The organism is Pandoraea nosoerga, assembly GCF_902459585.1.
In the GTDB taxonomy this organism is placed as follows: domain Bacteria; phylum Pseudomonadota; class Gammaproteobacteria; order Burkholderiales; family Burkholderiaceae; genus Pandoraea; species Pandoraea nosoerga.
In genome coordinates this window covers 55057-112318 of record NZ_CABPSC010000016.1, presented here as the reverse complement: position 1 = coordinate 112318, position 57262 = coordinate 55057, and the positions used below count along the sequence as shown (strand labels likewise).

The following is a 57262-nucleotide window of genomic DNA, read 5'->3' as shown; positions in this document are numbered from 1 at the left end:
CCGGGCTCATCACGAGCACCGTGCAGTCCGGCATCAGCCCGGTGATGGGCGTGCTCGTCGGCAACGCGCGCGGCGGCAACGCCCTGAATACGTCGAACGGCGTGGGCGGTGGGTTCGCCGGCGCCATGGGCGGCTCGGGCGGCGTCGGCAGCATCGGCACGCTGGTGCCGTCGGTGATCAGCTCCGCGCTCGCGCCGCTCACGAGCATCGGTGCTGCCGGAGCGGCCAAATGAGCCCCGTTCAGACGAGCGCGCTTCGCGCCGCCGCCGCGGCCATGGTGGCGGTCTTCGCCGCCGCGGCCTTCGCCGATGACGTGTGGATCGTGAACGGCGAGCTCGCCGGCACGCACGCCACCGTCGAGAACGGCGTCGCCGTGGGCGTTTCCGGCGCCCTGGGCGTGAACCAGGCGGCCGGCGTGAACAACGTGCAGGCGAACAGCGCAGTGCTTGCGACCGGCGGCGCGGTAACGGCCGGCGCGAGCAGCACCCAGCAGCAGGCGCTCGTCACGACCACGACCGGCGCGGCCAGCGCCGCGATTCAGGGCAACGCATTTTCAGGCACCTCGGGGCTGATGCAGATCAACCAGGCGAGCGGTGCCGGCAATCTTCAACGCAACGCGACCGTGATTGTGGTCGGCGATGCGTCTGGAGTGGCGAGCGTATCGGATACGGCACTATCCGCTGCGATCTCCAAGGGTGGCCCGGCTGGGCACAACAACCTCAACGATCAGTTCCGCACGGCATCGATTTCCGGTGACGCGTTTCGCGGGGTGAGCGGGGTGTTGCAGGTGAACCAGTCGGCTGGGATAGGCAATGTAACCGCAAATGTTTTTGTGCTCCGTCCCCCGGCGGGCACATCTTTTTAACTGGGTAACTCTCTCGTCAAGGAGATGGTCATGAAAACGAAAGCAATTGCAGCGGCTGCACTGCTGGTAGCAACGGGTTCCGCCATGGCGTCGCCCAATCACCAGCAATACAGCTTCTCGTTCATCGGCAACGAAACCAACGTCCTGAACCTGGTCGGCATCTTCGGTCTGATCGGCATTCGTGGCTGCGTGACGGTGGACAACACCGGCAACGCCGTCGTGCAGAGCAATCAGGTCGCCGACGTTCACAACGTCAACCTCAAGGGCCCGCTGCTCGGCAGCTATGTGACGGGCAAGGTGACGTATGGCGTGGACTCGAAGACCACGACGGTGTCGAACCAGGGCAGCGCCTACTTCCTCGCCAGCAAGACCACCAAGCACTTCGACGACTCCACGTCGTGGGTGAACGCGAGCGCCAACGGCCACCTGAACACGAGCCAGGCCTTCCAGGCCGGCGCGGCCTATGTGGCTGGGCAGTCGAGCTCCGGTTCGGGCGGATTCGTCGCGGGCGGCGGGTATCAGTATTCGAACATCGCCGGCGGCGGCTTCATCCTGGGCGGCGGCGTTCTTCCGCTGCCGGGCGGGGCGGCCCTGTACGGCGGCTATCTCGCCGGCAACTTCGGCGCGGGCCAGGCGTCCGCCTGGGGTGGCTATGCCTATGCTCAGCAGTCGCAGCAGGCAGCCGGCTTCCTCGCGGCAGGCTTCCTGAACACGCAGAAGAGCTTCGATGCGGCCTTCCACGCCACGCTCAACCATGGCAACTACTCCGTATCGGCCGACTCGATCGCGGCGGCGGCGCTGTGGGGCTTCACCGACACGTACACGAAGTCGACCGCCTGGACCAAGGGCGCGCTCACCTACCACGTCAACACGGCGCAATACCAGACCATGGGGGCGTCGGTGGGCAACGGTGCATTGGCTAACGCCAACGGCAACATCGGCGTGAACGTGGCGGCGGGCGCGGACAACGTGCAGGCCAACAACGTGGCGATCGCCTCGCTCAACGCCCAGCCGGTGTATGCCTCGGCACAGGTGTTCGCGAACCAGGCGTCGAAGGGCTCGGCGAGCATCTCGCAGTTCTATGTCAAGGCGAGCGTGGGGGATGGCGCGCTGGCCGGCGCGACCGGCAACGTGGGTGTGAACGTGGCCTCGGGTATCGGCAACGTGCAGTCGAACAACCTGGCCGCGGCAGTCTCGCAAGGCGGAAGCGGCTGGCATAAGGGTGGCGCCGCCAATGCCACGGCGCAAAGCGACCAGTCGGCCAGCATGAAGGCCTCGGGCGACTTCATCGCCAATGCGACGGTCGGCAATGGTGCGCTCACCTGGGCGAGCGGCAACGTGGGCGTGAACGTGGCCTCGGGTATCGGCAACGTTCAGACCAACAGCCTCTCGATCTCGGCAATCAAGTGAGGTACGCGACCGGTCCGGGGAAGTCTCCCGGACCGGTTTTTTCATGAGGTCAGTCATGAATGATGCGCGTCGTGCCGTGGTAAGGATCGCTACGGTTTGCGCTCTGGCGTGCGCAAGCGTGGCCGGGCACGCGCAGTATGCATCGGTGAGCCTGGAGTCTTCTACCGGAGTACCGGCGGTCAAGAAGATGCGCTCGTTCAAGTCGATGCACTACGTGAATCTGGTCCAGCAGGAATACGACTTCAGTTGCGGATCCGCGGCGCTTGCGACGCTGCTGCGCTATGGCTACGGGATCGACATTCCCGAGACCGAAATGATCCAGCGAATGATGGTGTTCTCCAATCCGGAAACCGTCATCAAGAATGGCTTCTCGATGCTCGACATGAAGAAGTTCGTCGAGACGCTCGGGCTCGAGGGGCGAGGTTTCAAAGTCGACGTCAGTGCGCTCTACGACCTGAAGATTCCGGTCATCGCGCTCATCGACGTCAACGGCTATCAACACTTTGTGGTCATCAGGGCGGCGAAGGAAGGACGCGTGTTCGTCTCCGATCCGGCGCTGGGCAATCGCATCATCGAGCAGGCCGATTTCGCCAAGCAATGGAACGGCTTGGTACTGGCGGTCATCGGCAAGCCGTTTCTGGAGGATTCACCGCTGCTCAAAGGAAACGAATCCCTGGCAACCAAGCTGCGCGACAGCGCGCTGGCGACCGGGACGTCACCGACCCCGATGGTGGACTTCGGCATCATCCGGGCGGACCTGTTTTGAGATCAGAACATCATGAACCGATATGTCCCGATGCTGGCCATTCCGCTGCTGGCAAGCGCCGTGCCGGCGTTTGCCGCGAGCGTGGTGCCCGAGAGCTGGACGCCCGTGAGCGATGAGGTGCTCTCGCACGCGACCGGTAAGTACGCGCAACAGAACATGATCACGGGCTTTCAGCTCGTCATGCAGTCCCAATGGCAGATGCCGACCGGCGCGAGCCTGATGGCCACCGGCGTGCTCGACGTCAGCCAGAACGGTTCCGGCTATCAAGTGCGCACGGGCGCCTCGACCGGCATCATTCCCGGCCTCGCGAACGCCGCGCGGCCGCTCACGCAGACCGTTGCGGGCCCGACGAGCGTGCTCGTGAACGGTGTCGCACAGATCACGCAGGTCGCAGGCGACGCGAACAACGCATTGAACAAGGCCGTCATCCAGTTCGCGCCCGGCATCTCGATCACCGCGCTTGTACCGGCAAGCGGGCAGGGGACGAACAGCTCGCAGACCACGCTCGGCAATCTCAACGCAAGCGTGGCGATCTCCTCGGCCGGCATGCAGATTTCGCTCAACACGCCGAACGGCAATCTCGGCCAGAGCGTGGCGGGCGGCGCCGGCGCGGCCATGAACCAGATCATGCAGGTCGTGCAGGTCGCGGGCAACGCGCAGCAGGTCATGAACACGATGCAGCTCAATCTGCAGACCGGTCCGCTCACGTCCGCCGGATTGCGGCAGGCCGGCGTGCAAAGCGCGCTGGCCAACGTGATCGGCATCCGCCGGTGAGGTGCCGGCGCCGATTCGAACGACAACGATAAGTGGGGCATCGCCGCAGCGTACCGGCGGCGAACAAAGAAGGTGATGTCGGCGAGCCGGGGGTTCGCCCCGAACGTGTCATCCCGGGTCTCGCACGCATCACTCCGCAGTCGGGCAGCAAGGTCAACCGTAGTCGGAAACACGTGTTTGTTGGATTGCGCGCGGATGCCCGTGTGCACCTTTACCCGGGGGGGATCATGAACACTCACCGTTTTTTTCCCGTTGCCGCTATTCCGTTGGGGGTACTGCTTTTCACGCTATCGGCCCAGGCTCAGGAGCATACGAACCCATCGCCGGACGACCGTCTCCAGATGTTGATGGACATGGTCGACCGGCAGCAGCGGGAAATTTCTTCTCTCAAGCAGCGCCTCACGGATATCGAGATGGCGCAGCGCGGGCGCGGCCTGACCGCGTGGGACACGGCGCAGATCGCGCAGGTCTCGCCCGGTGACGGCTCGGCCGCCGGCTCCGCCGGCACGCCCGGCGGCGGCGCGGCTGGCGCGGCCGGCCCCGTCACCGCCACGCCGATCGGCGCCACGCAGCAAATGCAAAAGAGCGAGACCGAGGCGCAACGCACGCCCGCCGAAGAGGCCGTGGTGCAGGCGCAGCATGCACCGTTGTTCGACCGCAAGCTCACCATCGATGCGGGCATCAGCTACAGCTACTACGATCGCCGCCAACTCGTGCTGAGCGGCTTTCTCGCGCTCGACGCCATCTTCCTCGGCCAGCTGAACCTCGGCCAGACGAAGGCCAACGTGTGGACCTTCGACGTCAACACGCGCTACGGGATCAACGACCGTCTGAGTGTGGCGTTCGACGTGCCGTATCTGTACCGCAACTCGGACTTCATCTCCGGTGGCGCGGGCGGGGCAGCCTCGTCGATCAGCGACATCAGCAAGAACTCGGCGAATATCGGCGACGTCAATGCGTCCCTGTACTACCAACTGGTCAAGGAAAATGCGAACTGGCCGGACGTCGTGGCGTCATTGCGCGTGACCGCGCCGACCGGCACCTCGCCGTTCGGCATCAAGCTCGGCACGCCCGATCCGAGCAACAACAACCTCACGACCCCGTCGCGTCTGCCGACCGGTAACGGAATCTGGGCCGTGACGGCCGGCTTGTCGTTCCTGCGCACCTACGATCCGATCGTGCTGTTCGCCAACGTGGCGTACACGTACAACTTCGCGCGCACCTTCGACGATATCTCGACCATCGAGGGAACGACGCAGCCCGCCAAGGTCAAGCTCGGCGACATCGTTCAGGTGGGCGCCGGCATGGCGCTGGCGCTCAACGACAAGACGGCGCTGTCGATCTCCTATTCGACGGCGATTTCGCGCGCGACGAAGACGGCAACGTCGGGCAGCGGCTACACCACGGTGGCGGGCAGCGCGACCAACGCGGCGTCGCTGAACTTCGGCATCAACTACGCCATCAACAGGCACTGGACGGTGAATGGCTACGTGAACGCCGGCATGTCGCCGGACGCGCCGAACTATGTGATCGGCGTGCGTTTCCCGTACACGTTCTGATAACGGGCGCTCGGCGCCGCGGCTCAGCGCGGGAAGCCGGGCGGCATGCGGCCCGAGTTGGTGTTGACCCGCAGGCTCGTCGACTGCATGCCGGCAGCCGCGCCGACCTGCGCCGACAGCGCGCTGACGGCAAGCGTGCGCGGCTGACCCGGCACGGTAAGCGACGCCTGAGTGGGCTTTGGAGAGGGAGCGGGCGGGATCACTTCGTCCCACAGACGCACGTTGTTTGCGCTCGTAGGTGTGGCGTTGACCGGCGCGATGCCGACCGATGGTGCGCCGCCGACATTGCCGACGAGGCCGCCGTGGAGGTTGGCCGCGCGAGTGGTGGCGAGCAACGCGTCGCTCACGGCGACCGGCATGCCGCCGGCGCCCGTCAGTTCGGCATGGGCCGGACTCGCAAAGCAGGCGCCCGCCAGGCAGGCGATGGCGGTGCGCGACGCATTGATGGTGATCTTGAACATGGCGTGCCCCCCGGCTCCATCCTCCCAGCACTGCTTGTATTCTATTGCGCGATTCGAGAAAGGAAAGAGGAAAAAGTAATAGCGGAATCCGGAGAATTCAGTAATCGATTTACGCAAATCGCGGTTTGTCGCGCAGAGGCAACAACGGTCGGAATCCGGCGATCCGGGACTCGCCGCCATGCGGGCTTCGCGCATAAACTGCGCTCAAAGCGAGACGGCGCCTGACGCGTCGACCCCGTGGCGAACGCTCGAAGCATGCTTCGGTTTTTGCCTCGGCCCGCCCACACGACAACATCCTGGCGGGCCGCGAAGAAGCGATGCGGCGGGCGTACAAGAAGCGGGGCGGCGGCGCGGGGCCGACCGTAATGACAGGGGAAACCATGCGTGTGCTGGTCGTGGGTGAGGCTGCCGGCTGGATGGGTGGCCTGCAGGTCGCGTTGCATACCGAAGCGAGCGCGACGTCGCCGGTCCTGCGTCAGGTCGATGAGGTCACGACGCAGGATTGGGTTTGGCTGCGCGAGTTGCCGTCGCGCCGCGCGCTCGTGCTCGACGAGGCGGTGGCGCGCACCCCCGCGCTCGACGCGTTGTGTGCGGCAGCGGCCGAATGTGCGCCGCCCGTGCCGGTCATCGTCATCGGCGATGCGGGTTTTCCCGATGAGATCATCCGCTGGTTCCAGGCGGGCGTGGCCGCCTGCCTGCCGTGGCCGAGTTCCGTCGCGCGGGTTCGTTCGGTTTTCGATCTGGCGTTCTCGGGCGGACGCTTCGTGCCGGACGAGGCGCTCTCGGCGCTGCTGGTGCTGTGGCGGCAGGAGGCGCTCGGCGAAGCCTTGCCCCTCTCTCGTCTGCCGGTGTTTCCGCTGGGTGGCGACAAGGCGACGCAACTGGCCGAATCCGCGTTGCTCGGCATCTCCCAGCGGCAATACGAAATTCTGGCGCTGCTCTCACGCGGCTTGTCCATCAAGACGATCTGTCAGCAACTGGTGATCTCCGAAGGCACCGCGAAGACGCACGTGTCGGCGCTGTACCGGCGGCTCGGCGCTCGCAATCGCGGCGAGGCCATCTATATCGCGGCGCAGCGCGGCGCGCGACATCTGTTCGAGACGTGAATCGACCGACGCGGCGGGCGGCGCTCGCCCCGCGATCGGAATTTTCGCCGGATCGTCTCGGCGCTTTCCCCGATCTGTTGCCATGCAGTTGGCCGAAGGCGGGCCGGCGCGTTACGATACGACCTTCGTTTGCCACCCATTTTTTACGTCGCAGCCCGCTCGGGCCGTGATTGGAAGTCGATGGCCATCGCTGTCGACGCGGCACAGGAGCCTACGCGTTGTCCAAGTCGTCCAAGTCGTCCGAATCGTCCAAGCCGTCCGGGCCGTCCATGCCGCTCGAATCTGCCTTGCCGCATCGCGGTGAATCCGCCGCCGGCACCGCTTCCGAAAACGCCAGCCAAGCCGCCGCGGGCGCGCCTCCCGCGCGCGGCGCGCTGGCCGGCGTGAAGGTGCTCGAGCTGGGCACGCTCATCGCCGGGCCGTTCGCCGCCCGCATGCTCGGCGAGTTCGGCGCGCAGGTCATCAAGATCGAGGATCCGCAGCATGGCGATCCGCTGCGCAAGTGGCGCAAGCTGCATCCGGACGCGGCAGGCACGTCGCTCTGGTGGGCTGTCCAGGCGCGCAACAAGAAGTCCGTCACGATCAATCTGAAGGCGCCCGAAGGCCAGGCGATCGTGCGCAAGCTCGCGGCGCAGGCCGACATCGTAGTGGAGAATTTCCGGCCCGGTTTGCTCGAACGTTTCGGGCTGGGCTACGAAGCGCTGTCGGCCGAGAATCCCGGGCTCGTGATGGTGCGGCTCTCGGGCTATGGGCAGACCGGTCCGTATCGCGATCGTCCCGGGTTCGGGGCGATTGCCGAGTCGATGGGCGGGCTGCGTCACATCACGGGCTATCCCGACTTGCCGCCGCCGCGCATCGGCATCTCGATCGGCGACTCCATTGCAGCGCTGCACGGCGTCATCGGCGCGATGATGGCGCTGCATCATCGCAACGTGAACGGCGGGCGCGGGCAGGTGGTCGACGTCGCGCTCTACGAAGCGGTCTTCAACCTGATGGAGAGCGTGGTGCCGGAGTACAGCGTGGCCGGAATGGTGCGCGAGCGCACCGGCGCGTCGCTGCCAGGCATCGTGCCATCGAACACGTATGCTTGCGCCGACGGCATGATCGTCGTGGGCGGCAACAGCGATCCGATCTTCCGGCGGCTCATGTATGCGATCGGCCGCGCCGACCTGGCCGAAGATCCTGCGCTCGCGCATAACGACGGACGGGTGCCGCGCACGCAGGAAATCGACGAGGCGATCGGTGCCTGGACGCGCGAGCGCCGGATCGACGAGGCGCTTGCCGTCTTGCAGGGCGCCGACGTGCCGGCCAGTCGCATCTATACGGTGGCCGACATGTTCGCGGATCCGCAATTCATTGCACGCCAGATGATTCAGCGCCATACGTTGCCGGACGGCACGCCCATCGATCTGCCGAACATCACGCCGAAGCTCTCGGACACGCCCGGCGAGACCCAATGGCTTGGCCCGGCGCTTGGCGCGCACACCGACGAGGTGCTCGCGCAACTGGGTTATGATGCCGGGCAAATCAAGACACTGCGCGAGAACGGCGTGATCTGAGCCGTTCGCAATGCGCGGGACCACGGGATGCAACGCCGTTCGCATTCCGTGAATAAAGCACGTCACACAAAGAAAGCACGCTGCAACCACGGAGACAATCACCATGCAAAGACGTCAGTTCGTCACGGCACTGGCTGCCACCGGCCTCATCGGAGCGGGCATTCGCCCTGGCTTCGCGCAGGGCAAGCCCGAGAAGACCAAGGTCGCCATCGCCGTCGGCGGCAAGAATCTCTTCTACTACCTGCCGCTTACCATCGCCGAACGACTGAACTACTTCAAGGACGAAGGGCTCGACGTCGAGATCTCGGACTTCGCCGGCGGCTCGAAGGCGCTGCAGGCGCTCGTCGGCGGCAGCGCGGACGTGGTCTCGGGCGCTTACGAACACACGATCCTGCTGCAGGCCAAGAACCAGTACATCCGTGCGTTCGTGCTGCAGGGCCGTGCGCCGCAGATCGTCTTCGGCGTGTCGAACAAGACAATGCCGAACTACAAGTCGGTGGCCGACTTGCGCGGCAAGAAGATCGGCGTCACGGCGCCGGGTTCGTCGACGAACATCATGGCCAACTTCGTGCTCGCCAAGGGCGGCGTGAAACCGAACGAAGTCGCCTTCGTCGGGGTGGGCGCCTCGTCCGGCGCACTCGCCGCAATCCGCTCGGGCAACGTCGACGCGATCGTCAACCTCGATCCGGTCATCACCATGCTCGAGCGCGACAAGGAAATCCGCGTGATTTCGGACACGCGCACGCTCAAGGAAACGGTGTCGGTGTTCGGCGGCAACATGCCGGCCGGCTGCCTCTACACGAACGAGTCGTTCATTCAGAAGCATCCGAACACCACGCAGGCGCTGACCAATGCGATGGTGCGTGCGTTGCGCTGGCTGCAGACGGCCGGGCCTTCGGACCTGATCAAGACGGTGCCCGACGCTTACCTGCTCGGCGACCGCGCGCTGTATCTCGATGCGTGGGGCCGCGTGAAAGAAGCCATTTCACCGGACGGGCTGATTCCCGCCGACGGTCCGGCCACGGCGCTGCGCACGCTGCAGGCGTTCGACGAGACGGTCAAGGGCAAGTCGATCGATCTGTCGAAGACGTTTACGAACGAATTCACCAGGAAGGCCGACGCCAAGTACAAATGATGACTGCGCCGGCTCTCAGTTTCGACAGCATTACATGCACCTTCGTCGCACGCGACGATCGGGCAAAGCGCTACACGGCCGTGGCCGACACGTCGCTCGACATTGCGCCGGGCGAGTTCGTGTCGGTCGTGGGCCCGACCGGCTGTGGCAAGTCGACGTTGCTCAACGTCGCCGCGGGGCTGCTCGCGCCGTCCTCGGGCACGGTGAAGGTCTTCGGCGAACCGCTCAAGGGCATCAACGCGCGCGCCGGCTACATGTTTCAGGCCGAAGCGCTGATGCCGTGGCGCAACGCGATCGACAACGTCACGGCCGGCCTCGAATTTCGCGGCGTGCCGCCTGACGAAGCGGCGGCGCGCGGGCAGGAGTGGCTCAAGCGCGTGGGGCTGGGCGGCTTTGGCGATCGCTATCCGCATCAGCTCTCGGGCGGGATGCGAAAGCGCGTCGCAATGGCCCAGACGCTGATCCTGGATCCGGACATCATTCTGATGGACGAACCGTTTTCGGCGCTCGATATCCAGACGCGCCAGCTCATGGAGAACGAACTGCTGGAGCTGTGGGCGGCCAAGCGTCGCGCGGTCCTGTTCATCACGCACGATCTGGACGAGGCGATTGCGCTGTCCGATCGCGTCGTGGTGCTGGCCGCGGGGCCGGGCACGCACCCGATCGGCGAGTTCCGGATCGATCTGCCGCGTCCGCGCGACGTGGCGGAAATCCGCAACCACCCGCGCTTTACCGAACTGCACGCCCAGATCTGGGACGTGCTGCGCGAAGAAGTGCTCAAGGGCTACGCCCAGCAATTGAAGGCGGTCTGAGACATGATATGGCATGCCATGTGGCAAATCACCGGCTTCCTGATGAGCGCATGCGGCTGGCTGCGCTGGCTCGACTGGGTGGACTGGTTCGATCTGCCGGATGGCTTCGGCCTGTTCGACTGGCTCGTGCGAGGGCCGCTCGGATCGCTCGTCTGATATTTCCGGAATTCGTTCGTCATGCGTAATCGTTCGATCATGCGGCACTTGCGCCTGTGGCAATGGCTGCTGCTCGTGGTGGCTTTCCTCGTGTGGTACGTGCTCACGAGCCCCACGCTGCTGCCGGCGTTCTACTTCGACAGCCCTGACAAGGCAGCCTTCTTCTTCGGCGAGCCCCAGAAGGTGCTGCTCCAGATCTGGCAGTGGTTCGCGAGCGGGGAAATCTATCTGCATCTGGGTGTGACCTTGCTCGAGACGGTGCTCGCGTTTGCCATCGGCACGGTAGCGGGGTTGGCCGTCGGCTTGTGGCTCGCGCTCTCGCCGGGCGCCGGCGCATTGCTCGATCCGTACATCAAGGCGGCCAACTCGATGCCGCGCGTGATTCTCGCGCCGATCTTCGGCGTGTGGTTCGGCCTGGGCATCTGGTCGAAGGTCGCGCTCGGTGTGACGCTGGTGTTCTTCATCGTCTTCTTCAACGTCTACCAGGGCGTGAAAGAGGTGAGCCCGGTCGTGCTCGCCAACGCGCGCATGCTCGGCGCCAATCAGCGCCAGCTACTGCGTCGCGTGTATTTGCCGAGCGCCACGAGCTGGGTGTTCTCGAGCCTGCACAACTCGGTGGGCCTGGCGTTCGTCGGGGCGGTCGTCGGCGAGTATCTGGGCTCGGCGCGCGGCGTGGGCTACCTGATCCTGCAGGCGGAGGGCACGTTCGACATCAATGCGGTCATCGCCGGGGTGCTGATCCTCACGGCGTTCGCGCTCGTGCTCGACGGGCTGGTCGGCGTGGTGGAGCGGCGTCTGCTCGTCTGGCAGCCGCAGGCCGGAGAAACCGAGAAGATGTGAAGTATCTGGGCGGGGCGCGGCCGCGGCGGGCGATGCCGCGCACGCCCGACCGGCAGGGGCGGTGGGCCGGCAGATGCCGCGAAGGCGTCATATCGGCGCACCTTTCCTCGGTTACAATTGCCGCATGCGAATCCTGCTCAGCAACGACGATGGGTATCAGGCGCCGGGCCTGGCCGCGCTCTACGAAGCGCTGGCGCCGCTTGGCGACATTACCGTGGTGGCGCCCGAACAGAACTGCAGCGGTGCGTCCAATTCTCTGACCCTGCAACGACCGCTTTCGGTGTTCAAGGCGGGCAATGGCTTTTCGTTCATCAACGGCACGCCGACCGACTGCGTGCACGTGGCGCTGACCGGCCTGCTCGATGAGCGTCCCGACATCGTCGTCTCGGGAATCAACAACGGGCAGAACATGGGGGAGGATACGTTGTACTCCGGTACCGTGGCCGCAGCCACCGAGGGATTCCTCTTCGGCATCCCGTCGTTCGCCTTCTCGCAAGTCAACAAGGGCTGGGATCACCTCGAGAGCGCCGCGCGCGTGGCCCGCGAAGTGATCGAGCGGTACATGGAGCGACCGCTCGGTGCGCCGTTCCTGCTCAACGTCAACGTTCCGAACATACCGTATGACCGGCTCAAGGGCGCGCTCGCGACGCGTCTGGGCAAACGTCACCAATCGCAGCCGGTCATCCGCCAGGAGAATCCGCGCGGCGAAACGATTTACTGGATCGGTCCGGCCGGCGATGCGCGCGACAGCAGCGAAGGCACCGATTTCCACGCCGTGGCGCACGATTACGTCTCGGTCACCCCCTTGCAACTGGATCTCACGCATACCGCACGGCTTGGCGTCGTGCACGATTGGCTGGCCAGCGCAGGGGTGGCCCAACGATGACGACACCGCCCAAGCGTTTTCCTCTTGCGCTGGCCGAAGTGATGGCCCGCCGGCAACGCAAGGCGCCGGCGCTCGACAAGGCGTCGCGGGCGAGTCCCGCCGGGGCGCCGCCTGCCGCGATGACGCGCACGGCGATGCCGACAAGTCAGGGAAGCGGCAAGGCGCCGGCGGCGGCATCCAACCATGCGGGGCACAACGGCCTGCGCCCCGCGGCCACGCCAATGGCCGGTGCGTCGGCGCGTCCTGGCGGTGCGCACGCGGCGCATGCGCTCACGCCCAAAGGGCTGTCGCGCCCGGCGTCGGCGCCCCATGTGCAGCCGGCACCCCATGGGACGAAGGCGCCGCCAAGGCCGGCGGCGGGCGGCGGATCGAAGGGCGGGGCGGTCGGTGCGGACGCTCGCGCTCGCGTCGCCGCGCCCAGGAAAACGGCCGCGGCCGCTACGGCTCGCGCGGGGACGACCCCGCCATCCAACTCGCCCGACGGCATCGGGCTCACGTCCGAGCGCGTGCGGGCGCGCATGGCGGAACGGGTTGCCGCATCGGGCGTCAAACACGCCGGCGTGCTCGCCGCACTGGCCACGGTGCCGCGCCATGGTTTCGTCGACGCCGCGCTCGCCAACCAGGCTTACGAGGACGCGGCGCTGCCCATCGGCCATGGCCAGACGATTTCGAAGCCCTCCGTGGTCGGGCGCATGATCGAATTGCTGCTGGCGGGGGGGCGCACGCTGGAGAAGGTGCTGGAAATCGGCACCGGTTGCGGCTACCAGGCGGCAGTGCTGTCTTGCGTGGCGCGCGAGGTGTATTCCATCGAGCGGGTTCGTCCGTTACATGAGCGGGCGAAAGCCAACCTGCGACCCCTGCGGGTGCCCAACATTCGCCTGCATTACGGCGACGGACGGCTGGGGCTGCCGGCCGTTGCGCCGTTTGACGGCATCGTGATCGCCGCGGCGGGTCTGGAGATTCCGGATGCGTTGCTCGATCAGCTCGCCGTTGGTGCGCGCCTGGTCGCGCCGGTGGGCGGCGAGCAACAGATTTTGACCCTGATCGAGCGCGTCGGGGCGCGCCAGTGGCGCGAGACGCAGCTTGATAGGGTGTTATTCGTCCCCTTAAAATCGGGCATCATCTAAGCCCGACGGGTCTATTCTGCGGAGGATTTGAGTGAATTTGCGAGCGGGTTTCCAACAACGCGTCGCCAGTGTCCTGTTGCTGAGCATGCTGGCAGCGTGCGCATCGCGACAAGTCGGGGCGCCGGTCGTCGACCGTACCGTAGGCGGTGTGGCGACCGATGGCAGTGCGGCTGCCGCCGCGCCTGTCATCGACAATACGCCGGTGCCGGCGGGTTATTACCGCGTCAAGCCGGGCGACCGCCTCTATCGCATCGCGCTGGAGAACGGCCAGAACTATCGCGACATTGCGCGCTGGAACAACATCCAGAACCCTGATCAGATCGAAGTCGGTCAGGTGTTGCGCGTGAAGCCGCCCGCCGGCGACACCGGCACGCCGCTGCCGCCCCCGGTGGCGAGCACGCCGGCGACGAGCAGCAGCCCGGCAGCAGTGCCGCCGGCCGCGGTGCCGCCCGCCAGTGCGGCCTCCGCCGCGCCGAGCGCGGTCTCGAGCGGCGAGCTGCAACTCTCGTGGCCGGCCAAGGGACCGGTGATCGGCCGTTTCGACGACTCGAAGAACAAGGGCCTGAACATCGGCGGCGAGGCGGGCAACCCCGTGTACGCCGCGGGCGCGGGCAAAGTGGTGTACTCGGGCGCCGGACTGCGCGGTTACGGCAACCTCGTCATCATCAAACACGACGCCACCTTCTTGACGGCGTATGCGCACAACCGCACACTGTTGGTCAAGGAAGGCGACTCCGTCACGCGGGGCCAGAAAATTGCCGAAATGGGCAACTCGGATGCAGAGCGCGTGATGCTGCACTTCGAGGTGCGCCGCGACGGCAAGCCTGTGGATCCGATGAAGTATTTGCCGCCTCAATAAACTAGGCAGGGTCGAATGCTCAAGAGAAAGCGTCGTACTTCGCAAGAGGAAGACCTCGCTGCCCCGGAGCCCGATCAGGACATCGACGATCGGCAATCCCGGCAGGACGAGGATGTGGACGACGCTTTCGACGAGCGCGAGGCGGAGGATGACGACATTTCGTCGTCCGACGCCGCGGACGTTGTCGGCGAAGGCGCCGCACGCAAGCGCAAGTCCGCCGACGCCGACGACTTCGGCACCGTCCTGCAGGCCGAGCTCACGGCCGACACCGTTCAGCACTATCTCAACCGCATCAGCGTCAAGCCGTTGCTCACCCCGGCCGAGGAGCTCGACTTCTCCACGCGGGCGCAGGCCGGGGAATTCGCCGCGCGTCAGGTAATGATCGAGCGCAATCTGCGCCTGGTCGTCAGCATCGCCAAGGGCTATCTCAATCGCGGCGTGCCGTTGCTCGATCTGATCGAGGAGGGCAACCTCGGCCTGATGCACGCCATCGAGAAGTTCGACCCGGGGCGCGGCTTTCGCTTCTCGACGTATGCCACGTGGTGGATTCGCCAGAGCATCGAGCGTGCCATCATGAATCAGGCGCGTACCGTGCGCTTGCCGGTACACGTGATTCGCGAACTCAATCAGGTGCTGCGCGCCAAGCGTCATCTGGAAAAGAGCGCGGCCTACATCGACGGCGGCGAGCAGCGCGAAGCGAGCATCGAGGACATTGCCGATCTGACCGGCAAGACGCCGGAAGAAATCACCGACATCCTGGCGCTCAACGAGCACGTCGCGTCGCTCGACGCGCCGCTCGAAATCGACCCGGGCAGCAGTCTGCTCGACCTGCTCTCAGACGATCACAGCGAAGCGCCGGAGCAGGAGGTGCAGCATCGCGAGCTGGAAGACCTCATGCGACTGTGGCTCTCGCGACTGTCGGCCAAGCATCGCTACGTGATCGAGCGTCGCTTCGGTCTCAATCGCGTCGAGCCCGCCACCCTCGAGGAATTGGCCGACGAGATGGGGCTCACGCGCGAGCGTGTACGCCAGATCCAGCAGGAGGCGCTCGTGAAGCTCAAGCGCTACTTCGCGTCGAACGGCGTGCGCAAGGACGCCGTGCTCTGAGCGTCGACGGCGATTGCCTCGGGCGTTTCCCGACTTCACCGTGCCACGCGCATCCCGGGCGGCGCACGGTTGACCTTTTCCCAGAGTTTTCACATGCCATCTCCCGTACTCGTCTTCGATATTGAAACGATTCCCGACGTCGACGGCTTGCGTCGCCTCGAGCCGGCCTACACCGGGCTGTCCGACGACGCCGTCGCCGAGGCGGCATTCGCCGCGCGTCGCGAAAAGGTGGGGCACGACTTCCTGCCGTTGCATCTGCAGCGCGTGGCGGCGATCTCGTGCGTCTTTCGCGATCGCGACGGCTTTCGCGTGAAGTCGCTCGGCTCGCTCGAGGACGGCGAGGCGGCGCTGGTCTCGGGCTTCTATCGGACGATCGAGAAGTACGCCCCGCAGCTCGTGTCGTGGAACGGCGGGGGCTTCGATCTGCCGGTGCTGCACTATCGCGCCATGATCCATGGCATTGCCGCGCCGCGTTATTGGGACATGGGCGAAGACGATCGCGAGTTCAAGTGGAACAATTACATCAGCCGCTACCATCAGCGCCATCTCGACCTGATGGACCTGCTGGCGATGTACCAGGCGCGCGCGAACGCACCGCTCGACGATCTGGCCAAACTCTGCGGTTTCCCGGGCAAGCTGGGCATGGACGGCAGCAAGGTGTGGGAGGCGTATCGCGCAGGCAAGCTCGACGAGATTCGCAATTACTGCGAGACGGACGTCGTGAACACCTATCTGGTGTACTGCCGCTACCAGTTGATGCGCGGCGGTTTGCGCCAGGCGGAGTACGAGCAGGAAATCGACTTCGTCAAACGATCGCTCGCCCAGGAATCCGCGCCGCACTGGAAGGAATATCTCGACGCCTGGGGCTGAAACCCGGCGCGCCGGCGGTGAATCTCGGGCAGCGGTGTACATGAGCGGCGTGCGAATCGATTAAAATGCCGGGTTTGCTGTCGCACATGAGAACGAATACGTGACCCGCTCCTCCCGAAACTCGCGCGGCCGGCCCGGTGCCGAGCCCGGCATCATCGATATCGAATCGCTCGACATGGAAGCGCGCGGCGTCGGCCGCACCGCGCCCGAGGGCGAGCCGGGCACGCCGGAGTACAAGCCCGGCAAAGTGATCTTCGTCGAAGGCGCGCTGCCGGGCGAACGCGTCACTTACCTGAGCTATCGCCGCAAGCCCAAGTTTGAACAGGCCGAAGCCATTGACGTGCTGCGCGCCAGCCCCATGCGCGCCAGGCCGCAATGCCCGCATTTCGGCAAATGCGGCGGCTGCTCGATGCAGCATCTGGAGCCGCGTGCGCAGATTGCCATCAAGCAGCGTGTGCTCGAGGACAACCTCGCCCGTCTGGGCAAGGTGAAGGCCGAAGCGATGCTGCGCCCGATCCAGGGTCCGGACTGGGGTTACCGTTTTCGCGCGCGTCTGACGGTGCGCTATGTGCCGAAGAAGGGAGGCGTGCTCATCGGTTTTCATGAGCGCAAGAGCAGCTACGTCGCGGACATGGACTCGTGCGAAGTGCTGCCACGCCATGTCTCGGACATGCTCGTGCCGCTGCGCCGGCTGGTCGAGTCGCTGTCGATCCGCGAGCGACTGCCGCAGATCGAGCTCGCAATCGGCGCGGATGTGACCGCGCTCGTGCTGCGCATTCTCGAGCCGCTCACGCCCGCGGACGAAGACATCCTGCGCGCGTTCGCGCACGCCCATCGCGTCCAGTTCTGGCTGCAGCCGAAGGGCCCGGACACGGCCGTTCCGTTCTACCCCCTCGAGCCCGAGTTGCACTACACGCTGCCGGAATATCAGATCCGGATGCCGTTCAAGCCGACGGACTTCACGCAGGTCAACCACCAGATCAATCGCGTGCTCGTGCATCGGGCGCTACGGCTGCTCGAACCGAAGTCGAACGAGCGCGTGCTCGATCTGTTCTGCGGTCTGGGTAACTTCACGTTGCCGCTCGCCCGTCGTGCGGGCACGGTCATGGGCATCGAAGGCAGCACGGCGCTAACCGAGCGGGCGCTGGCCAACGCACAGCGCAACGGCGTGGCCGATCGCACCGAGTTCGCCTGCCGCAACCTGTTCGATATCACCCCGGACGATATCCGCGCGCTCGGCGCCTTCGACCGTTACCTGATCGACCCGCCGCGAGAGGGGGCGCTGGCCGTCTCCAAGGCGTTGGCGGTGCTCGCGCAGCAGGGCTACGAAGGATTGCCCAAGCGCATCGTGTATGTGTCCTGCAGTCCGGCAACGCTTGCGCGCGACGCGGGTCTGCTCGTACATGAAGCCGGCTACCGTCTGACGCTCGCGGGCGTTGTCAACATGTTCCCGCACACGTCGCACGTGGAATCGATGGCCGTGTTCGAGCACGAGAGTATTGGCAAGCCATGGGTGCCGCGCATGCGCGTGTCGGCAGCCGACGATTCGACGGGCGCTGTGACGGGCGAAGCGGCCACTCCGGATGAGGGCGTCGAGGCGATTGGCGGCGCGGCAGGCGGTGCTGGCGTGATTCACGAGCACGACGAGGACGAGGGCGGAATGAGGGCGGAATGAGCGCGGAATGAGGGCGGAATGAGGGCGGAATGAGGGCGCGCTGGGGGCGCGCCGGCGCGAGCGTGAGCGACCGCCCAACAAAAAAGCCAGTCCCTCGGGACTGGCTTTCTCGTCTCGGCACCGGTGCGGGGCATGCCCGCGCCGGCCGCCAAAGATGTTAATTGAAGATGTTAATTGCGGTTGCCGCCCAGCACGCCGAGGATGGCAAGCAGGTTGGTGAAGATGTTGTACAGGTCGAGGTAGATTGCCAGCGTGGCCGTGACATAGTTCGTCTCGCCGCCGTTTACCACGCGCTGCACGTCGAACAGGATGTAGGCCGAGAAGATGGCGATGGCCAGGACCGACACGGTGAGCATGAGCGCCGGCAACTGCAGCCAGATGTTGGCGATCGAGGCGAGCAGGATGACGAGCACGCCCATGAACAGCCACTTGCCCAGGCCGCTGAAGTCGCGCTTGCTGAGCGTGGCAACCGACGCCATCACGCCGAAGATCACCGCTGTGCCGCCGAAGGCGAGCATGATGAGCGACGCGCCGTTCGAGAAGCCGAGCACGAAGCTCAGCAAGCGCGTGAGCATCAGGCCCATGAAGAACGTGAAGCCGAGCAATAGCGCCACGCCGACGCCGCTGTTCTTGAAGCGCTCGATGGCAAACATAAAACCGAACGCGATCGCGAGGAACGCGATCACGCTGACCATCGGGCTGCCCGCGAAGAGCGCGAAGCCATAAGTCACGCCCAGCCAGGCCCCGGCGATCGTCGGCAACATCGACAGGGCAAGCAGCCAGTACGTATTGCGCAGCACCTTGTTGCGAACCTGAACGGTCGTGATGCCGCCGGCGCCGCTGTAGCCGAAACGTTGGAAATCCTGGTTCATATATTGAGTTCTCCGTGGTCGTTGCACCGCCGGCGGGACCGGCTGGCGCCATTTGACGCATACGATGCCGGCGTATGCCGGCAAATCCCCCGCAGCCGTTCGTCTGGCTTGCCGCTCAAGTTGAAGCTTACTCCGGGACGTCCGGAAAATCGCCTGGACGTTTCCGAAAATATTTGGGCGAAAAACCCCAATTTCAATCCACGGGTGCGCCGGGCGACCCTTCCATCATGGGAGGGCATCGAAATCGTCGCCTTGCATCAACTTGCCGAAAAGCCGGATCGCCCGGCCGTCCTGCGTTTGAGCGGTGTGCGTACTCTAGGTTCCGTCCCCATCATAACAGGCTTCGTGCTACAATTACGGGTTCATGTTGGTTATATAACTGCTTAATTTTTTGGAGTTTTTCATGGCAGTCGAACGCACTTTGTCGATTATCAAGCCCGATGCCGTTGCCAAGAACGTGATCGGCCAGATCTACAGCCGTTTCGAAGGCGCTGGCCTGAAGATCGCCGCTGCCAAGCTGGTGCACCTGTCGCGCGCTGAAGCCGAACAGTTCTACGCCGTGCACAAGGAGCGCCCGTTCTTCAAGGATCTGGTCGACTTCATGGTGTCGGGCCCGGTCATGATCCAGGTTCTCGAAGGTGAAAACGCCATCGCGAAGAATCGCGAACTGATGGGCGCCACCGATCCGAAGAAGGCGGAAAAGGGCACGATCCGCGCCGACTTCGCCGACAGCATCGACGCGAACGCCGTGCACGGCTCGGACGCCGCCGAAACGGCCGCCGTGGAAGTGGCTTTCTTCTTCCCGGGCATGAACGTCTACGCGCGCTAAGCCGCGTCAGTCGCTCGATAGCAGGAAGATACCGAAGGGATGTTTGACGGACTACGGCCATGACCAACCTTACGAATCTGCTTGATTACGATCCGGACGGTCTGGCCGCCTATTGCGGCACGCTCGGCGAGAAGCCGTTCCGCGCCCGCCAGCTCCAGCGATGGATCCACCAGATGGGCGCCGCCGATTTCGACGGCATGACCGATCTGGCCAAGTCGCTGCGCGAGAAGCTGCACACGCGTGCGACGATCGCCGCGCCGGCGGTCATCACCGACCACTTGTCGGCCGATGGCACGCGCAAATGGCTGCTCGACGTGGGCAATGGCAATGCGGTGGAGACCGTCTACATCCCGGAGGAGACGCGTGGCACGCTGTGCGTTTCATCGCAGGCGGGCTGCGCCGTCAACTGCCGGTTCTGCTCGACCGGCAAGCAGGGTTTCTCGCGAAATCTGTCGCTCGGCGAAATCATCGGCCAGTTGTGGATGGCCGAGTTCGCGTTGCGCCGCGACCTGGGGCGCGAGGGCAAGAACGAGCGCGTCATCACCAACGTGGTGATGATGGGCATGGGCGAGCCGCTGCTCAATTTCGACAACGTCGTGGGCGCCATGCGCCTGATGCTCGACGATAACGCCTACGGGCTGTCGCGTCGCCGCGTCACGCTGTCGACCTCGGGCGTGGTGCCGATGATGGACCGCCTGGGCAAGGAGCTGCCCGTGGCGCTGGCCGTCTCGCTGCACGCGCCGAACGACGCCCTGCGCGACGTGCTCGTGCCGCTCAACAAGAAATATCCGCTGCGCGAACTGATGGGCGCGTGCGAGCGCTACCTCGAAGTGGCGCCGCGCGACTTCATCACGTTCGAGTACTGCATGCTCGACGGTGTGAACGACACCGAAGCGCATGCGCGCGAGCTCGTTGCCCTCACGCGGGACGTGCCGTGCAAGTTCAATCTGATTCCGTTCAATCCGTTTCCCGAGTCCGGCCTGCTGCGCTCGAAGGACCCGCAGATCAAGCGATTTGCGCAAATCCTGCTCGACGCCGGCCTCGTCACGACCGTGCGCAAGACGCGCGGCGATGACATCGACGCCGCATGCGGTCAGCTCGCCGGCGAAGTGCAAGACCGCACGCGGCTTGCGCAGCGAGGAAAATTCGGGAAAATCGCGGTCGAGGTGCGTACCGTATGAGGTTGCGCATGGGCGGGCTTGGACCGTGGCGAGGGCCGTCGGCCCAGCGCGCGCCGTGCCGCCCGTCGGATCAGTCTCGCACTACAGCATTCCTTGCGCGGGGCGCGTTTCGCGTCTCGCGCGATTCCGTCAGTTCCTCGCCGAACCGTCCGATGCGCCGCGCAGATCTTCACGCCGAGTGCACGGTCGGTGACGTAGCGGGACTGTCGTCAGCATATCCTCAGCCGCTGCGGGCGGCTGCTTACGAACGGGGGCGTATCGATGGATAACCAGAATCAGGCGGATGCAGGCGGACAGGCCGAGGCTCAGGGCCAAGGTCAGTCGCAGGGACCGGCCGCCGGATTGGCAGAGCTGGGAGCGCCGGTGGGGGCGCAACTGGCGGCATTGCGCGAAAAGCGCGGCATGTCGATCGAAGACGTGTCGGCGCGCCTCAAGGTGTCGGTGCAGAAACTCCAGCGTCTCGAAGCCGGCGAGTGGGATGCCTTGCCGGGAATTCCGTTCATCCAGGGGGTGGTGCGCAGCTATGCGCGCATGCTCGGTGGCGACCCCGAGCCGATGATCGAGCCGCTGCGCCGTTACGGCCGCACGCCGCCGATCGAGATCCCGCAGCCGCAGTCGGGGCAGCCGAGCATTCCGAAGAGCCCCGTGCGCTTTCGCTCGCCGGTGGCTGCATCGCAGGCCAAGTGGCCGTGGGCGCTCGCGGCGCTGGTGGTCATTGCGGGCGCCGCCTGGTACTTCGGCAACAATCACAAGGCCGGACGCGGTGCGACCGAGCCGGCCGATCTCGCAAGCGCCGCATCGACGCAGGGCGCGACGGATGCCGCCGAGCCGGCGAGCCAGCCGGTCGTCGCCGATGCGAACGGTACGCCGCCGGGCGCAGACGGCGCGGCCAACGCCAACGCCGCGGACAACGCTGCGAACAACGCGTCGGCGAGCGCTGCGGCGCCCTCCGGCCCGGGGCTGATTGCCGCCGCCGATCCGACACACGTCGTGGCGGGGCTCGCAAGTGCGGCTACGGCGGCGTCCATGCCGGCATCGGCGCCGGCGGCCGCGTCGGCTGCCGTGGCGGGAACGCCGGGCAATGGCAAGATTGCATTGCGCCTGAAGGCAGACAGCTGGATCGAAGTGCGTTCGAAGAGCGGCAAGGTGCTCTTCTCCCAGCTCATGCGTGCAGGTGCCGAACAGGAAATTACGGGCGATGCGCCGCTCAGGATCGTCGTGGGTAACGTCGCGGGCGTCGAGTCGCTGGAATTCAACGGTCAACCGGTCGAGATCAAGTCCCGCAACGCGGGCAACGTGGCGCGTCTGACGCTCCAGTAAGACCGAAAGAGGGTAAACATGGCTTCTGTAGAATGCATGCCGATCATTGGCGGTCCGGCGCCGCGCCGTCAGTCGCGCAAGGTCGCGATTCGCTGGGGCGGCCAGCTCGTGACGGTCGGCGGCGACTCGCCGATTCGCGTGCAATCGATGACCAACACCGACACGGCAGACGCGATCGGCACGGCCATTCAGGTCAAGGAACTGGCGCAGGCCGGCTCGGAACTCGTGCGCATCACGGTGAACACGCCGGAAGCCGCCGCGGCGGTGCCGGCGATTCGCGACCAGCTCGACCGCATGGGCGTAATGGTGCCGCTCGTCGGCGACTTCCATTACAACGGCCACAAGCTGCTGGCCGACTTCCCGGCGTGCGCCGAGGCGTTGTCGAAGTACCGCATCAACCCGGGTAACGTCGGGCAGGGCGCCAAGCGCGACACGCAGTTCGCCCAGATGATCGAGATGGCGATCAAGTACGACAAGCCGGTGCGCATCGGTGTGAACTGGGGCAGCCTGGACCAGTCGCTGCTCGCGCGCATCATGGACGAGAACGCCGCGCGCGCGACCCCGTGGGAAGCCCAGAGCGTGATGTACGAAGCGCTCATCACGTCGGCGCTCGAATCGGCGGCGCTCGCGCAGCGCGTGGGGCTGTCGGCCGACAAGATTCTGCTCTCGTGCAAGGTGAGCGCGGTGCAGGACCTGATCGCGGTCTATCGCGAACTGGCCAGGCGTTGCGACTACGCGCTGCACCTGGGCCTGACCGAAGCGGGGATGGGGTCCAAGGGCATCGTGGCGTCGACGGCGGCACTGGCGGTGCTGCTCCAGGAAGGCATTGGCGACACCATTCGCATCTCGCTCACGCCCGAGCCGGGCGGTGCGCGCACGGGCGAGGTCGTGGTGGCCCAGGAGATCCTGCAGACGATGGGCCTGCGCGCCTTCGCCCCGATGGTCATCGCCTGCCCGGGCTGCGGCCGCACCACGAGCACGGTGTTCCAGGAACTGGCGTCGAGCATTCAGACTTATCTGCGTGAACAAATGCCGGTGTGGAAGGCTCAATATCCGGGCGTCGAGAACATGCACGTCGCCGTGATGGGCTGCATCGTGAACGGTCCGGGGGAATCGAAGCACGCGAACATCGGCATCAGCCTGCCGGGCTCGGGCGAATCGCCGGCGGCGCCGGTGTTCGTCGATGGCGAGAAGGTGCGCACGCTGCGCGGCGAGCACATCGCCGAAGAATTCCAGCAGATCGTCGACGAATACGTGAAGACGCGCTACGGGCAGGCCGCAGGGGCGGCTGCCGCGTGAGTCGGCGGGGTAAGCTGGCACGACACAAGAGAATATGACTGAAGCGAAGAAGAAGCGCCCCGCCAAGCTGGCCGGGGTCAAAGGCATGAACGACATCCTCCCGCAGGACGAAGCCCTGTGGGAGTTTTTCGAAGAATCGGTGCGCGCCATGCTGCGCGCATATGGCTACCAGCAGATCCGCACGCCGATTCTCGAGCACACGCAGCTCTTTACGCGCGGTATCGGCGAAGTGACCGACATCGTCGAGAAGGAGATGTACAGCTTCACCGACTCGCTCAACGGCGAGCAACTGACGATGCGCCCCGAGAACACGGCGGCCGTCGTGCGCGCGACGCTCGAGCACAATCTGCTCTACAGCGGCCCGAAGCGCCTGTGGTATTTCGGCCCGATGTTCCGCCACGAGAAGCCGCAGCGCGGCCGTTATCGCCAGTTCCACCAGGTCGGCGTGGAAGCGCTCGGTCTGGCCGGCCCGGACGCCGACGTCGAGATCATCCTGATGTGCCAGCGCCTGTGGGACGACCTCGGGCTCACGGGCATTCATCTGCAACTCAACTCGCTGGGGCAGAGCGACGAGCGCGCACGTCACCGTGCCGATCTGATCGCCTACCTCGAGAAGCATGCCGATCTGCTCGATGAGGACGGCAAGCGCCGTCTCTACACGAACCCGCTGCGCGTGCTCGACACGAAGAACCCGGCGATGCAGGCGATGGTCGAAGGCGCACCGAAGCTCATCGACTATCTCGGCGAGGCGTCGCTCAAGCACTTCGAGGGCGTGCAGTCGCTGCTCAAGGCGAACAACATTCCGTTCACGATCAACCCGCGTCTGGTGCGCGGCCTCGACTACTACAACCTGACGGTGTTCGAGTGGGTGACGGACAAGCTCGGCGCGCAGGGCACGGTCGCCGGCGGTGGTCGCTACGATCCGCTGATCGAGCAACTGGGCGGCGACGCCACGCCGGCGTGCGGCTGGGCGATGGGCGTCGAGCGCATTCTCGAGCTGCTGCGCGAGGACGATCTGGCGCCGCAGGCCGAAGGGGCGGACGTCTACGTCGTGCATCAGGGCGAGAGTGCCGTGGCGCCCGCGCTGGTCGCGGCCGAACGCATGCGTGATGCGGGCCTGAACGTGGTGTTTCACTGCAGCCCCGACGGCAAGAGCAGCAGCTTCAAGTCGCAGATGAAGCGGGCCGACGCCAGTGGCGCGAACTTCGCCGTGATCATCGGCGAGAACGAGGTCGCTTCGGGCGCCGCCGTGGTCAAGCATCTGCGTGCGGCCGATCAGACGAACAACCAGACGAGCGTGGCGTTCGACGCGCTCGCCGAACATCTGATCGACGCCATCGTGGCGAGCGCCGACGAAAGTGTGAACGAAAGCGTGAGCGAAAGCCCGGCCGACGGCGGCGCGGGCAACGAAACCCTTCATTAATCCACGACGCCAGACACGGAGAACCCCGGCGAATGAGCAGCTATCACGAGGAACAGGAACAGATCGAGAACGTAAAGGCCTGGTGGAAGCAGTACGGCAATTACGTTATCTGGACGCTGGTCGTCATCATGCTGGCCTATGGCGGCTGGAATCTGTGGCGCTACTACGACCGCAAGCAGACGGTCGAGGCGGGCGTGCTCTACGGCGAGCTCGAGAACGCCATCGACGCGAAGGACAAGGCGAAGGTGGCGCGTATCGCGTCGGACATGGAGAGCAAGTACAACGGCACGCCGTATGCGCAGATGACGGCACTGCTCGCCGCGAAGTCGCTCGCCGACGCCGGCGACGTCGCGGGCGCCAAGGCGCAGCTGCAGTGGGCCGTATCGAATGCGAAGGACGACGAGTACAGGCAGCTCGCCAAGCTGCGTCTGGCCGGTGTGCTGCTCGACGAGAAGGCGTTCGACGAAGCGCTCAAGCTGCTCGACAATCCGCCGGCGGCATACGCGGGCCTGTTTGCCGACCGCCGCGGCGACGTGCTCGTCGCGCAGAGCAAGGTGGCCGACGCTCGCGCCGCGTACAAGCTGGCGCTCGAGAAGCTCGACAAGCAGGATGCGGGCATGCGCCAGTTCGTGCAGTTCAAGCTCGACGCGCTGGGGGCCTGAGGCGCGTCGGCATTCCGTTGGCAAGTATTACCCTCCCATAACGCATAACCGGGTACATGATGATCCTTAACGACTTCCGTCGATCGATGCCGCAAACGATGGCCACGTCACAGGCCGAGCCGCCGGTCCCCGCGCGCCGCGGCATTTTCGGTGCCGTGCTGACGCTGGCGGTGCTGGGCACGCTGGGTGGCTGCGGGCTCTTCGGCAGCAAGCCGGCCCACGAGCCCACGCCCCTCACGGAGATCAAGCAGGCGCTGACCGTGAAGCAGGCCTGGACGGCGAGCGTCGGCAAGGCGGGTGCATACAGCTTTGCGCCGGTTGCCGTGGGCGACGCCGTCTTTGCGGCGGGTGCCAACGGCAGCATCGTTCGCGTGGACGCCGCCACGGGCGCGACGACATGGTCGGCGAAGGCGGATACGAGCATCACCGCCGGTCCCGGCAGCGATGGCGAGACGACCGTCGTTGCCACGCACAAGGGCGACGTGATCGCGTTCGATCACGACGGCAAGCAGGCCTGGAAGGCCAACGCAGGCAGCGAAGTGCTCACCGCGCCGCTGGTGGGCCGCGGTCTGGTCGTGGTGCGCGCCATCAACAACCGCGTGACGGCGTTCGACGCGGGCACCGGTTCGGTGCGCTGGTCGTACTCGCAGCCGGTCTCGACGCTCACGCTGCGCACCGGCACCGGCATGACGTTCGTGGGCGACCGCGCGGTGGTCACCGGCTTTCCGGGCGGCAAGCTCGTCGCGCTCGACGCCAACACAGGCAACCCGCTGTGGATCACGCCGCTGTCCTACCCGAAGGGCGTGACAGAAGTCGAACGCGTGAACGACGTGACGGGCTCGCCTGTCGTCTTCGGCCGTCAGATTTGCGGTGCGAGCTTCCAGGGCCGCGTGGGCTGCGTGGACGCGCAGACCGGCAACGGTTTGTGGGCGCGCGACTTCTCGTCGCCGAACGGCGTGTCGCAGGACGAGCGCGTGGTGGCGGCGGTCAATACCGACGGCGCCGTGTACGCCTTTAGCGCTGCCGATGGCAGTACACTGTGGCAGAACGACAAGCTCAAGTACCGCGACCTGTCGGCGCCGCTGGCGCTGGGCCGTGTCGTGGTGGTGGGCGACAAGCAGGGCTATCTGCATTTCCTGTCGCGCGACAACGGCGATTTTCTCGCCCGCGTCAAGCTCAGCGGTGCCATCAGCGCGCAGCCGGTATTGGCCGGCCAGACGCTGGTCGTACAGACGCGCGACGGCAACATCTACGGCTTCCGTCCGGAGTAACCGGCAACCGGCAGCACCCGGGCAACTCCGGGAACGGCCGGCAGCGCGCCGGCCGTCTTCGTTTTTAGGGCTTATTCATGAAACCCGTGATCGCGCTCGTAGGGCGCCCCAACGTCGGCAAATCGACGCTATTCAACCGTTTGACCCGCTCGCGCGACGCGCTCGTCGCCGACATGCCCGGGCTCACGCGCGACCGTCACTACGGCGAGGGGCGCGTTGGCGAGCACCCGTATCTGGTGATCGATACCGGCGGCTTCGAACCCGTGGCCAAGGACGGCATCTTCCACGAGATGGCCAAGCAGACGCGCCAGGCCGTGGTCGAGGCCGACGTCGTCATCTATATCGTCGACGGACGCCAGGGGCTCACGCCGCAGGACCAGATCATCGCGGAGTATCTGCGCAAGACCGGCCGCAAGATCATGCTCGTGGTCAACAAGGCTGAGGGCATGAAATACACCGCGGTCGCCAACGATTTCTACGAGCTGGGGCTCGGCGATCCGCTGGCCATCTCGGCCGCGCACGGCGACGGCGTCAAGGAGGTGATCGACGAGGCGATTGCGCCGTTCTACGCCGATCAGGACGAAAACGAGGACGACGAGCAGAACGACGGCCGCGTGAAAATTGCCATCGTGGGCCGCCCGAACGTCGGCAAATCGACGCTCGTCAACACGCTGCTCGGCGAGGAGCGCGTGATCGCGTTCGACATGCCCGGCACCACGCGCGACTCGATTCATATCGATTTCGAGCGCCAGGGCCGCCATTACACGCTCATCGATACGGCTGGACTGCGCCGCCGCGGTAAGGTGTTCGAAGCGATCGAGAAGTTCTCGGTCGTGAAGACCCTGCAATCGATCGCCGACGCGAACGTCGTCATCCTGATGCTCGATGCGCGCCAGGACATCTCCGATCAGGACGCCCACATTGCGGGCTTCATCGTCGAGTCGGGCCGTGCGCTGGTCGTCGGCGTGAACAAATGGGACGGTCTGGACGAATACACGCGCGATCAGACCAAGCAGGAACTCGAGCGAAAGCTCAAATTCCTGAGTTTTGCGAACTTCCACTTCATTTCGGCGGCCCGGGCCACGGGCATCGGCGCGCTGATGCGCTCGGTGGACGAGGCGTATGCAGCGGCCATGAGCAAACTGCCCACGCCCAAGCTCACGCGCGCGCTCAACGAGGCCGTGGAGCACCAGCAGCCGCGCCGTTCCGGATTTTCGCGCCCGAAACTGCGCTACGCGCACCAAGGTGGGTCGAATCCGCCGATCATCGTCATTCACGGGAATAATCTCGATGGCGTGACGGACAGCTATCGCCGCTATCTCGAGAACCGTTTCCGCGAAACTTTTAAGTTGAAGGGCACTCCATTACGCATAGAGTTCCGCAACAGCGCGAACCCTTACGCCAAGGGCGAGTAACGCCAGTCCCGGGCGGGGTTTTGCTGGCGAGCCTAGCAAAATCAGCTATAGTGTGGGAGTCAGGGCGGGAAGCGCGCACACGCCCTGGCGTACGGTCATCTGCTAAAAATACAATGGAGTAACTTATGAGCAACAAAGGGCAACTTCTACAAGACCCGTTTCTGAACGCCTTGCGTAAGGAGCATGTTCCCGTCTCGATCTATCTGGTCAACGGTATCAAGCTGCAGGGGAACATCGAGTCCTTCGACCAATATGTCGTCCTGCTGCGCAACACGGTCACGCAAATGGTCTACAAGCATGCCATTTCGACGGTCGTGCCTGCGCGTCCGGTGAATTTCCATCCGGAAGCCGAGCAGTCCTGATTCAGGCTCGCCCGACCGGGAGTTTCCTCCGGCCGGGCGAATTTCTCTTCCCCATCGCCCGCTCTTGTCCAACAGTCCCAATACCCATCCCCAGCGTAGCTTGACCACCAACGCCGCGCTCGTCGGCATCGATTTCGGCAAACTCGACTTCGACGCCAGTCTGCAAGAACTCGATCTTTTGACGCAATCCGCAGGCGCCGAGCCTGTCGTGACCATTACCGGTCGCCGACACAGCCCGGACGCGAAGCTGTTCATCGGCAGCGGCAAGGCCGAGGAGCTGCGCGAGGCCATCGCCGAGTACGACGTCGAGCTGGTCATCTTCAATCACGCCCTGACGCCCGGGCAGCAGCGCAATCTCGAACACCTGCTGCAGCGCCGTGTCGTCGACCGCACGAGCCTGATCCTCGATATCTTCGCCCAGCGCGCGAAGAGCCACGAAGGCAAGCTGCAGGTCGAACTGGCGCAACTGCAGTACCTGTCCACGCGCCTGGTGCGCGCCTGGACCCACCTGGAGCGTCAGAAGGGCGGTATCGGCCTGCGCGGGCCGGGCGAGACGCAGCTCGAAACGGACCGGCGTCTGCTGGGCGAGCGCGTGAAGTCGCTGCAGGCACGTCTGGCCAAGCTGCGCCGTCAGCACGACACGCAGCGCCGCGCGCGTCAGCGCAGCGGCACCATGTCGATTTCGCTCGTCGGCTATACGAACGCAGGCAAATCCACGTTGTTCAACGCGATGACGAAGGCCAACGCCTATGCGGCGGACCAGCTCTTCGCCACGCTCGACACGACCTCGCGTCGCGTTTATCTGGGCGAGGCGGGGAACATCGTGCTGTCCGACACTGTCGGATTCATCCGCGAGTTGCCGCACCAACTGGTGGCGGCGTTCCGGGCAACCCTGGAAGAGACGGTGCACGCCGACATGCTGCTGCATGTGGTGGACGCCTCGAGTCAGGTGCGCCAGGAGCAGATGGCCGAGGTCAACGCCGTGCTGGCGGAGATCGATGCGGCGGACATCCCGCAGATCCTCGTCTGGAACAAGATCGACGCGGTGCCGGAGCTGGCCGCTCAAGGGCCGAGAATCGAGCGGGACGAAGCCGGGCGTATCACGCGAGTCTTCCTGAGCGCACGCACGGGACAAGGGCTGGACCTGCTGCGCGAGGCCATCAGCGAGGCGGTTGTCGCCGGCACTGCTGGGTTACAATCGCAGCACGAAGCGCCCGATGTCCGGCTCATCGACCGTTTGGACGACGAGCCGCGCGCAGAAGACTGATAACACGAGACGTCGCACCGTGAGAGGCAGGCTGCCACGGGGAATACCGGCAGCACGGCCCGACGCGGGTGACGAACTGGCAAGAGACTAGACGGAGGCCGGGCAAGGCCGCCGATCGGCACACCAGATTCGGGAACCACGCGCGAACCGGCAGCATGCGCGCTCCGAAGCAGCGCGCCGGTCGCACCGCCAAGACCGCTTCAGTCACCACGCTTCTACCTATGCTTCCAAGAGCTTTGATGCGACGAGTTGGCTTGATCTTCTCCCTGAACGACCCGCGCTGGGGGCGGGACGGCGGCGGCGATACGCCGTCCGGTAATCAGGAGCCGAACCGCCCCGATCGTGCGAACAACCCGAATTCGCAGGATCCGAAGGAGCCGCAGCGCGGGCCGCAGGGCCCGCAGCAGGACGGCCCGCCTGACCTCGATGAACTCTGGCGCGATTTCAACCGGCGGCTGAACCGCATCTTCGGCCGCAAGAACGGCGGGGGCGGCAACGGCGGCTCGGGCAATCTTCCCGGCAGTTCGCGCGGCTCGGGCATTGGCGTAGGCGTGGTCATCGCGCTCGCGTTTCTGATCTGGCTCGCGACCGGCGTTTTCATCGTGCAGGAAGGCCAGGTCGGGGTCGTCACCCAATTCGGCAAGTACAAGTACACGACGACCTCGGGCATCCAGTGGCGTCTGCCGTATCCCTTCCAGTCGGTCGAAATCGTCAACATGTCGCAGATCCGGTCGGTCGAAATCGGCCGCTCGAACACGATTCGCGACACCGACCTGAAGGACTCGTCGATGCTCACCGGCGACGAGAACATCATCGACGTGCGCTTTGCAGTGCAATACCGCATCAAGGACGCGACCGAGTTCCTGTTCAACAACGTGGATGCCGAGTCGTCGGTCAATCTGGCCGCGCAGACGGCGGTGCGCGAAATCGTCGGCAAGAGCAAGATGGACTTCGTGCTCTACGCCGGCCGCGAGGAAATCGCCAACGAACTGGTCACGTCGATTCAGCGCATTCTCGACAGCTACAAGACCGGCATTCTGGTCACCAGCGTGACGATGCAGAGCGTGCAGCCGCCCGAGCAGGTGCAGGCGGCGTTCGACGACGCCGTGAAGGCGGGGCAGGATCTGGAGCGCGCGAAGAACGAGGCGCAGGCGTATGCCAACGACGTGATTCCTCGCGCCAAGGGTACGGCGTCGCGTCTGACGGAAGAGGCGGCCGCCTACAAGGCGCGCGTCGTGTCGCAGGCGCAGGGTGACGCCGATCGCTTCAAGTCGGTGCAGGAAGCCTACGCCAAGGCGCCGGGCGTGATCCGCGAGCGCATGTATCTCGACACGATGCAGCAAATCTACTCGCGCACCACGAAGATCATGGTGGACTCGAAGAACAACAGCCTGTTGTACCTGCCGTTGGACAAGATCATGGAGCGCTCGCGCACGGACGCGTCGGGCCCGGCCCCCGCTTCCGGCGCGGGCACGGGGCCGGCCGCCGGTGCGCCGGCGGCTGATGACAACAACGATGTCGACCATGATCGATCGCGCGCGGCACTGCGCAACCGCGACCGCGATTCACGCTAAGGGGATAAGCGCATGAACCGTATTGGAACCGTTATCGTCGCGCTGATCGTACTGTTGATCGTGCTCGCCTCGACCATGTTCGTGGTGGATCAGCGTCGTTATGCCGTGGTGTTTTCGCTCGGCGAGATCAAGGACGTCTACAGCCAGCCCGGCCTCAAGTTCAAGCTGCCGCCGCCGCTCCAGACCGTGCTGTATCTGGACAAGCGCATCATGACCATCGACAACCCGGAGCCGGAGCGCTTCATCACGGCCGAGAAGAAGAACCTGATCGTCGACTCCTACGTGAAGTGGCGCATCGTCGACCCGCGCAAGTTCTACGTGAGTTTCAAGGGCGACAATCGCCTGGCGCAGGATCGCCTGACGCAGCAGATTCGCTCGGCCCTGCAGGAAGCCTTCACCAAGCGAACGGTGACCGAAGTGGTCTCGTCGCAGCGCGAGCAGGTGATGCAGTGGGTCAAGCAGAAGGTCGGCGACGATGCGGCGCAGGTCGGCATCCAGATCGTCGACGTGCGCATGCGCCGCGTGGACCTGGCCGCGGGCATCAGCGATTCGGTGTATAGCCGGATGGCGGCCGAGCGCAAGCGCGTGGCCAACGAACTGCGCTCGACCGGTGCTGCCGAGGCCGAACAGATTCGCGCCGATGCCGACCGTCAGCGTGACGTGGTGGTGGCCGAGGCATACGCCAAGGCGCAACAGGTCAAGGGCGAGGGCGATGCCGCCGCGGCCAGCATCTATGCGCAGGCCTTCGGACGCGATCCGCAGTTCGCCCAGTTCTATCAAAGCCTGGAAGCGTACAAGGCCACCTTCCGCGACAAAAAGGACGTGATCATCGCCGATCCGAACAGCGACTTCTTCCGTTTCATGCGGGGATCGGGCGGCGCTGGCGCATCGACCGGAAAAGCGGGAAAATAACGCCTTTGACACCCGAGTAGCAGCCACCGCCCGCGTCAATCGCGGGCGGTGGCATTTTGGCCGAGTCTCCCTGTGACCAGCAGCACGATAATTCTCGCTTTGGCCCTCATGCTGATCGTCGAGGGAATGTTTCCGTTTGTCGCGCCGGACCGGTGGCGGCAAAGTTTTCGTAAAATAACGGAAATGCCATCCGGCCAGATCCGTTTCTTCGGCCTGGCCGCCGTCGCGCTGGGGCTGATGCTCATGCTGCTGGCCGATCACTAAAGGCGCTCGCTCGCGCCGCCTGAATACCGAAATACCCATGCCGAACTGGCTACTCCCCGAAAATATCGCCGACGTGCTGCCGTCCGAGGCGCGCAAGATCGAAGATCTGCGCCGGCTCATGCTTGACCGTTTCCGCACCTATGGCTACGAACTGGTCATGCCGCCGATGCTCGAGTACGTCGAGTCGCTGCTCACCGGCACCGGGCATGACCTCGACCTGCGCACGTTCAAGCTGGTCGACCAGCTCTCCGGCCGCACGATGGGGCTGCGCGCGGACATCACGCCCCAGATCGCCCGCATCGACGCCCACTTGCTCAATCGCAAGGGCGTGACGCGTCTGTGCTATGCGGGCAGCGTGCTCTTTACCCGGCCGCGCAACCTGCTGGCCACGCGCGAGCCGTTTCAGATCGGGGCGGAAATCTTCGGTCACAGCGGTCTGGAAGCGGATCTCGAAATCCAGGAATTGCTGCTGTTTTGCCTGCAACTGGCCGGGCTCAAGCAGATTCGTATCGATTTGTGCCACGCGGGCGTGCTCGAAGCGCTGATCGAGGGCGTGCCGGCGGCCGAAGCCATCGAAAGCCAGTTGTTCGGCGCGCTCGCCACCAAGGACGTGCCGCAACTCGAAGCGCTGACGCAGAACCTGCCGGTGCACCTGCGCGAGGCGCTGCTGACCTTGACCACGTTGTATGGTGAGCCGTCGGAGACGCTCGAGCGGGCTCGCAAGGCGCTGCCGGACTTGCCTGGCGTGACGGCGGCGCTTGACGATCTGGCTTACCTGGCCGCGTCGCAGGGCAAGGACGGTCCGGCCGTCCTGTCGATCGACCTGGCCGATTTGCGCGGTTACCAGTACCACAGCGGGGTGATGTTCGCGGCGTATGTCGACGGCATTCCCAACGCGATCGCTCGCGGCGGGCGTTACGACAAGGTGGGGCAGGCGTTCGGGCGTGACCGACCGGCGACCGGTTTTTCGCTCGATTTGCGCGAATTGGCGGCGATTTCGCCGGTGGAAGCCCGCAGTACCGCGATTCTTGCCCCGGCGGACGATGTGCCGGGCCTGCGCGCCAAGATCGACAGCCTGCGTGATGCGGGCGAGGTCGTCATCCGCATGCTGCCCGGTCACGATCAGGATTTCGAGGAGTTCACCGGAGATCGGGTGCTCGTCGAGAAAGATGGCCAGTGGGTGGTGACACCCTGGTGACTCCCGCTGAAAAAAGCGGCACTGGCGCACGCCAACACGGGTAGAATACGTTTTTAACCAAACCAACTATTGTTATGTCCGGCAATGCTTTGAATCAGGGACGCAACGTCGTCGTTATCGGAACCCAATGGGGCGACGAAGGCAAGGGTAAGGTCGTCGATTGGCTGACCGATCACGCGCAAGGCGTGGTGCGTTTCCAGGGGGGGCACAATGCCGGGCATACGCTCATCATCGGGGGCAAGAAGACGATTCTGCGCCTGATCCCGTCGGGCATCATGCACGATGGCGTCACCTGCTACATCGGCAACGGCGTGGTGCTCTCGCCCGAGGCGCTGTTCAAGGAAATCGAAGAACTCGAAAGCGCCGGTCTGAACGTCTGCGGCCGCCTGCGCATCTCCGAAGCCTGTACGTTGATCCTTCCGTATCACGTTGCCATCGACCAGGCGCGCGAAGCGCGTCGCGGCGCGGGCAAGATCGGCACGACCGGTCGCGGCATCGGGCCGGCGTATGAGGACAAGGTCGGCCGTCGCGCACTGCGCGTGCAGGACCTGTTCGATCCGGAAGCGTTCGCTGCGCGCCTGCGTGAGAACCTCGACTATCACAACTTCGTCCTCACCCAGTATCTGGGCGCCGAGGCCGTGGACTTCCAGAAGACGCTGGACACGATGCTGAGCTACGCCGATCGTCTGCGTCCGATGATCACCGACGTGTCGCAAGCGCTGTACGCCGCCAACCGGGAAGGGCAGAAGCTGCTGTTCGAAGGCGCGCAGGGCACGCTGCTCGACATCGATCACGGTACGTATCCGTTCGTGACCAGCAGCAATTGCGTGGCAGGCGCCGCCTCGGCGGGCGCGGGCGTGGGGCCGCAACAACTGCACTACGTGCTGGGCATCACGAAGGCGTATTGCACGCGCGTGGGCGCGGGTCCCTTCCCGAGCGAGCTGTACGACGCCGACAATCCCGCGCGTCAGGAGCCGATCGGCCTGCAACTGGCAACCGTCGGCAAGGAATTCGGCTCGGTGACGGGGCGTCCGCGCCGCACGGGCTGGATGGATGCCGCAGCGCTCAAGCGTTCGATCCAGATCAACGGCGTGACGGGGCTGTGCATGACGAAACTCGACGTGCTCGACGGCCTCGAGACCGTGCGCCTGTGCGTGGGCTACAAGATCGACGGCAAGTCGGTCGACATCCTGCCGCGCGGCGCCGTGGACGTGGCGCGCTGCGAGCCGATCTACGAAGATTTCCCGGGCTGGTCGCAGAGCACGTTCGGCGTGAAGTCGTGGGATCAATTGCCGGTTCAGGCGCAGAACTACCTCAAACGTATTGAAGAGGTGAGCGGTATTCCGATCGACATGGTGTCGACCGGTCCGGATCGTGAGGAGACGATTCTCCTGCGTCATCCGTTCAAGAACTGAATTTCCGTAGGACTGGCAAGGCACACCATGAATCTGCCCCAAAACGACGATAAGAACCTCTGGGTCTCGTGGGAAGACTACCATCGGCTGATCGAGCGTCTGGCGCTCAAGGTCTACGAGTCCAACTGGAAGTTCGACAAGATCCTGTGTCTGGCCCGTGGCGGTTTGCGCGTGGGCGACCAGCTCGCTCGCATCTACGACGTGCCGCTCGCCATTCTGGCGACGAGTTCGTATCGGGAAGCCGAAGGTACCATTCGCGGTGATCTCGACATTGCCCAGTACATCACCATCACGCGCGGCGAGTTGGAAGGCCGCGTGCTGTTGGTGGACGATCTGGTCGACTCGGGTGTGACGCTCGAGCGTGTGGGCCAGCACCTGAAGGAGCGTTTCCCGAAGGTTTCGGACGTGCGCTCGGCCGTGCTGTGGCACAAGGCCTGCTCGAAGGTGGCGCCGGATTACGCGGTGGAGTTCCTGCCGACGAACCCGTGGATTCATCAGCCGTTCGAAGAGTACGACACGCTGCGTCCGCATAATCTGGCGGCGTGGATCAAACGCGGGACCTGAGCCGAGACAAGGTGGCGACGGCCGGTGAGGTCGAGCGGCACGGAACGACCGATATGCCTCGGCAAACAGGCGGTGACATCGAAAGATGCACCGCCTGTTTCGCTTTCGGGTGCGCCGTCTTTGCCGGGTCTCAGAGTGGACGCTTCCGCCGGAAAACCGGGGACTTCAGGACATAAGGCGGGCAAGTTACCCTTTGCTCCGGGCTTGATCGGGCGCGCGGATATGGTCTGATGCGGATCTGTCCTCATTTCTGCTGCCCTCGCGGCCTCGATCCGATGACACGCTTGCGCCCGCTCCCGATGATCTGTGCCGGTCTGATGATGCTGACCTGCGCACCGGCCGACGCCGCCTCCGCCGTAGCCGGCGTGCGCTCGGCGGGCGGCGTTCGACTCGTCTATGTGACGAACCAGACGTCGATGGCCAAGGCAAAGCTGGCCGTGCTGGAGCGCTGCCGAAGCCGGCTCGGTGCCGGCAGCCGGGGAGGGCGATGCGAAGTGATGATGGCGGGCAATGGTCCGGCCTACTGGGCGGTCGTACACGCGAGCAATGGCGAGGTCGGCATTGCGCTCGGTGAGACGCAGGAAGCGGCATTGCAGGATGCGTTCGCCGTCTGCCAGCGCGGCGGGCAGTGTACGACCGACGGCGCCCAACGGTGGTTCGACGAGGGGCAGCGCCCCGGAAAGCGTCTGCCCCCGACGCCAGCAGGCCTGCCTGCGCAGGTCCAGTGCCGGATTCCAACGGGGCAAGTCGTTCGCATGCAGACGCGCTGCGTGAACGGTGAATGCACCCGGACGTATGAGAACGGCTGTACGATCCGCTTTCAGGCCGCGCGCTGCCTTGATCGGGAAACGAACACCTACGTGTGGCGGCCCAACGGCTGCGACGACGATCGCTGACCGCCTGGTTCAGCGCCACGGCGCGTCGCTCCTTCGCCTATGGCGGTGAGGAAACGGCATGCCGGCGAGACATCGGTGAACTATCCAGCGCCACTCGCTGCGTCATCGTTCGTGCACGCGAGCGCCAAACGCCCGGGTGCCCGAACGCTGAAAAGGCCAAACGCCCGGCCCAGAGCCGCAAAGCCGCAAAGCCCCAGAGCCCCAAAGCCTCAAAGCCTCAAAGCCTCAAAGCCGGGACGCCCGGTTGCCAGAAGTTCAGGGCGCCGAGACGCCGTTAGTTGGCCGACATCCCGCTGTGGCGCAGTAGCGCGTCCACCTGCGGTGCACGGCCCCGGAAGGCGATGAACGATTCCATCGCTTCACGGCTTCCCCCGACGGCGAGAATTTCATCTCGATAGCGCGCACCGGTCGCTGTATCGAGCACCGAGCCGCTCACCTTGGCCGCTTCCTCGAAGGCCGCATACACGTCCGCCGACAGTACCTCGGCCCACTTGTAGCTGTAATACCCCGCGGCGTAGCCCCCGGCAAAGATATGGCTGAACGTGTTCGGCCAGCGCGAGAATTCGGCCTGCGGCGTGACGTGCAGCCGGTCATTGATGCGACGCGAAAGCGCCAGCACCGACTCCTTGCCGCGCGGATCGAAATCGTAGTGCAGATGCATGTCGAAGTCGGAGAACACCAACTGGCGCAGCATCATCAGCCCGCTCTGGAAGTTGCGCGCGGCGACCATCTTGTCGAATAGTGCGCGCGGCAGCGGCGCACCGGTGTCGACATGGGCCGTCATGTGTTCGAGCACATCCCATTCCCAGCAGAAGTTCTCCATGAACTGCGACGGCAGTTCGACCGCGTCCCATTCCACGCCGTTGATGCCTGCCACCCCTGCGTCTTCCACTTGCGTGAGCATGTGGTGCAGGCCATGGCCGAACTCATGGAACAGGGTGATGACGTCGTCGTGCGGCAGTAGCGCGGGTTTGCCGCCCACCGGGGCCGGGAAGTTGCAGACGAGATAGGCCACCGGAGTTTGCAGCTTGCCGTCGTGCAGGCGTTTGCGCGTGCGCGCGCTGTCCATCCAGGCGCCGCCGCGCTTGCCTTCGCGGGCAAAGAGGTCCATGTAGAACTGGGCGATCAGTTCGCCATCGCGTTCGATGCGATAGAAGCGCACGTCCGGATGCCACGTCTCGGCATCCTGCGGGCGGATCGTCACGTCGAACAGCGTGCCGGCCACGCGGAACAGACCCTCGAGTACCTTGGGCAGCGGGAAGTATTGGCGGACTTCGGTCTCCGAGAACGCATAGCGCTGCTGGCGCAGTTTTTCCGATGCGTAAGCGGTGTCCCACGGTTCCAGCTTGTCGATGCCAAGCGACTTCGCCGCGAAGGCCTGCAACTCGGCCCAATCCTTTTCGGCGTAGGGGCGTGCGCGACGCGCGAGATCTTCGAGGAACTCGAGCACCTGGGCCGGCGACTCGGCCATCTTCGGTTCGAGCGAGACTTCGGCGTAGTTCTTGAATCCGAGCATCTGCGCCTCTTCGCGGCGCAGTGCGAGTTGCTCGACGATGATGTCGGTGTTGTCCCAATCCGCTTCGCCGTTGCCGAACTCCGGCCCGAGTTCGGACGCGCGTGTCACATTCGCGCGATAGAGCGTCTCGCGCAACGCGCGGTTGTCGGCGTACTGCAGTACCGGGAAATACGACGGGAAGTGCAGCGTGAATTTCCAGCCTTCCACGCCATCGCGTTCTGCCGCTGCGCGGGCGGCGGCTTTGTCGTCCTCGGGCAGGCCGGCGATTTCTTTTTCGTCGGAGATCACCAGCGAGAACCTGTTGGTCGCGTCTAGCACATGGTCGGAGAAGTTCTTGGCCAGGCGCGCCTGTTCTTCCTGAATCTCTGCGAAGCGCGGTTTCTTATCCTCCGGCAGTTCGGCGCCGCCCAGGCGGAAGCCGCGCATCTCGTTTTCGAGGATCTTCTTGCGCGCGGGGGAGAGCCCCGCGAATTCGGGGCCGGCAGCGATGGCCTTGTACTTTTCGAACAGTGCCAGGTTCTGGCCGACGCTCGCCGAAAACTCCGTCACGCGAGGCAGATTCTCGCTGTAAGCCGCGCGCAATTCGGGCGTGTCGGCCACGGCATTCAGGTGACCGACGATTTCCCAGGCGCGGCCCAGACCCTCGGTGCCGTCTTCGACCGCGTCCAGAATATTGGCCCAGGTCGCCGGCGTCGCGGGATCGGCCGCGCGATCGACCGCTGCGCGCGCACGCTCGAGCAGCACGTCCACGGCGGGCGTCACGTGTTCGGGGCGGATGTCGGCAAAGCGGGGAAGACCTTCGGTATCGAGCAGAGGATTGGTTTGCGGCGTATTCATGCGTTCGTTGTCCACTGAAAGGGCTTACGAAGAGTGTGGGGGCAAGCTGTGGATTTTTCCAGTCGTTTTTTTCAACCGGGGTGATTGACTGCGCTGCCCGGAAGTCAGGCGAGAAGCCTTGCCGGCTGGGGATTTGCGGCGTGCGAGGCGGAGCGAGAGCCCAGTGCTGCGGCCGCGCTGTTACGCGACGCGGACTGGTTTTTCGGGAGAATCCGAGTCTCGGGACAGGCGTTTCGCCTGTGTGATCGGAACTTGTAAGGGGCGCGCCGACGCAGGCAAAGCGTCGTGACGCCACTGTCTTTGCCCGCGAGGAAAATGCCCCGGGGCATCAGGGGCATCCAGGGGCACACAGGGGCGTTCAGTGATGTTCAGTGATGTTTGGCGGCGCTTAGCCGGCGAGCGCTCGCTCGGCGGCTTCGATCGTGTTGACGAGCAGCATGGTGATCGTCATCGGGCCCACGCCGCCCGGCACGGGCGTGATGTAGCCGGCCACTTCCTTGACGCCATTGAAGTCGACGTCACCGCATAGCTTGCCTTCGTCGTCGCGATTCATGCCGACGTCGATCACGGCAGCTCCCGGTTTGACCATGTCCGCCGTCACGATGTTGCGTTTGCCCACCGCTGCAACGATCACGTCGGCGTTGCGCGTGTGAGCGGCCAGATCGCGTGTCTTGCTGTTACAGATCGTGACCGTGGCGCCTGCCTGGAGCAGCATCATGGCCATTGGTTTGCCGACGATGTTCGATGCCCCGATCACGACAGCGACTGCGCCGCGCAGCGGGAATTCGACGGACTCGAGCATTTTCATGCAGCCGTAAGGCGTACACGGGCGGAACAGCGGTGCGCCAGTCATGAGAGCGCCGGCGTTCGAGACGTGGAAGCCGTCCACGTCCTTCTCGGGCGCGATCGCTTCGAGCACCTTGTGGCTGTCGATGTGCTTGGGCAGGGGCAGTTGCACCAGAATGCCGTTGATTTTCGGATCGCGATTGAGCTCATCGATGCGCGCGAGCAGCGCGCTTTCCGTCAGGTCGGCGGGGTAGCGGTCGAGCGACGAATACAGGCCGTTGTCTTCGCAGGCCTTGACCTTGTTGCGGACGTAGACCTGGCTGGCGGGATCGTCGCCAACCAGCACCACGGCGAGGCCGGGCTGATGGCCGCGAGCCGTGAGCGCGGCGGCGCGGGTGGCAACTTCGGCGCGAATGCGTTTGGCGAGGGCGTTGCCGTCGATGAGGGTGGCGGTCATGTTGCGTGGATGTCTATGAAGGAAGGGGGCTGGCCCGCAGGGGCCGGATACGGCGGCGTCGGTCGGGCGCGCGACGACGCAAAAACGACATTATAACGGGGCGTCGAATCGGACGGGAGGAGACCGGAAGGCCGGTCCCGAACGCACGGCGGGGCTGACGATCGGCGCTACCCGCATCAGGCGTTGACGGCCTCGGGGCCGATGCCGGAGGCGCCGGGGTTCGGACCTCCGGGCCTCGGGCATCGAGGCGTCAGGATATTCGGCGGATACTAGCCGGCGAATATTGGTCGGCGAATATTAGGGGCGGGGCGAGCCACTGGAGCGTTTGGAGAGCGCCAGACGGAGCAGATCGGCAACAGTGTTGACGTTTAGCTTCTCCATGATGTTGGCGCGGTGGGCTTCGACGGTCTTGATGCTGATGCCGAGATCGTCGGCAATCTGTTTGTTGAGCCGGCCGGCAATGATTCGCTCGAGCACCTGATGTTCGCGGCTCGTCAGCTTCGAGAGCAATTCCTCGGCCGCTTGTTGTTCACGCTGGCTGCTGGCGTCCTGGCGGGCCTTCGAGAGCATACGCTCGACCTGGCCGCGCAATTCCGCTTCTTCGAAGGGTTTCTCGATGAAGTCCATGGCTCCCTTCTTCATCGTGTCGACCGCCATTGGCACGTCACCGTGGCCCGTCACGAAGATGATGGGGATGTTGATCTTCTGCGCGATCAGTTGTTCCTGGAGCTCCAGTCCGCTCATGCCCGGCATGCGCACGTCGAGAATGAGGCATCCGACCTGGTGTCCGTTGTAGTGCGAAAGAAATTCCTCCGCGCTGGGAAAAACGCGCACATGGTAGCCATTGGCTTCCAGCAACCAGCGTAGCGAGTCGCGGGCGGCTTCGTCGTCATCGACGACAAAGACGGTTTCTTGATCGATATTGGTGTTGGGTGTCGTCATAGTCCTCCCCCGGGGCCGGATGTCGTATCGCTTTCTAACGGTAACAGAATACAAAAAGTACAACCATTCCGCACGCCGTCGACTTCATTGTTTTCAACCCACAGACGGCCGTGGTGCGATTCGATGATGGAGCGGCAGATGTTCAGGCCCATGCCCATGCCGTCCGATTTGGTGCTAAAGAAAGGTTCAAACAGTCGTTCGATGGTCGCTTCGTCCACGCCAGGGCCATGGTCCGAAACCTGGAATTCCACGGCCTTGTCGCGCCGTTGCACGTGCAGACGCACCGTCGGGTCGCGTCGCTGACCTGGCGCGGGCGTGTAGCCGTGCATGGCTTCGGCCGCATTTTTCAGCAGGTTCACGAGCACTTGCTCGATCAACACCGGGTCGACGTAAATCTGCGGCAAGCCTGCCGGCAACTCCGTCACGATGCGAATCCGGCGCTTGCGGGCTTCGAGTTCAGCTAGGCCCACGGCGTCGGCCACGATCTCATAGATCGACGACGGCTGCCGTTTCGGTTCGCTGCGCTTTACGAACGCGCGGATGCGCTTGATGATCATGCCGGCGCGAACCGCTTGCTGGGAGGTCTTCTCCAACGCCGGCAGCAGCGTCTCGGGCGACGTGCGACCCGCGCGAACGAGCGCAGCCGTTCCCATGCAGTAATTGTTGATGGCGGCGAGCGGCTGATTGAGTTCGTGGGCGAGCGACGACGCCATTTCGCCCATCGTCGTCAGACGTCCGGTGAACTGCAGGCGCTCCTCTTCCTGGCGTGCCAGTTCTTCCGCGTGGCGGCGGGCCGTGATGTCCGTGGCCACCTGCAATTGCGCGAGGTGACCGTCGACCCATTGAATGTACTGGCGCCGGACTTCGAACCATTTCTGATGCGCCGGCAGATAGATTTCCTGCGTCTCGGCCGACGTATCGGTGAGCGACGCCGCAGGCAGCCCCGCGAACGCGTCGACCATATCGATATGATCGAGCGACGTGGGGGACAGCTCGCCACCGCCCGATAGCTCGAGATGGCCTTCGGGGCGCGTGCCGAACAATTGACGGTAGTAGCGGTTGGCAAAGAGCAGTTCCGCCTTGTCGACGGCCAGCACGGACACCGACGCGTCGAGACTTTCGAGCACCGTCGTGAAGCGCTCATGCGCCGCCGCGAGTTCCTCTCGCGCGCGCTTGGGCTCGCTGATGTCCGTCAGCGAGGACATCCAGCCGGTCTGGCGCCCATGCGCGTCGACCAGCGGCGAGACGAACATGCGCGCGTAGAAGATCGTGCCGTCCTTGCGCTGCACCCGGATTTCGAAACCGTGAGACGGCGCTTTGCCGCGCAGCGTCATGTCGATGCGACGCTGCATTTCATGGATGTCGTCCTTGGGCCAGTACGGGTAGGGCGGCGCGCGATTCATCAGGTCCTGCTCGTCCCACCCCGTCATCCGGCAGAAGGCCGGGTTCACGTAGGTGATGTGGCCCTGGAGGTCGAGAACCCGCATGCCGATCACGATGGAGTTCTCCATCGCGCGTCGGAACGACGTCTCGTTGAACAGCGCCTGCTGCGCTTCGAATCGCTGGCGCGTGTGCCGCCACAGGCTCCAAAGGCTCCAGAGCACGAAACAGGACAGCCCGGCAATCAGCCAGACCAGCGTGTTGTTGACGAAGTTGCCGACGGCCGGATACGAGTAGATGCGAACGGCAAGACTGTGCCCCGGCGGATCGAGCAGCAACTCGTAAGAGACGTCTCGCGGCAGCGGCGGCCGCGTGGATGTCGTGGCCAGTTCGTTGTTGTGCGTGTCGATGAACGACACCTTGAACTTGTCGCCCAGCTCCTGCGGCAGTTCGTGGATCAGCAGTCCCTCGACGGAGTACACGGCGCTGATCGTGCCGAGAAACTCGCGCTCGCGCAGCACGGGCACCTGCACGACGATGTAGCTCGCGCCCGAGGCGTCGTAGATCAGCGTGGAGTAGGCCGAACGCCGTGAATCGCGCGCGGCGCGAAACGCCACGAGCAGCTCGTCTTCCATCGGGTGGGCCGCCGAGCCCTGCAGGCGCGAGGCGAACGGCGAATCGGCGGGCACGGCCCAGCGGGGCCGCTGCGAGGCGTCGAGCCAGTTCATGAAGACGATGTCTGCATGGTTTTGCATCAGCTCGCTTGCCGTATTCTGGAAGTGCGCCACGTCCTGCGGCCTCGCCGCCGTGTCGCGTGCCAGGGAACTGATCTGGTCCTGGATGGCCAGCATATTGAGGCGGATCTGTTGCTGCGCCCAGGCCACGTTCCGGTAGAGCGTGTCCTGCTGCTGCTCGGTCTCGCGGCGATTCAGGCTCCACAGGATCAAACTCATCACCACGAGGAAGATCACAATGGAGACGAGCGGCACCAGCAAGTAGTAGTGCGACTCCGCGAACCCCTGCAACCAGCGATTGGAGCGCGCAGGTGTAGCGGCGGACCGGGACGGCGGAGCGGAGTTGGCAAGGCGTGGCGAAAGCATGCCGAGATTGTAGCTCAGGCCGGCCGGTTTCCCGCTGTCATGCCGCGTGGCGTCTTGCTTTTCGGAAGCGTCCGATCTTTTTAGTAAGACGGTCGCTCAATTCGCGCTCGATACCGATCGGTACGCATGGAATCCGTGGTCTGATGGCGTCGGCAACTCTTTGATTTTATGTGCAGCGCAGCAGAATTCCGCATCATGAAATTTGCTATCGTAATCTGAAATTTCGCTTGCGAAGCCAGGAATATCCTTCGTACAATGCCCCGGTAAAAATGCCGGTGGGCCCGTCCATGAAGCGGGTATCACTTGTTACGCCAACCCGCTAACGACAGACAAGGAGACACCATGTCCGCCGTACCTGAAGAAGCCCTGAAGATCGTGTCCCCTGCGGATGCGGATCCCCAAGAAACGCAAGAATGGCTGGCCTCGCTCGAAGGCGTGCTGGCCGCGGAGGGCCCGGAGCGCGCCCACTACCTGCTCGAGAAGCTGATCGAATTTGCCCGCATCAACGGCGAGCATCACCCGTTCTCGGCCAACACCCCGTATATCAACACCATCCCCGTCGACCAGCAGGCCCGGATCCCGGGCGATCAGGACATCGAGCACAAGATCCGCTCGTACACCCGCTGGAATGCGATTGCGATGGTGCTGCGCGCCGGCAAGGACACGAACGTTGGCGGTCACATCGCATCGTTCGCCTCGGCCGCCACGCTGTATGACGTCGGCTTCAATCACTTCTGGCATGCGCCGTCGGAAAAGCACGGCGGCGACCTCGTCTTCGTGCAGGGTCACTCGTCGCCGGGCGTGTACAGCCGCGCATTCCTGCTCGGCCGCCTGGAGATGAAGCAGCTCGAGAACTTCCGCCAGGAAGTGGACGGCGGTGGTCTGTCGTCGTATCCGCACCCGTGGCTGATGCCCGACTTCTGGCAGTTCCCGACGGTGTCGATGGGGTTGGGCCCGATCATGGCGATCTATCAGGCCCGCTTCATGAAGTACCTCGAGTCGCGCAACATCGTGAAGACCGAGGGCCGCAAGGTCTGGGCGTTCCTCGGCGACGGCGAGACGGACGAGCCGGAATCGCTGGGCGCCATCGGCATGGCCGGCCGTGAGCAGCTCGACAATCTCGTGTTCGTGATCAACTGTAATTTGCAGCGTCTGGACGGTCCGGTGCGCGGCAACGGCAAGATCATCCAGGAGCTCGAGTCCGAATTCCGTGGCGCGGGCTGGAACGTGATCAAGGTGATCTGGGGCAGCCGCTGGGATTCGCTGCTCGCCCGCGACAAGAAGGGCCTGCTGATGAAGCGCATGATGGAGTGCGTGGACGGCGAGTATCAGACGTACAAGTCGAAGGACGGCGCCTACGTTCGCGAGCACTTCTTCAACACGCCCGAACTCAAGGCCATGGTGGCCGACTGGTCGGACGAGGACATCTGGGCGCTCAACCGCGGCGGCCACGATCCGCACAAGATCTACGCGGCCTACCACGCCGCGACCCAGCACAAGGGCCAGCCGACCGTCATCCTCGCCAAGACCATCAAGGGCTATGGCATGGGCGAAGCCGGCCAGGCCATGAACATCACTCACCAGCAGAAGAAGATGCCGGTGGAGTCGCTCAAGAAGTTCCGCGACCAGTTCAAGCTGCCGATTTCGGACGACGAGATCGCCGACGTGCCCTACCTGAAGTTCGAGGAAGGCTCGAAGGAACTGGAGTACATGCGTGCTCGCCGCATGGAGCTCGGCGGCTACCTGCCCCAGCGTCGCACCAAGGCCGCTTCGCTGCCCGTGCCGGCGCTCGGTGCGTTCGACGCGCTGCTCAAGGCAACCGCGGAAGGGCGCGAGATTTCCACGACGATGGCCTTCGTGCGGATTCTGAACGTGCTGCTCAAGGACAAGACGCTGGGGCAGCGCATCGTGCCGATCGTGCCGGACGAGTCGCGCACCTTCGGTATGGAAGGCCTGTTCCGCCAGATCGGTATCTGGAGCCAGGTGGGGCAGCGTTACATCCCGCAGGATCAGGACCAGCTGATGTTCTACAAGGAGTCGGAGAACGGCCAGATTCTGCAGGAAGGCATCAACGAAGCCGGCGGCATGTGCGACTGGATTGCGGCCGCGACGTCGTACTCGACGCACGGCGAGACGATGATCCCGTTCTACATCTTCTATTCGATGTTCGGCTTCCAGCGTATCGGCGATCTGGCGTGGGCGGCTGGCGACATGCGCGCCCGCGGCTTCCTGGTCGGGGGCACGGCCGGTCGCACGACGCTCAACGGCGAAGGTCTCCAGCACGAAGACGGCCATTCGCTGCTGTGGGCCTCGTCGATTCCGAACTGCCTGCCCTACGATCCGACGTTCGCCTACGAATTGGCCGTGATCGTTCAGGATGGTTTGCGCCGCATGGTGCAGGAACAGGAAGACGTCTACTACTACCTGACGGTGATGAACGAGAACTACGCCCATCCGGCCATGCCGGAAGGCGTGGAGCAGGACATCCTCAAGGGGATGTATTCGTTCCGCCGCGGCACCGAGAACAGCAAGGCGCCGCGCGTGCAGTTGCTGGGCTCGGGCACGATTTTCAACGAAGTCATCGCTGCTGCCGAAATGCTCAAGAACGACTGGGGCGTCGAATCGGATCTGTGGAGCTGCCCGAGCTTCACCGAGCTGGCCCGCGAAGGCAACGACGTGGCGCGCTACAACCTGCTGCACCCGACCGAGACGCCGCGTCTGTCGCACGTCGAGAAGTGCCTGAACGAGACCCGCGGTCCGGTGATCGCGTCGACTGACTACATCCGTACCTACGCCGACCAGATTCGTCCGTTCGTGCGCGGTCGTTACGTGGTGCTCGGCACCGACGGCTATGGCCGCTCGGATACGCGTGAGAAACTGCGTCATTTCTTCGAGGTGGATCGCAACTGGGTGACGGTCGCGGCGCTCAAGGCGCTGGCCGACGAAGGCACGCTGCCGGCAAGCAAGGTCGCCGAAGCAATTGCCAAGTACAACCTGGATCCGAACAAACCCAACCCGATGACCGTCTAAAGGCCGCTTCGTGCGGTGAGGACGCCCGCCAGCCGTCCCCCAGCGGCTGGCGGGCGCGTGCCGCACGCCAAGCGCAGCCTCGAGGAGACTGTGGAAAATGAGTCAAGTGATCGAAGTGAAAGTCCCGGACATCGGTGACTTCAAGGATTTGCCCGTCATCGAAGTGCTGGTCAAGGAAGGCGACAAGATCGATGCCGAACAGGCCCTGATCACGCTGGAGTCGGACAAGGCCACGATGGACGTGCCGAGCCCGGCCGCCGGCACCATCAAGGCAATGAACCTGAAGGTGGGCGACGAGGTGTCCGAGGGTTCTCTCATCCTGACGCTCGAAACGGCCAACGGCTCGAGTGCGCAGGCCAACGGTGCGGCGGCACCCGCTGCCGCCCCCGCCCCGCAAGCCGCGGCGTCCGCACAGGCGCCTGCCGCAGCCCCTGCTGCTGCGCCCGCTGTTTCTGCGGCGCCGGCAGCCACGGGCGACACGAGCAAGATCGACGTGAAGGTGCCGGATATCGGCGGCTACGACGACGTACCCGTGATCGACGTGCTGGTCAAGGTCGGCGATACCGTGACGGCGGAGCAGTCGCTCATCACGCTCGAGTCGGACAAGGCGTCGATGGACGTGCCGAGTCCCGCCGCAGGCGTGGTCAAGGAACTGAAGGTCAATGTGGGCGACAAGGTTTCCGAAGGTTCACTGATCCTGGTGCTCGAGGGCGCTGCTGCGCCTGGCAAGGCAGCGGCAGCGCCGGCGGCTGCCGCTCCGGCACCTGCGGTGTCGGCAGCACAGAGCACCGCACCGGCCCCCGCGGCTGCACCGGCGCCCGCGCCCGTCGCCGCGGCAGCACCGGTCCCCGCGCCGGCCGCGCCGCAAGGCGGCCAGCCGATCAGTCACGCCAGCCCGTCCGTTCGCAAGTTCGCGCGCGAGCTGGGCGTGGACGTGACGCAGGTCAAGGGCACCGGCCCGAAGGGCCGCGTGACGGCCGACGACGTGCGCAGCTTCGTCAAGAGCGCCCTGGCGGGCCATCGCCCGGCGGCCGCCGGCGGCACCGCACCGGCCGGCGGCGGTGAGCTGAATCTGCTGCCGTGGCCGAAGGTCGACTTCGCGAAGTTCGGTCCGGTCGAGGCGAAGGCTCTGTCGCGCATCAAGAAAATCTCCGGCGCGAATCTGCACCGCAACTGGGTGATGATCCCGCACGTCACGAACAATGACGAAGCGGACATTACCGAGCTTGAAGCATTCCGTGTCCAACTGAACAAGGAAAACGAAAAGGCCGGCATCAAGGTGACGATGCTCGCGTTCGTGATCAAGGCCTGTGTGCTGGCGCTCAAGAAGTTCCCGACGTTCAACGCCAGCCTGGACGGCGACAACCTCGTCTTCAAGCAGTACTTCCATATCGGCTTCGCGGCCGATACACCGAACGGTCTCGTCGTGCCGGTGGTTCGTGATGCCGACAAGAAGGGCGTGTTCGAGATCGCTCGCGAGACGTCGGAACTGGCCAAGCTCGCCCGCGAAGGCAAGCTCAAGCCCGACCAGATGCAGGGCGGCTGTTTCTCGATCTCGTCGCTCGGCGGTATTGGGGGGACCACCTTCACGCCGATCATCAATGCACCGGAAGTTGCCATCCTGGGCCTGTCGCGTTCGTATCAGAAGCCTGTGTGGGATGAGCGCAAGCAGCAATTCCTGCCGCAACTGACGCTGCCGCTGTCGCTGTCCTACGATCACCGCGTGATCGATGGCGCCGAGGCTGCGCGCTTTAACGCCTACCTGGGGCAACTGTTGCAGGACTTCCGTCGCGCAATGCTGTAAATGGCGGACGTCGCCGGTTGCGCGCAAGCGCAGGCCGGCGGCGCTCGCGCGCGAGCTTCGGATCTGGACGGGGAGGGCCTCATGACCACCGTGGTAGTCGTCAAGAAAGCCGGCGAAATCGCCATTGCCGCCGACTCACTCGTGACGTTCGGCGATACGCGACTGTCGCAGTCCTACGAGGAGAACCGCAAGGTCTTCCTGGTAGGCGATTCCTATGTCGGCCTGGCGGGCACGACCGCGCACTTTCCGGTCATGCGGGCCATTCTTTCCGAAATGGCGGACGAATGCCGTCTGCATTCGCGTGACGAAGTGTTTCGCACGTTCTGCCGCGTCCATCAGAAGCTCAAGGAAGAATATTTCCTCAATACCAAGGAAGAGGAAGACGATCCGTATGAGTCGTCGCAGATCACGTCCGTGATTGCGAACCCGACGGGCATCTACGGCGTGTATTCCTACCGGGAAGTGTTTGTTTTCGATCGGTTCTGGGGCATTGGCTCGGGGCGCAACTTCGCGCTCGGCGCCATGTACGCCCTCTACGACCAGGATCTGAGCGCACGCGCCATCGCCGAAGCGGGCGTGAGGGCGGGCGCCGAGTTCGACAAGAGTTCGGCCGGCCCGTTTCAGGTGCATGCGTTTCCGATCGATACCACCATCAAGTCATAAATGCGACAGGGAGACCCCGCATGAGTCTCATTGAAGTCAAGGTGCCGGATATCGGCGCAGAGGGCGTGGACGTCATCGAAGTGATGATCAAACCCGGCGACAGGATCGCCAAGGAAGCGTCACTCATCACGCTCGAATCGGACAAGGCCTCCATGGAGGTGCCGTCCGAAGTGTCCGGCACGGTCAAGGAAGTCAGGATCAAGGTCGGCGACAAGGCTAGCGAAGGCACGGTGATCGCGCTGGTCGAAGCCGACGACGCTGGCGCTGCCAAGGCCGCCGCGCCTGCTGCGGCGGCCCCATCGGCACCGGCTGCCGCCCCCGCGGCGAGCGCGGCCGCGCCCGTCGTTCCGCCGAGCGCCCCGGCCCCGGCCGCCGCCACGCACAGCGGTGGTGCGGACATCGAGTGCGACGTGGTCGTGCTCGGCGCGGGCCCCGGCGGCTACTCCGCAGCGTTTCGCAGCGCTGATCTCGGCCGCAAGACGGTGCTGGTCGAGCGTTACGCAACGCTCGGCGGCGTCTGTCTGAACGTCGGCTGCATCCCGTCGAAGGCGCTGCTGCATACCGCCGCCGTCCTCGAGGAAGCCCAGGCGCTCGGCCATCACGGCATTTCGTTCGCGAAGCCGCAGATCGATCTCGACAAGCTGCGCGCCTACAAGGAAAGCGTGGTCGGCAAGCTGACGAATGGGCTGGCCGGCATGGCGAAGATGCGCAAGGTCGAAGTGGTGCGGGGCGTGGGCGCGTTCCTCGATCCGAACCATCTCGAAGTGGTGGCCGAAGACGGGAGCAAGCGCGTGGTGAAGTTCGCGCAGGCGATCATTGCCGCCGGCTCGCAAGCCGTGAAGCTGCCGTTCCTGCCGGAAGACCCGCGCATCGTCGACTCGACCGGCGCGCTCGAACTGCGCCAGATCCCGAAGAAGATGCTGGTGATCGGCGGCGGCATCATCGGCCTGGAAATGGCAACGGTCTACAGTGCGCTCGGCGCGGAGATTGACGTCGTGGAAATGCTCGACGGCCTGATGCAGGGTGCGGACCGCGATCTCGTCAAGGTCTGGGAGAAGATGAACGCCAAGCGTTTCGGCCGCGTCATGCTCAAGACGAAGACGGTGGGCGCGCAAGCGAAGGCAGACGGCATCTACGTGAGCTTCGAGGGCGAAGCCGCACCGGCCGAAGCGCAGCGCTACGATCTGGTGCTCGTCGCGGTGGGCCGCAGCCCGAACGGCAAGAAGATCGGTGCGGAGAAGGCCGGCGTGGCGGTGAGCGAGCGCGGCTTCATCGCGGTCGACAAGCAGATGCGCACGAATGTACCGAACATCTTCGCGATCGGCGACATCGTCGGTCAGCCGATGCTCGCGCACAAGGCCGTGCATGAAGCCCATGTGGCGGCGGAAGCGGCAAACGGCGAGAAGGCATACTTCGACGCCATCCAGATTCCTTCGGTGGCCTACACCGATCCGGAAGTGGCCTGGGCGGGCAAGACCGAAGACCAGTTGAAGGCCGAAGGCGTGAAGTACGGCAAGGCCGTGTTCCCGTGGGCGGCGTCGGGGCGCGCCATTGCCAATGGTCGTGACGAGGGCTTCACCAAGGTGCTGTTCGACGAACAGACGCATCGCATCCTCGGCGGCGCTATCGTCGGCACGCACGCGGGCGACCTTATCGGCGAACTGTGCCTGGCCGTCGAAATGGGCGCGGATGCGGTCGATATCGGCAAGACGATTCACCCGCACCCCACGCTGGCCGAATCGGTCGGTATGGCCGCGGAAATCTACGAAGGCGTCTGTACCGACGTCCCGCCCGCGCGCAAGAAGTAATCGCTCTCCGGCGGCATGCGCGCCGCGGCGCAAGCCGGCGGCGGCGCTGCCGAGACAAGAAAACCGTCATCCTTTTCGGGATGGCGGTTTTTTTGTGCCGGATGGCGGCTTTTCCTGTGGCGCCTCCGTGCCACTTCCGTACCGCTTCCGTCCCATTCTGGAGGGGGCGGACAGAGCGTGGACCGCTCTCGCGGCTCGGGCAAAGAAAAACCCGGCTCGGGCCGGGTTTAAAGGGTACCTGCGGTACCGAGGAGACAACTGGGTGTCGCTGCATCCGCCTGGGGTGCAACGACGGTATTTCAGGCGTTCCTCGTCAATTCACGTCGGACGCGGTGAATTACTTCTTGGCGCTGGCGGCACGCGAAGCCTGTGCGGCAGCCTTCGAGGCGACGTTGGTTGCCGCGGCGAAGTTCGTTTCGGCGATTTCCACGGCTTGCTTGGTGGCCTTTTGCACGCTGTCGAAAGCGCTGTTGGCGGCCGACAGGGCCGACTTGGCGAGCGCGACGGCGGATTCCGAACCGGCCGGGGCGTTCTTGGCCAGGTTGTCGAACAGCGCCTGCACGTTCTGCGAGCTTTCGGCGAGCTTGGCTTCGGCCACCTTGGTCACTTCGGCTTGCGTCGACGAAGCGATCTCATACAGGTGGCGGCCATACGCGAGCGCCTTCTCGGCAGCCGGTTGAACCAGGTTCGCCTGCAGCGCGAGCAGTTCCTGAGCGTCCTTCACGGCAAAAGCCTTCTGGGCGGTGGAGGCCGACTCGGCCAGCGATGCCTTCACGGCTTGCAGATTCAGCTCGACGAGCTTTTCCACGCCTTCGAATGCCTTGTTGGTCAGGCCAAACAGGGTTTCGAGGTTGGCCTTGTGCGCGGCGGCGAGTTGTTCGGGGGTCAGAAACGACATGGCGTTCTCCTATGGTGTCATACACAGCGTATCGACCCACTCCGTGTTCGCTTGTCGGTTCTCACCTTGTGCCGGTGAAAACACGGTTGGGGCCTCTCATTGGGGTGCGATCTCTTTTTGTGCATCGCACAATCGCAAGTGTAGAGAAATTTTTGGCGGTGTCAAGTTGTTTTTGTGCGTTGCACAAATTCAATAAAAACTTAAAAAATCAAAAGCTTGGGATCCCGTCATGGGCGCCGTCCGTCGCGGCGCGGCGAACGTGGTGACCCTCGTGGAAATCCAGGATTGGTGCGGCTTTGCACCGCTCGGGGGCCCGGCGAAGCGAGAGCGGCGATGGTACTATCGTCCCGTTCCGGTACCGGTCGGATGGGAAATGCGACGGCGGCGCGGCGTTGTTTCTTGCACGCGTTGCGCGTCACGCCGCTCGGTGCCGATGCCGACCCCGGTCCCTCTCTTTCCCTTGCCCGCGGCACTTGCCGGGCACTCGCGTCGATGCAAGCGTTCTACAGCGATCACTTCGTCCTGCCGTTGCCGCCCGGGCACCGGTTTCCCATGCAGAAATACGCCCGGTTGCGAGAGCGCGTGGCCGGCGAGTTGCCGCACGTCGCGTTGACCGAAGCGCTGCCGGCGGACGACGGGATGCTCGGACGCGTCCATGCGCACGACTACGTTGTGCGCGTGAGTACGGGAGCGTTGAATCCGAAAGAGCAGCGCGAGATCGGTTTTCCGTGGTCGCCGCAGATGGTTGAGCGCTCACGGCGCTCCGCCGGCGCGACGCTCGCCGCTTGCCGGGCTGCGCTCGCGCAGGGCGTGGCCGTCAATCTCGCGGGCGGTACGCATCACGCTTACGCCGACCGGGGCGAAGGGTTTTGCGTGTTCAACGATGCGGCCGTCGCCGCGCGCGCGGTACAGGCCGACCTTGGCGCCGGCACGCGGGTCGCGATCATTGACCTGGATGTGCATCAGGGCAACGGCACGGCCGCCATCTTCGAGCATGACCCGAGCGTGTTTACGTTGTCGTTGCACGGCGAACACAACTATCCGTTCCGCAAGGCGCGTAGCGATCTGGACGTGGCGTTGCCCGACGGATGCGGCGATGACGACTATCTGGTCGCGCTCGGACACGCGCTTACCGACTTGTTTGCGCAGTTCACGCCCACGCTCGCCATCTACCTCGCCGGTGCAGACCCGTTGGAGAACGATCGGCTCGGCCGCCTCGCGCTCACCCACGACGGCTTGCTCGCACGCGACCGCAGCGTGCTTACCGCCTGCGCCGAGCGGGGGGTGCCGGTTGCCATCGCCATGGCGGGCGGGTATGGACGCGACATCGAGCAAACGGTCGCGGCGCACTTTGCAACGGTTCGGCTGGCCAGCCAGTTCCATCGGTCCGGCCGCCGGTTCCATCGCCCGCCGTCGGCGCAGCCGACGAGTTCGCCGCCGCCGTCGACCATGTCGGGTCCCGCCCGACCGGCCCATTCCACCCAACAGGGGGACGTATTCGTATGAGCGACCGTCCGACGACGTCGGCGAGCGCTTCGCGCGGCGCGGGCGGCATGGCCACGTGGAGCGCCACCATGCCCTGGTGGTTCGTGCTCATCTGGAGCACAGGGTTCATCGTGGCGAAGTACGGCATGCCGAACGCCGAACCGCTGACGTTTCTCGCGCTGCGCTTCGGCGGCACGCTGCTCGTCATGCTGCCGGTGGCGCTGCTCACCGGCACACCGTGGCCGACACGGCAGACGCAACAGGTGCGACAGGTGCGACAGGTGCGACAGGCGCGACAAATGGGGCCGGCCGCGCCGGGACCGGGCGCCGCGACCCCGCGGACGCGGGCCGACTGGCCGCTCTATGCGCATCTTGCCGTATCCGGCATTCTTATCCAGGCGGTTTATCTCGGCGGTGTGTGGGCGGCCATCAAACAAGGGGTGCCGGCGGGGCTGGCGGCGCTCATCGTCGGCATCCAGCCATTGCTGACGGCGCTCTTCGCGCGCGTGGTCGGAGAGCCGGTGTCGCGTCGTCAATGGCTTGGGTTGCTGTGCGGCTTCGCGGGGGTGGGGTTGGTCGTTGCCAACAAGGTCGGCGTGCGCGGCGTAGACGCCACGGGCGTCGCGCTGTGCGCGCTCAGTCTATTCGCGATCACCTCGGGCACGCTCTATCAGAAGCGCTTCTGCGCGCATTTCGATTTGCGTGTCGGCACGCTGGTGCAGTTCGGCGCGGCGTTCGCCGTGACGTTGCCGGCGGCTTGGGCCCTGGAGACCATGCAAGTGCGCTGGAATGCCGAAATGATCGGTGCGCTCGCATGGTCGGTTCTGGCGCTGTCGATCGGCGCAATCTCGTTGCTGTTTCTGCTGATCCGGCATGGCGCGGCCACCAAGGTCTCCAGTCTCATGTATCTGACGCCGCCGACGACGGCCGTCATGGCCTGGCTGTTGTTCGGTGAAACCTTGTCCCCATTGAGCGCGGCCGGCATGGTGGTCGCCGCGCTTGGCGTGGCGCTCGTGATCGAGCGGCGCACGGTGCCGGCCGCACCCGCGTCCTGACGCGGCGCCAGGCGCCGTTCCATCTTTGTCGTAAGCGAGATCCCATGAAGCATTCGCATCCGAGCGCGCACGCCGCGCAGCCGTTGTCCGAGGAGCAGAATCCGGTCGAAGCCGCGAGCCCCGGGGAAAGTCCGCATCTGGCCGCTGTCAACGGCAACCCCGACCTGCGCGTGGAATATGTGGACGAGGCAATCCGCAGCCGTCGCTCGATTCGCGCTTACCTGCCAACGCCGGTGCCGCAAGACACCGTCGCAGAGATTCTTTCGGTGGCTTCGCGCGCGCCGTCAGGCAGCAACATCCAGCCGTGGCAGACCTATGTGCTGACCGGCGACGCACTGCACCGTCTGACGTCGCGACTGCTCGACGCCTTCAACGACCCGGCGCAACGTCTGATGCATCAGGAGGAGTACGCCTACTATCCGCGCGAGTGGACCGAGCCTTATCAGGCGCGGCGCCGCAAGGTGGGTTGGGACTTGTACGGGTTGCTGGGCATCGGTCGCGCGGACAAGGACCGCATGCATGGGCAACATGCGCGCAACTTCCGGTTCTTCGACGCGCCGGTCGGCATGATCTTCACGATCGACCGGCATCTCGAGCTGGGCAGTTGGCTGGACTACGGCATGTTCCTGCAAAGCGTCATGGTGGCGGCGCGGGCACGCGGGCTCGATACGTGCCCGCAGGCGGCATTCGCGACGTTCCATCGGATCATTGCCGAGCAGCTGCACCTGCCGGAAGCGCGGATGGTGGTCTGCGGTATGGCGCTGGGTTACGCGGACCCTGACGCGGTGGAAAACCGACTCGTCACCGAGCGCGCGCCCCTGCAGGAATGGGCGCACTTCTTGAACTGACGGATCTCGGTGAGTTGGCGTTATTTTGCAAAATTTGGCGGATGTGCATTTTCAGGCGTTGCGTTGCACAAAACTGCCAGATGCCAGTTTAAGTATTTCAGCTAAGTCATTCATATTGCTTATTTTTTCGGAAGTTACTAAACTTCTCCCAAACTCGTTGCCCGCCAACCTTACGCTACCCCCAATCTATGTACGCGATCACCGCCCTTGCGCGTCTGTGCCGCTCCCGCCTCTGGGGTGCTGCCGTCGTGGCGATTTCGCTCGCCGCCGGCACCCCGGCCATCGTCCACGCTGCCGGTAAAGCGAGCGAATGCTCGCCGAAGACGGCCAAGACGGCAGCCCAGAAGCGCGCGTGCGCCAACACCCAATCCGCTTCCGCGTCGAAGGCGGGCGCCAAACGCGCCGTCGCGACCACGGCGTCTCGCGAGACGCGCGGCGCGAAGGCCGGTACCAAGGTCCGCAAGCTTGCCGCCGTCGACGACGATGGACCTGCCGCCAAGCGCGTTGCCGTCAAACGCGTCGTCTACAAGAACGGCAAGCGCCGTGTCGTGACGTCGTATCGCACCGTCAATTTCGCGCCGCAGGCGCCGGAGCGTCTGTCGACCGGCCGCGCGTTCGGTCTGCATGAAACGCCGGACGCGCTCGCGCTGCGCTCGTCGGTGGCCTATGTGGTGGACGAGCGCACCGGCGAGTCACTGTTCGACAAGAACTCGCAAGCGGTGCTGCCGATCGCCTCGATCTCGAAGTTGATGACCGCCATGGTCGCCCTCGATGCCGGCATTCCGATGACGGACATGATGGAAGTCACCGACGAGGATCGCGATTACGAGAAGGGCACGGGTTCGCGCCTGTCGGTGGGCTCGCGTCTGTCGCGCGAGGACATGCTGCACATCGCGCTGATGTCGTCGGAGAATCGCGCGGCTGCCGCGCTTTCGCGCTACTTCCCGGGCGGCCGTCCGGCGTTCGTCGCGGCGATGAACCGCAAGGCCAAGCTGCTCGGCATGAACGACACGCACTTCAACGACCCGACGGGCCTGTCGAGCCAGAACGTGTCGAGCGCGCGTGACCTCGTGAAGATGGTCAAGGCGGCTTATCAATACCCGCTGATTCGTCGTTTCTCGACGGACAGCAATTACGACGTCAACACGGGACGCCGGGAACTGCATTATGTGAGCACGAATCACCTGATCGGTCACCCGGGCTGGGAAATCGGTCTGCAGAAGACGGGCTACATCAACGAAGCCGGGCAGTGTCTGGTGATGCAGGCCAACGTCGACGGCCGCCCGGTGATCATGATTCTGCTGGATTCGACCGGCAAGTATTCGCGCTTCGCCGACGCCACGCGCGTTCGCAAGTGGTTGCTCGAAGGCGGCGGTGCGACGCCGCAACGCACGGCCGGCACGGCGCCCACCGCGCAGGTGGCCACCAACAGCGAGCACGCGCTGTAGTAATCGGACTCATCGTCCCGGGCGCCGACAGGCACCGCGTACACCGCGCGCGCAGTAAAAGCAAAGGCGCTCCCGAGGGAGCGCCTTTCGTTTTGTGCGGTTCTGCGCGCCGCGTATCGCTATCGCTGGCGCTGGCTTACTCGGTGGTCGCGGCCTGAGGCGTTGCGCCGCCCGCGTCGGGATTCGGCGGCTGGAAGCCGAGCGACGCCGAAATCTGCAGCGCCGTCTCGTTCAGGTTCGCAAGCCATGCGTCCTGCAGACGGTCCGCCGGTGCCGACAACGACAATCCCGCCACGAGCTTGCCGCTGTCGTCGTAGATCCCCGCAGCGATGCAACGCACACCCAACTCCAGTTCCTCGTTGTCGCGCGCGTAGCCCGACTTGCGCACATGGCTCAGCTCGCGCTCGAGCTTTTGCAAATCGGTGATGCTGTTGCGCGTATGACCGGACAGCCCGGTGCGCGTGGCGTATGCCCGCACGCGTGCCGCCTCGTCCGCGGCGAGGAACAGCTTGCC

Annotated in this window: 50 protein-coding genes and 1 pseudogene (2 of these 51 running past the window's edge); 43 read left to right on the top strand and 8 right to left on the bottom strand. The window is 64.7% G+C overall.

Annotation, left to right across the window (positions count from 1 at the left end; translation table 11 throughout):
• From PNO31109_RS18770 to PNO31109_RS18745, 6 genes are all read left to right on the top strand, one after another.
• Positions 1–233: the final stretch of a FapA family amyloid fibril periplasmic chaperone gene (locus PNO31109_RS18770; protein WP_150556963.1), read on the top strand. The gene continues 280 nt to the left of window position 1, outside the view; 233 of the gene's 513 nt are visible here — the last part of the coding sequence; its start codon lies beyond the left edge, outside the window; the stop codon is at positions 231–233.
• 41 nt (positions 234–274) lie between these two features.
• Complete coding sequence (locus PNO31109_RS18765) at positions 275–865, top strand: FapB/FapC family functional amyloid domain-containing protein (protein WP_150556962.1); 591 nt, start codon at positions 275–277, stop codon at positions 863–865.
• A gap of 30 nt (positions 866–895) precedes the next feature.
• Positions 896–2275, top strand: coding sequence for a FapB/FapC family functional amyloid domain-containing protein (locus PNO31109_RS18760; protein WP_150556961.1), 1380 nt, complete (start codon positions 896–898; stop codon positions 2273–2275).
• A 55-nt stretch (positions 2276–2330) separates the two neighbouring features.
• Positions 2331–3041, top strand: a complete 711-nt coding sequence (locus PNO31109_RS18755; protein ID WP_241013875.1) for a C39 family peptidase — start codon at positions 2331–2333, stop codon at positions 3039–3041.
• A 12-nt stretch (positions 3042–3053) separates the two neighbouring features.
• Positions 3054–3815: a peptidase C39 gene (locus tag PNO31109_RS18750; protein WP_150556960.1), complete on the top strand. Its 762-nt coding sequence runs from the start codon at positions 3054–3056 to the stop codon at positions 3813–3815.
• Positions 3816–4042: 227 nt separating this feature from the next.
• On the top strand, positions 4043–5374 hold the full coding sequence (locus PNO31109_RS18745; RefSeq protein ID WP_174966465.1) for a hypothetical protein: 1332 nt from the start codon (positions 4043–4045) through the stop codon (positions 5372–5374).
• Positions 5375–5397: 23 nt separating this feature from the next.
• On the opposite strand, the gene PNO31109_RS18740 is transcribed toward PNO31109_RS18745, so the two are convergent.
• Positions 5398–5835, bottom strand: a complete 438-nt coding sequence (locus tag PNO31109_RS18740; RefSeq protein ID WP_150556959.1) for a hypothetical protein — start codon at positions 5833–5835, stop codon at positions 5398–5400.
• 380 nt (positions 5836–6215) lie between these two features.
• On the opposite strand from PNO31109_RS18740, the gene PNO31109_RS18735 reads away from it, so the two are divergent.
• The 12 genes and pseudogenes from PNO31109_RS18735 to rlmD form a co-directional block, all read left to right on the top strand.
• A complete protein-coding gene (locus PNO31109_RS18735; RefSeq protein ID WP_241013876.1) occupies positions 6216–6941 on the top strand; it encodes a helix-turn-helix transcriptional regulator in 726 nt (241 codons plus the stop codon).
• A 218-nt stretch (positions 6942–7159) separates the two neighbouring features.
• Positions 7160–8500 (top strand): CaiB/BaiF CoA transferase family protein, encoded by a 1341-nt coding sequence (locus PNO31109_RS18730; RefSeq protein WP_241013877.1) that lies wholly within the window; start codon positions 7160–7162, stop codon positions 8498–8500.
• Positions 8501–8603: 103 nt separating this feature from the next.
• Positions 8604–9635: an ABC transporter substrate-binding protein gene (locus PNO31109_RS18725; RefSeq protein ID WP_150556958.1), complete on the top strand. Its 1032-nt coding sequence runs from the start codon at positions 8604–8606 to the stop codon at positions 9633–9635.
• On the top strand, positions 9635–10447 hold the full coding sequence (locus PNO31109_RS18720; protein ID WP_150556976.1) for an ABC transporter ATP-binding protein: 813 nt from the start codon (positions 9635–9637) through the stop codon (positions 10445–10447). Before PNO31109_RS18725 ends, PNO31109_RS18720 begins: the two co-directional genes overlap by 1 nt.
• 18 nt (positions 10448–10465) lie before the next feature.
• Entirely contained in the window at positions 10466–10603 is a 138-nt protein-coding gene (locus PNO31109_RS22010) for a hypothetical protein (protein ID WP_174966464.1), read from the top strand.
• A 21-nt stretch (positions 10604–10624) separates the two neighbouring features.
• The gene (locus PNO31109_RS18715; protein ID WP_150556957.1) at positions 10625–11443 is read left to right on the top strand and encodes an ABC transporter permease; all 819 of its coding nucleotides are present in this window, start codon (positions 10625–10627) and stop codon (positions 11441–11443) included.
• A 124-nt stretch (positions 11444–11567) separates the two neighbouring features.
• Positions 11568–12329 carry a 5'/3'-nucleotidase SurE gene (surE, locus tag PNO31109_RS18710; RefSeq protein ID WP_150556956.1) on the top strand — a complete coding sequence of 254 codons (762 nt, stop codon included), beginning with the start codon at positions 11568–11570 and terminating at the stop codon, positions 12327–12329.
• Positions 12326–13456 carry a protein-L-isoaspartate(D-aspartate) O-methyltransferase gene (locus PNO31109_RS18705; RefSeq protein WP_150556955.1) on the top strand — a complete coding sequence of 377 codons (1131 nt, stop codon included), beginning with the start codon at positions 12326–12328 and terminating at the stop codon, positions 13454–13456. Before surE ends, PNO31109_RS18705 begins: the two co-directional genes overlap by 4 nt.
• Before the next feature lie 85 nt (positions 13457–13541).
• Entirely contained in the window at positions 13542–14315 is a 774-nt protein-coding gene (locus PNO31109_RS18700; RefSeq protein ID WP_241013894.1) for a peptidoglycan DD-metalloendopeptidase family protein, read from the top strand.
• Between the two features lie 15 nt (positions 14316–14330).
• The gene (gene rpoS / locus PNO31109_RS18695) at positions 14331–15422 is read left to right on the top strand and encodes an RNA polymerase sigma factor RpoS (protein WP_150556953.1); all 1092 of its coding nucleotides are present in this window, start codon (positions 14331–14333) and stop codon (positions 15420–15422) included.
• Between the two features lie 93 nt (positions 15423–15515).
• The gene (locus PNO31109_RS18690; RefSeq protein ID WP_150556952.1) at positions 15516–16292 is read left to right on the top strand and encodes a 3'-5' exonuclease; all 777 of its coding nucleotides are present in this window, start codon (positions 15516–15518) and stop codon (positions 16290–16292) included.
• Between the two features lie 100 nt (positions 16293–16392).
• A pseudogene (gene rlmD / locus PNO31109_RS18685) lies at positions 16393–17787 on the top strand (23S rRNA (uracil(1939)-C(5))-methyltransferase RlmD); the annotation flags it as partial.
• A 350-nt stretch (positions 17788–18137) separates the two neighbouring features.
• On the opposite strand, the gene PNO31109_RS18680 reads toward rlmD, so the two are convergent.
• Entirely contained in the window at positions 18138–18839 is a 702-nt protein-coding gene (locus tag PNO31109_RS18680; RefSeq protein WP_150556951.1) for a Bax inhibitor-1/YccA family protein, read from the bottom strand.
• Positions 18840–19242: 403 nt separating this feature from the next.
• On the opposite strand from PNO31109_RS18680, the gene ndk reads away from it, so the two are divergent.
• From ndk to PNO31109_RS18595, 17 genes are all read left to right on the top strand, one after another.
• On the top strand, positions 19243–19668 hold the full coding sequence (gene ndk / locus PNO31109_RS18675) for a nucleoside-diphosphate kinase (protein ID WP_023596525.1): 426 nt from the start codon (positions 19243–19245) through the stop codon (positions 19666–19668).
• Between the two features lie 59 nt (positions 19669–19727).
• A complete protein-coding gene (gene rlmN / locus PNO31109_RS18670) occupies positions 19728–20849 on the top strand; it encodes a dual-specificity RNA methyltransferase RlmN (protein WP_150556950.1) in 1122 nt (373 codons plus the stop codon).
• Positions 20850–21110: 261 nt separating this feature from the next.
• Entirely contained in the window at positions 21111–22169 is a 1059-nt protein-coding gene (locus tag PNO31109_RS18665; RefSeq protein ID WP_150556949.1) for a helix-turn-helix domain-containing protein, read from the top strand.
• 18 nt (positions 22170–22187) lie between these two features.
• Positions 22188–23468, top strand: a complete 1281-nt coding sequence (gene ispG, locus PNO31109_RS18660; RefSeq protein ID WP_150556948.1) for a flavodoxin-dependent (E)-4-hydroxy-3-methylbut-2-enyl-diphosphate synthase — start codon at positions 22188–22190, stop codon at positions 23466–23468.
• 34 nt (positions 23469–23502) lie between these two features.
• Positions 23503–24891, top strand: a complete 1389-nt coding sequence (gene hisS / locus PNO31109_RS18655; RefSeq protein ID WP_150556947.1) for a histidine--tRNA ligase — start codon at positions 23503–23505, stop codon at positions 24889–24891.
• A 32-nt stretch (positions 24892–24923) separates the two neighbouring features.
• The gene (locus PNO31109_RS18650; RefSeq protein WP_150556946.1) at positions 24924–25553 is read left to right on the top strand and encodes a YfgM family protein; all 630 of its coding nucleotides are present in this window, start codon (positions 24924–24926) and stop codon (positions 25551–25553) included.
• A 98-nt stretch (positions 25554–25651) separates the two neighbouring features.
• Positions 25652–26824 carry an outer membrane protein assembly factor BamB gene (gene bamB / locus PNO31109_RS18645; RefSeq protein WP_174966468.1) on the top strand — a complete coding sequence of 391 codons (1173 nt, stop codon included), beginning with the start codon at positions 25652–25654 and terminating at the stop codon, positions 26822–26824.
• A 77-nt stretch (positions 26825–26901) separates the two neighbouring features.
• Positions 26902–28239, top strand: coding sequence for a ribosome biogenesis GTPase Der (der, locus tag PNO31109_RS18640; protein ID WP_150556944.1), 1338 nt, complete (start codon positions 26902–26904; stop codon positions 28237–28239).
• A gap of 125 nt (positions 28240–28364) precedes the next feature.
• Complete coding sequence (gene hfq, locus PNO31109_RS18635) at positions 28365–28601, top strand: RNA chaperone Hfq (RefSeq protein WP_010807283.1); 237 nt, start codon at positions 28365–28367, stop codon at positions 28599–28601.
• A 100-nt stretch (positions 28602–28701) separates the two neighbouring features.
• On the top strand, positions 28702–29868 hold the full coding sequence (gene hflX, locus PNO31109_RS18630) for a GTPase HflX (protein ID WP_150556943.1): 1167 nt from the start codon (positions 28702–28704) through the stop codon (positions 29866–29868).
• A 221-nt stretch (positions 29869–30089) separates the two neighbouring features.
• Positions 30090–31442: an FtsH protease activity modulator HflK gene (hflK, locus tag PNO31109_RS18625; RefSeq protein WP_150556942.1), complete on the top strand. Its 1353-nt coding sequence runs from the start codon at positions 30090–30092 to the stop codon at positions 31440–31442.
• Positions 31443–31454: 12 nt separating this feature from the next.
• Positions 31455–32354 (top strand): protease modulator HflC, encoded by a 900-nt coding sequence (hflC, locus tag PNO31109_RS18620; RefSeq protein ID WP_150556941.1) that lies wholly within the window; start codon positions 31455–31457, stop codon positions 32352–32354.
• 72 nt (positions 32355–32426) lie between these two features.
• Entirely contained in the window at positions 32427–32618 is a 192-nt protein-coding gene (locus tag PNO31109_RS18615) for a DUF2065 domain-containing protein (RefSeq protein ID WP_174966463.1), read from the top strand.
• A 37-nt stretch (positions 32619–32655) separates the two neighbouring features.
• Positions 32656–33816 (top strand): ATP phosphoribosyltransferase regulatory subunit, encoded by a 1161-nt coding sequence (locus PNO31109_RS18610; protein ID WP_150556940.1) that lies wholly within the window; start codon positions 32656–32658, stop codon positions 33814–33816.
• A gap of 74 nt (positions 33817–33890) precedes the next feature.
• Positions 33891–35231, top strand: coding sequence for an adenylosuccinate synthase (locus PNO31109_RS18605; protein WP_150556939.1), 1341 nt, complete (start codon positions 33891–33893; stop codon positions 35229–35231).
• Positions 35232–35258: 27 nt separating this feature from the next.
• Complete coding sequence (locus tag PNO31109_RS18600; protein WP_150556938.1) at positions 35259–35795, top strand: phosphoribosyltransferase; 537 nt, start codon at positions 35259–35261, stop codon at positions 35793–35795.
• Between the two features lie 275 nt (positions 35796–36070).
• Positions 36071–36691 (top strand): DUF4189 domain-containing protein, encoded by a 621-nt coding sequence (locus PNO31109_RS18595; protein WP_174966462.1) that lies wholly within the window; start codon positions 36071–36073, stop codon positions 36689–36691.
• 274 nt (positions 36692–36965) lie between these two features.
• Here the strand turns inward: PNO31109_RS18595 and PNO31109_RS18590 are convergent, their stop codons facing one another.
• The 4 genes from PNO31109_RS18590 to PNO31109_RS18575 form a co-directional block, all read right to left on the bottom strand.
• Positions 36966–39044, bottom strand: a complete 2079-nt coding sequence (locus PNO31109_RS18590) for a M3 family metallopeptidase (RefSeq protein WP_150556936.1) — start codon at positions 39042–39044, stop codon at positions 36966–36968.
• Between the two features lie 388 nt (positions 39045–39432).
• Complete coding sequence (gene folD, locus PNO31109_RS18585; RefSeq protein WP_150556935.1) at positions 39433–40287, bottom strand: bifunctional methylenetetrahydrofolate dehydrogenase/methenyltetrahydrofolate cyclohydrolase FolD; 855 nt, start codon at positions 40285–40287, stop codon at positions 39433–39435.
• A 297-nt stretch (positions 40288–40584) separates the two neighbouring features.
• A complete protein-coding gene (locus PNO31109_RS18580) occupies positions 40585–41229 on the bottom strand; it encodes a response regulator transcription factor (RefSeq protein WP_039410467.1) in 645 nt (214 codons plus the stop codon).
• A complete protein-coding gene (locus tag PNO31109_RS18575; RefSeq protein ID WP_244958205.1) occupies positions 41226–43709 on the bottom strand; it encodes a PAS domain S-box protein in 2484 nt (827 codons plus the stop codon). The genes PNO31109_RS18580 and PNO31109_RS18575 overlap by 4 nt, the downstream gene beginning before the upstream one ends.
• A 342-nt stretch (positions 43710–44051) precedes the next feature.
• Between PNO31109_RS18575 and aceE the strand changes: the two genes are divergently transcribed.
• The 4 genes from aceE (at position 44052) to lpdA (ending at position 51014) form a co-directional block, all read left to right on the top strand.
• Positions 44052–46739 (top strand): pyruvate dehydrogenase (acetyl-transferring), homodimeric type, encoded by a 2688-nt coding sequence (aceE, locus tag PNO31109_RS18570; RefSeq protein WP_150556934.1) that lies wholly within the window; start codon positions 44052–44054, stop codon positions 46737–46739.
• Positions 46740–46836: 97 nt separating this feature from the next.
• Positions 46837–48543 (top strand): dihydrolipoyllysine-residue acetyltransferase, encoded by a 1707-nt coding sequence (gene aceF / locus PNO31109_RS18565; protein ID WP_150556933.1) that lies wholly within the window; start codon positions 46837–46839, stop codon positions 48541–48543.
• Between the two features lie 81 nt (positions 48544–48624).
• Positions 48625–49206 carry an Ntn hydrolase family protein gene (locus PNO31109_RS18560; protein ID WP_150556932.1) on the top strand — a complete coding sequence of 194 codons (582 nt, stop codon included), beginning with the start codon at positions 48625–48627 and terminating at the stop codon, positions 49204–49206.
• Positions 49207–49226: 20 nt separating this feature from the next.
• Positions 49227–51014: a dihydrolipoyl dehydrogenase gene (gene lpdA, locus PNO31109_RS18555; RefSeq protein ID WP_150556931.1), complete on the top strand. Its 1788-nt coding sequence runs from the start codon at positions 49227–49229 to the stop codon at positions 51012–51014.
• Between the two features lie 337 nt (positions 51015–51351).
• Here the strand turns inward: lpdA and PNO31109_RS18550 are convergent, their stop codons facing one another.
• Complete coding sequence (locus tag PNO31109_RS18550; protein WP_150556930.1) at positions 51352–51912, bottom strand: phasin family protein; 561 nt, start codon at positions 51910–51912, stop codon at positions 51352–51354.
• A 492-nt stretch (positions 51913–52404) separates the two neighbouring features.
• Here PNO31109_RS18550 and PNO31109_RS18545 point away from each other — a divergent pair, with 492 nt between their 5' ends.
• The 4 genes from PNO31109_RS18545 to pbpG all read left to right on the top strand — a co-directional run bounded on the left by PNO31109_RS18545 (position 52405) and on the right by pbpG (position 56748).
• The gene (locus PNO31109_RS18545; protein WP_150556929.1) at positions 52405–53418 is read left to right on the top strand and encodes a histone deacetylase family protein; all 1014 of its coding nucleotides are present in this window, start codon (positions 52405–52407) and stop codon (positions 53416–53418) included.
• A complete protein-coding gene (locus PNO31109_RS18540) occupies positions 53415–54452 on the top strand; it encodes a DMT family transporter (protein ID WP_174966461.1) in 1038 nt (345 codons plus the stop codon). The genes PNO31109_RS18545 and PNO31109_RS18540 overlap by 4 nt, the downstream gene beginning before the upstream one ends.
• A gap of 44 nt (positions 54453–54496) precedes the next feature.
• A complete protein-coding gene (locus tag PNO31109_RS18535) occupies positions 54497–55300 on the top strand; it encodes a nitroreductase (protein WP_150556928.1) in 804 nt (267 codons plus the stop codon).
• Positions 55301–55488: 188 nt separating this feature from the next.
• A complete protein-coding gene (gene pbpG / locus PNO31109_RS18530; protein WP_150556927.1) occupies positions 55489–56748 on the top strand; it encodes a D-alanyl-D-alanine endopeptidase in 1260 nt (419 codons plus the stop codon).
• A 136-nt stretch (positions 56749–56884) separates the two neighbouring features.
• On the opposite strand, the gene PNO31109_RS18525 is transcribed toward pbpG, so the two are convergent.
• Positions 56885–57262, bottom strand: partial view of an IclR family transcriptional regulator gene (locus tag PNO31109_RS18525; protein WP_150556926.1) — the 3' end only. It continues 450 nt past the right edge of the window; the window shows 378 of its 828 coding nt (coding positions 451–828); the start codon falls outside the window, past its right edge; its stop codon occupies positions 56885–56887.

Excerpts from the sequence above, each read along its gene's own strand:
- PNO31109_RS18765 (WP_150556962.1), top strand. The coding sequence starts at position 275 with ATGGTGGCGGTCTTCGCCGCCGCGGCCTTCGCCGATGACGTGTGGATC.
- PNO31109_RS18760 (WP_150556961.1), top strand. The coding sequence starts at position 896 with ATGAAAACGAAAGCAATTGCAGCGGCTGCACTGCTGGTAGCAACGGGT.
- PNO31109_RS18755 (WP_241013875.1), top strand. The coding sequence starts at position 2,331 with ATGAATGATGCGCGTCGTGCCGTGGTAAGGATCGCTACGGTTTGCGCT.
- PNO31109_RS18750 (WP_150556960.1), top strand. The coding sequence starts at position 3,054 with ATGAACCGATATGTCCCGATGCTGGCCATTCCGCTGCTGGCAAGCGCC.
- PNO31109_RS18745 (WP_174966465.1), top strand. The coding sequence starts at position 4,043 with ATGAACACTCACCGTTTTTTTCCCGTTGCCGCTATTCCGTTGGGGGTA.
- PNO31109_RS18740 (WP_150556959.1), bottom strand. The coding sequence starts at position 5,835 with ATGTTCAAGATCACCATCAATGCGTCGCGCACCGCCATCGCCTGCCTG.
- PNO31109_RS18735 (WP_241013876.1), top strand. The coding sequence starts at position 6,216 with ATGCGTGTGCTGGTCGTGGGTGAGGCTGCCGGCTGGATGGGTGGCCTG.
- PNO31109_RS18725 (WP_150556958.1), top strand. The coding sequence starts at position 8,604 with ATGCAAAGACGTCAGTTCGTCACGGCACTGGCTGCCACCGGCCTCATC.
- PNO31109_RS18720 (WP_150556976.1), top strand. The coding sequence starts at position 9,635 with ATGACTGCGCCGGCTCTCAGTTTCGACAGCATTACATGCACCTTCGTC.
- PNO31109_RS22010 (WP_174966464.1), top strand. The coding sequence starts at position 10,466 with ATGTGGCAAATCACCGGCTTCCTGATGAGCGCATGCGGCTGGCTGCGC.
- PNO31109_RS18715 (WP_150556957.1), top strand. The coding sequence starts at position 10,625 with ATGCGTAATCGTTCGATCATGCGGCACTTGCGCCTGTGGCAATGGCTG.
- surE (WP_150556956.1), top strand. The coding sequence starts at position 11,568 with ATGCGAATCCTGCTCAGCAACGACGATGGGTATCAGGCGCCGGGCCTG.
- PNO31109_RS18705 (WP_150556955.1), top strand. The coding sequence starts at position 12,326 with ATGACGACACCGCCCAAGCGTTTTCCTCTTGCGCTGGCCGAAGTGATG.
- PNO31109_RS18700 (WP_241013894.1), top strand. The coding sequence starts at position 13,542 with ATGCTGGCAGCGTGCGCATCGCGACAAGTCGGGGCGCCGGTCGTCGAC.
- rpoS (WP_150556953.1), top strand. The coding sequence starts at position 14,331 with ATGCTCAAGAGAAAGCGTCGTACTTCGCAAGAGGAAGACCTCGCTGCC.
- PNO31109_RS18690 (WP_150556952.1), top strand. The coding sequence starts at position 15,516 with ATGCCATCTCCCGTACTCGTCTTCGATATTGAAACGATTCCCGACGTC.
- PNO31109_RS18680 (WP_150556951.1), bottom strand. The coding sequence starts at position 18,839 with ATGAACCAGGATTTCCAACGTTTCGGCTACAGCGGCGCCGGCGGCATC.
- ndk (WP_023596525.1), top strand. The coding sequence starts at position 19,243 with ATGGCAGTCGAACGCACTTTGTCGATTATCAAGCCCGATGCCGTTGCC.
- rlmN (WP_150556950.1), top strand. The coding sequence starts at position 19,728 with ATGACCAACCTTACGAATCTGCTTGATTACGATCCGGACGGTCTGGCC.
- PNO31109_RS18665 (WP_150556949.1), top strand. The coding sequence starts at position 21,111 with ATGGATAACCAGAATCAGGCGGATGCAGGCGGACAGGCCGAGGCTCAG.
- ispG (WP_150556948.1), top strand. The coding sequence starts at position 22,188 with ATGGCTTCTGTAGAATGCATGCCGATCATTGGCGGTCCGGCGCCGCGC.
- hisS (WP_150556947.1), top strand. The coding sequence starts at position 23,503 with ATGACTGAAGCGAAGAAGAAGCGCCCCGCCAAGCTGGCCGGGGTCAAA.
- PNO31109_RS18650 (WP_150556946.1), top strand. The coding sequence starts at position 24,924 with ATGAGCAGCTATCACGAGGAACAGGAACAGATCGAGAACGTAAAGGCC.
- bamB (WP_174966468.1), top strand. The coding sequence starts at position 25,652 with ATGGCCACGTCACAGGCCGAGCCGCCGGTCCCCGCGCGCCGCGGCATT.
- der (WP_150556944.1), top strand. The coding sequence starts at position 26,902 with ATGAAACCCGTGATCGCGCTCGTAGGGCGCCCCAACGTCGGCAAATCG.
- hfq (WP_010807283.1), top strand. The coding sequence starts at position 28,365 with ATGAGCAACAAAGGGCAACTTCTACAAGACCCGTTTCTGAACGCCTTG.
- hflK (WP_150556942.1), top strand. The coding sequence starts at position 30,090 with ATGCTTCCAAGAGCTTTGATGCGACGAGTTGGCTTGATCTTCTCCCTG.
- hflC (WP_150556941.1), top strand. The coding sequence starts at position 31,455 with ATGAACCGTATTGGAACCGTTATCGTCGCGCTGATCGTACTGTTGATC.
- PNO31109_RS18610 (WP_150556940.1), top strand. The coding sequence starts at position 32,656 with ATGCCGAACTGGCTACTCCCCGAAAATATCGCCGACGTGCTGCCGTCC.
- PNO31109_RS18605 (WP_150556939.1), top strand. The coding sequence starts at position 33,891 with ATGTCCGGCAATGCTTTGAATCAGGGACGCAACGTCGTCGTTATCGGA.
- PNO31109_RS18600 (WP_150556938.1), top strand. The coding sequence starts at position 35,259 with ATGAATCTGCCCCAAAACGACGATAAGAACCTCTGGGTCTCGTGGGAA.
- PNO31109_RS18595 (WP_174966462.1), top strand. The coding sequence starts at position 36,071 with ATGACACGCTTGCGCCCGCTCCCGATGATCTGTGCCGGTCTGATGATG.
- PNO31109_RS18590 (WP_150556936.1), bottom strand. The coding sequence starts at position 39,044 with ATGAATACGCCGCAAACCAATCCTCTGCTCGATACCGAAGGTCTTCCC.
- folD (WP_150556935.1), bottom strand. The coding sequence starts at position 40,287 with ATGACCGCCACCCTCATCGACGGCAACGCCCTCGCCAAACGCATTCGC.
- PNO31109_RS18580 (WP_039410467.1), bottom strand. The coding sequence starts at position 41,229 with ATGACGACACCCAACACCAATATCGATCAAGAAACCGTCTTTGTCGTC.
- PNO31109_RS18575 (WP_244958205.1), bottom strand. The coding sequence starts at position 43,709 with ATGCTTTCGCCACGCCTTGCCAACTCCGCTCCGCCGTCCCGGTCCGCC.
- aceE (WP_150556934.1), top strand. The coding sequence starts at position 44,052 with ATGTCCGCCGTACCTGAAGAAGCCCTGAAGATCGTGTCCCCTGCGGAT.
- aceF (WP_150556933.1), top strand. The coding sequence starts at position 46,837 with ATGAGTCAAGTGATCGAAGTGAAAGTCCCGGACATCGGTGACTTCAAG.
- PNO31109_RS18560 (WP_150556932.1), top strand. The coding sequence starts at position 48,625 with ATGACCACCGTGGTAGTCGTCAAGAAAGCCGGCGAAATCGCCATTGCC.
- lpdA (WP_150556931.1), top strand. The coding sequence starts at position 49,227 with ATGAGTCTCATTGAAGTCAAGGTGCCGGATATCGGCGCAGAGGGCGTG.
- PNO31109_RS18550 (WP_150556930.1), bottom strand. The coding sequence starts at position 51,912 with ATGTCGTTTCTGACCCCCGAACAACTCGCCGCCGCGCACAAGGCCAAC.
- PNO31109_RS18545 (WP_150556929.1), top strand. The coding sequence starts at position 52,405 with ATGCAAGCGTTCTACAGCGATCACTTCGTCCTGCCGTTGCCGCCCGGG.
- PNO31109_RS18540 (WP_174966461.1), top strand. The coding sequence starts at position 53,415 with ATGAGCGACCGTCCGACGACGTCGGCGAGCGCTTCGCGCGGCGCGGGC.
- PNO31109_RS18535 (WP_150556928.1), top strand. The coding sequence starts at position 54,497 with ATGAAGCATTCGCATCCGAGCGCGCACGCCGCGCAGCCGTTGTCCGAG.
- pbpG (WP_150556927.1), top strand. The coding sequence starts at position 55,489 with ATGTACGCGATCACCGCCCTTGCGCGTCTGTGCCGCTCCCGCCTCTGG.